This is a genomic window from Geobacillus sp. BMUD (assembly GCF_013096845.1).
GTDB classification, from domain to species: Bacteria; Bacillota; Bacilli; order Bacillales; family Anoxybacillaceae; genus Geobacillus; species Geobacillus vulcani.
This window is the reverse complement of sequence record NZ_SDLA01000014.1, coordinates 1-57,671: the sequence shown is the minus strand read 5'-3', so window position 1 is coordinate 57,671 and position 57,671 is coordinate 1. Positions and strand designations below refer to the sequence as shown.

Genomic DNA, 57,671 nt, shown 5'->3' with positions numbered 1-57,671 from the left:
TGCCCTGCATATGTCGCTCATTGAACAGGCATGTTCGGGTCGATTCGATGGAAATTTGTTATTGTTGACAGTGCCGGATGAAGAAGTCAATTCTGCAGGAATGCGTGCTGCTGTTCCTGTATTGGTTCAGATGGCAAAACGATATGGTTTGGACTATCGGTTGGTGCTTAATTCCGAGCCGATGTTTGCCCGCTATCCAGGCGATCAGACGAAGTACATTTACACCGGCTCGATTGGCAAAGTGCTGCCGGGGTTTTATTGCTATGGGAAAGAAACGCATGTCGGCGAACCGTTAGCGGGATTGAATGCCAATTGGATGGTGGCGCAAATTATCAATGAGCTCGAGTTGAATACCGATTTTTGCGAAGTGTCAGGTGAAGAAGTAAGCCCGCCTCCAACCAATTTGCTTCAAATGGATTTGAAGGAAGACTATTCTGTGCAAATCCCGCACCGGGCAGTGACGCTATATAATTTGTTTTTACAACAAAAATCGCTCGATGACGTCACCCAAGCGCTCGTCGAATTGGCGAGACGGGCGGCGGAGCGAATCGAGAAAAAGTATCAGGAACAGGCGGCTCGCTTTGCCCAATTGGAGAGATCAGTACCAACATCGATTTCTGTGAAAGTATGGACGTTTGCCGAGTTGCGGCAAAAAGCGGTGGAAATCGTTGGTGAAGAACAGGTGAAGCAACTCGAAAAACAGGTGTTCAGGGACGGGGCAGATCAAGACGAGCGGGAGCAAACCATCGAATTCGTTGATCAACTTGGCATGTTATGCAAAGATTTTGCCCCGATGATTGTGCTGTTTTATGCACCGCCGTATTATCCAGCTGTCAATTCAAGCAGTGATCCATTCATTCAATGGTTGGTATCCAAGCTGCAACAATACGTCCGTGAAACCTATGGCATTACGCTCGTACAGCAGCACTATTTCGGCGGTATTTCCGATTTAAGCTATGTCGGGCTGCAACAGCCGCCGGCATCATTGCAGGTATTAGCCGCAAACATGCCGATGTGGAATCAGGGCTATACGCTGCCGATTGAAGCGCTTGCCGAATGGAACGTTCCCGTTTTGAATGTGGGGCCGGTTGGCCGTGATGCCCATCAATGGACAGAACGCCTGAATGTGCCCTTTGCGTTTGACATCGTAAAGGATTGGCTTGTGTATACGATCGATCAAGTATTTGCCAAATACCAATAAGAAAGATGGTCTCTTCAATGTGACGTTCTTAGGGGCCAGCTCAAGCAGCAAGGGGGTGCTGAAAAACCCCCTTTTTTTGTGCTTGAATTCAAACAAAGCAACGGTGAGCTTTTTTTTGCATAAGATGGTCTTGTATATTACCATAAAAAGCATAGTCACATACATAAGCAAAAAGAAAAACGCATACATACACAACATGCAGGTCATGCGGAAGGAGGAATGGTGTCATGCAGGCATGGATCACTGATTTTATGGAGCAATTCGGTTACATGGGAATTTTTTTGATCATCGCGCTTGAAAATTTATTTCCTCCCATTCCATCGGAAGTCATTTTGCCGTTTGGCGGATTTATGACGACATACACCACCTTGACGGTTCCCGGCGTCATTGCGGCAGCGACAGCGGGTTCGGTTGTTGGGGCGATCGTGCTGTACGGCATCGGCCGGCTGTTGTCGGTTGAGCGGCTTGGGCGGATCATTGACCGTTGGGGCGGATGGCTGCGGGTGAAGCCGGAAGACATCGATAAGGCGAACCGGACGTTTCAGCGCTACGGGGTGTGGGCGGTATTCTTTGGCCGCATGATTCCGCTGGTGCGCAGCTTGATTTCGATTCCCGCCGGCATGGCGAAGATGAACGTGTGGCTGTTTGTCTGGCTGTCGGTGCTCGGAACGCTCATTTGGAATACGATTTTAATCTCGGTCGGGGCAGCGCTCGGTGAGTCGTGGGGGAAAGTATCCGAAGTGATTGGGATGTACGCCGAAGTGGTGTATATCCTTATTGCTGCGGTTATTGTGGTTGGAGCTGTCCGCGTTTGGAAACGGCGCCGGGCTTCTTAGTTCCGGCCTTTTTAGGGGATGGTCTTGCCAAAAAGGGCTGCCGCCCGAGGTTGATGTTCAACCTTGGGGGCAGCTTGTTTTCATTTGTTCCAAACACTCTCGATCAGCAAGCGTCTTGCCTTCTGCTTGATATGAACAGCGAACTCAACATTCGCGCACGTTCAACACGAAAGAAGCAAAGGGAAGCCTCAACACGGGCAAAGGCGAAACAGGGGGGCAGGAAGGCGGCAGAAAACAGGTTTCGTCGTTGTCCTTGGTCCCTCATGGCTGCAAACACATCAGCGCCTCAACAATAAATAAATGAAATACGGCGCGCCGATCAACGAGACGACCACTCCTGCCGGAAGCGGTTCGGCGAGAACGTTGCGCCCGATCGTGTCAGCGGCAAGCAGCAGCCAACCGCCGATGAGCATCGCTGCCGGAATGGCTCGCTCATGGCGCGGTCCGACGATCATTTTGGCGATGTGCGGCGCCATTAAGCCGATAAAGGAAATGCCCCCGGTTACAGCGACGGCCGCTGCAGCGACCGCAACGGCGGTCGCCATCAGCACGAGCCGCTCGCGGCGAACATGAACGCCGACCCCGATGGCGACCGGATCGCCTAAATGCAAAAGGTTTAGCCGTTTCGCCCGATACAGGCCGATCAACGCACCGATGACAAGCCACGGCAGCATCGCCCAAATAAACGGCCAATCATCGCCCCAAATGTTGCCGTAAAGCCATCTGGCGATAAAGTCGACTTTCGTTCGGTCCGCGGCGGAAATGAGGACAATCATGAGCCCGGAGAGCGCCATCGAAAATCCGACCCCGGTCAGGATGAACGATACCGGCTGCAGCCCGGTTGTTTGATTGTAGGAAACGGCGTAAATGGCCGCCGCCGTCAACAGCGCTCCGACGAAGGCGACGAGCGGCAGAGCGTAAAGAAACGTCCCGGCTTCAATCGGGAAAAATAAAAAGAATATAGCGACGCCCGCGCCGGCTCCGGCGTTGATGCCCAATATGCCCGGATCGGCGAGCTCATTTCGGGTGATGCCTTGCAGCATCGCTCCGGACAGGGCGAGCGCCATCCCGGCAAGCAAGGTGATCACGATGCGCGGCAGGCGGAGAGAAAACAAAATAAATTCTTCTTGCATCGAGCCGTAGCCGAACAGCGTCGGCACGATGCGGCCATACGAGAGCGGCGCCTCGCCGGTGCCCAACGCGATGGCGGCCGTTGCGGCAATAAGCAACGAAAGCAGTCCCAACACGATCGTGATGCGCGTTCTCATGCCAAGCCCCTCCCTTTTTTCCGCACGACAAACAGGAAAAACGGTAAGCCGATCACCGCAATGATGGCTGCCACCGGCGTTTCAAACGGGGCGTTGACCGTACGGGCCGCCGTATCGGCGACGACCATGCCGGCCGCGCCGACTGTGGCCGACAGCGGGATGATGAATCGGTAATCGGCACCGGCGATCGCGCGCACAAGATGAGGAATCATCAAGCCGATGAAGGTGATGTTGCCGGCGATGGCGACGGACGCTCCTGTCAATAAAAAGACAGCCAAAAACAGCCACGCTTTGACAATCGCTGTTTTTTGCCCGACGCCGACGGCGACGTCTTCGCTTAAGCTAAGGATCGTCAGCTGCTGCGAATACCATGCGGCAATGGCGAGCCCGATCACGATGAGCGGAATGATGACTGACAGCTGTTTCCACGACGTTCCGGCTACCCCGCCCGATGTCCACATCGAAACGTCTTTGGAAATATGAAAATAAAGGCCGACCCCTTCAGCGACGGCAAACAAAAGCGCTGAGATTGCCGAACCGGCTAAGACGATGCGCAATGGTGAAAAGCCGCCTTTGCGGGCGGCGCCGATGCCAAAGACCATCCCCGCCCCGGCAGCCGCCCCAAGCAGACAAGCGACGGTGATTACGAGATAATGGGCCGAAGGAAAAAAGGCCATCGTTATGGCCAACGCTGCGTTCGCTCCAGCGGTTAAACCAAGCAGCCCCGGGTCAGCGAGCGGGTTGCGTGTCATTCCTTGCATGATCGCCCCGGCGACGGCGAGTCCGGCGCCGACAAAGGCCGCCGCCGTTTCCCGCGGCAGACGGAGCTCGCGAATCACGTCAAGCTGTTTGTCTTGTTCGTTGGAGAAGAGCGCCCGCCATACGTCGCTCCACGTCGTGTCGGCGGCGCCAACCACCATCGAGCCAAACCAGACAGCGGCAAGCAGAATGAGCGACAACAGGAAGGCATAACGAAATGGCAGCAGCCTTCGGTTCATTTCCATCGGCGATTTCCCCCTTTTGCACAAGAAAGGACGGGACATTCACGCACGGTGAATCTCCCGTCCTGTTGGTTATTGGCCTAAAAAGTGTTTCTTAAAGAAATCAAGCTGGTGTTCTAATGTAATCGGATCATTGAAATAAAAGGATTTGGCATCGGCAACAAACATATGCCCGTTTTTCACTGCCGGAATGTTTTTGAACGTGTTGGTTTCCATGAATGACGTGTCGCTGTCGCTATATTTGCTTACGATGAGGTAATCGCCGACAAATTGCGGCAGCGCTTCGAGAGAGACAGCGTAATAACCGGATTTGAGCGCGTGCTCTTTGACTTTCTCTGGCATTTTCAGCTTCATTTCTTGGTATAAAATTTCTGTTCCGCGTCCCCAGTTGTTTCCGAAGACGTAAAGCTGCTTATCGAAGTTTTCCATCACGGTCACCGTGGCGTTGTCGCCGATTTTCGCCCGGATTTGTTTTCCGGCTTCTTGTGCCCGTTTTTGGAAATCGGCAATCCATGCTTTCGCCTCTTTCTCTTTATTGAGCAATTTTCCGTATTCTAAAATCAAGTCTAAGTAATTGAGCTTTCCGTATGTAAACGTGACGGTTGGAGCGATCTTTTTCAGTTTTTCGACGTTTTTTGTATTGGATAAGCCAACAATTAAGTCCGGTTTTAATGCCATAATTTTTTCGATGTCTTCATCGGTTACGGTCTGGGCATTTTTGAGCTTGTCCTGAAGAAGCGGATTCATTTTCGACCATGAATCGGCTCCGACGATTGGCACATCGAATGCGGCGACATATCCAGCACCCCATAACGCCACAACGCGTTTCGGATGAGCAGGCACTTCGATTGGCCCGTTTTCTGATTGATAGGTCATCGTTTCCTTTTCTTTTTTAGCGGAAGGAGCGTTGGTTTCCTTCTGATGATTGGCGGCGTTGCCGCACGCGCTTAACACAAGGATAAAAAGAAGCAACAAGGAAAGCCATGTTTTCCTCATGATGAATAAGCCTCCTTAAGTAAATGATAGGTGAAACAAACCGGTTTGTTGGTCCGGGGATCGCGGCCGATGTCAGCATCAATGCCAAACACGTCGCGAAGCACATCACGGCAGATGACATCTTCGCTCGGCCCTGCTTTGACGATTTGGCCTGCTTTCATAGCGATCACATAGTCGGCAAACCGCGCCGCCTGGTTAATGTCATGGAGAACCATGACGATCGTCCGCCCTTCTTCTTTGTTTAGCCGTTCAAGCAGCTCGAGCACCTCGAGTTGATGGGCGATGTCCAAATACGTCGTCGGTTCGTCCAAAAAGATGATGTCCGTCTCTTGGGCAAGCGCCATGGCGATCCAGACGCGCTGCCGCTGTCCGCCGGAGAGGGCGTCAACCGGCCGATGTTTCAAATCGGCTGTTTTTGTCACGGCAAGCGCCCAGTCGATCGCTTCGTAATCTTGTTTCGTTAGGCGGCCCCATCCTCTTTGATAAGGAAAGCGGCCGTACGAGACGAGCTCAGCGACGGTCAATCCGCTTGTCGCTTCCGGCGTCTGCGGCAAAATGGCCATTTTTTTCGCCAGCTCTTTCGTTGGCTGTTGCGAAATCGCCCGGCCGTCCAACATCACCGCGCCGGATTGCGGAGAGATGATGCGCGTCAGCGTCTTGAGCAGCGTCGACTTGCCGCATCCGTTCGGACCGATAATGGCGGTGATTTGCCGGTCGGGAATGCGGACGGACAAGCGTTCGAAAATCGTCCGGTCATCGTAGCGGACGGTCAGTCCTTCGGCGTATAGGCGGACCATGCGGCCACCTCCTTTTGAACTAAGAAAATGAGAATCAATATCATTAACAAGTTTTATTATAACGAATTCACTCGAAAGAAGACAATACATTTTTGTGAATCAACGATGAATTTTCGTGGCGAACGTCTATGAGGCTGGTGATTTAATCCTAGGAGGCGGGTGATTTAGTGCAAAAACGACTGATTCCACTCATTTCTCAATTAGAAAAACCTTGCAGGATCCGCTTCTCTTCTGAATGAAAATGCCGCCGATCGGGAGGTGACAGCGGTTTTTCACCAGCCTTCTAGATCCGGGTTTGCAATGTTATTTCTCAATTCGAAAAAACCTTGTTGCATCCGTCCTGCTTTTCACACGTTCTCCCATTGAAGAAGGGAATCAACAGTTTTTCACCAGCCTCCTAGAGCTCCGGTTTCAACGTGTTGCCGCCGGTTCCAGCGCCCGCTGCTTTTTTTGGCTGCAAACCTACCAAGCGATGATGCAGAACGGCAACCGATTTTGTGTGTCTGCTCGGCGCAAATAGTTGTTCTGGCAAAAGAAAGCAGGTAACATAAATAGGGAGAGATATTTTTTGAATTATAAAAATTATTTGTGTTTTGGGAGGGGGAAGAAGATGAATTTCACGCTGCCAGCCGAGATTGAATGGTTAAAAGAAAACGTCCGCAAATTTGTGAGCGAAGTCGTCGAACCGGTGGCGATGGATATTGAGGAAAATGATCAGATTCCGCAAGATATCATTGAAAAATCGAAAGAAATGGGGCTGTTTGGATTAAGCATTCCGGAAGAGTACGGCGGCCTCGGCTTGTCGATGGTCGGCAAATGCGCCATTTACGAAGAGCTCGGCAAAACGCATAACGGCTATACGACGTTAATCGGCGCCCATACCGGCATCGGCACCGTCGGCATCGTCGAGCTCGGCACGGAAGAACAAAAGCAGCGCTATTTGCCAAAGATGGCGACGGGCGAATGGATCGGCGCTTTTGCTCTCACGGAGCCGAGCGCCGGATCAAACGCCGCTGCGATCAAAACGACTGCCGTCCGCAAAGGCGACCGCTACATCATCAACGGCTCGAAACATTATATTACAAACGCCATTGACGCCCACGTGTTTACGGTGATGGCGGTCACCGATCCGTCCAAAGGTCCGAAAGGCATCACGTCGTTTATCGTAGAAAAAGATTTTCCCGGCTTTATCATCGGAAAAGTCGAGCGGAAAATGGGGTTGCGCGGGTCGCATTCGGCTGAGCTGTTTTTTGACAACTTGGAAGTGCCGGCCGAAAACGTGCTCGGGAAAGAGGGTGAAGGATATGTCAACGCCTTGAAAATTTTAGCGAACGGCCGCGTCGGTCTCGCCGCGCGCAACCTCGGCTCGTGCATCCGCCTGCTCGAATATTGCATGGAATACGCCGAACAGCGTGAACAGTTCGGCAAGCCGATCATCGAGCAGCAAGCGATCCAACATATGTTGGCGGAAATGAGCATGTTGATCGAAGTGTTGCGCTCAACGGTTTACCGCGTCGCCTGGATGGTCGACCAAAAGATGCGCGTTGTCAAAGAAGCGGCTATCGCGAAGCTGTTCGGTTCGGAAGTGTACAACAAAATCGCCGATATGGCCGTGCAGATTCATGGCGGCCTTGGCTACATGAAAGACTACCCGATCGAGCGCTACTTCCGCGATGCCCGCATCACGAAAATTTACGAAGGCACTTCGGAAATCCAGCGCAACATCATTGCGAACGAACTGCGGAAAGAATACGGAAAAGTGCAGGTGTAACTGAACCGCCGTCTGCTGACAGCAGGCGGCGTTTTTGCGCAGCGATTGTCGGAAAATGTCATCCGTTTTTTGTTGACGGAAGGAGGAAAAGGTTGCTAGAATGAGAGAAAATGAATGACTATTCATAACGCTCCGGTCATTTGTGCAATCTTCCTCTTAGATGACGACCTACCTTTCGTAACAAGGCTCTTTTTTGTAAGCCCTTACATAAATGAACTTGCCCCATGATCACTGATCGAGAAGCATCATATCCAGTGAGTTCAAGAAAAAATGGAAAAGGAGTGGTGAGCGTGCGGCGGACTCAACCGTTGGTGACGACGGGCAGCCGCGGGCTGCAGGAAGATTCGTTCCCGTTTCGGCTTTACCAAAAGGCAAAGCGGTTGGGGGTGTGGAATCCGGCGGACATTGACTTGACGCAAGATGCGAAAGATTGGGAGACGCTGCCGGCTCCGATGAAAGAGGGAATTTTGCGGCTCATTGCCCAGTTTCAGGCGGGCGAAGAGGCGGTGACGCGCGATTTGTTGCCGCTTTTGATGGTCGTCGCCAAAGAGGGGCGGATCGAAGAGGAGATGTACTTAACCACCTTTTTATTTGAGGAGGCGAAACATACCGAGTTTTTCCGTCTCGTGCTCAATGCGCTCGGCGTCAAAGAAGATTTGTCCCATTACCATTCAGAGACGTATCACACGATTTTTAACGATATTTTGCCGTCGGCGATGGGGCGGCTCGAGCATGACTCATCCCCAGAGGCGGTCGCTGAGGCATCGGTCGTATACAACATGTTTGTGGAAGGCGTATTGGCGGAAACCGGATATTATGGCTTCTATAAATCCCTCGAGCAAATGAAAGTCATGCCCGGCTTATTGAAAGGGATCGGCTATTTGAAAAAGGACGAATCCCGCCATATTGCGTATGGTACGTTTCTGCTTCAGCGGCTGATCCGGGAGCATCCGTATCTTCTTGAAGTCGTGATGAAAAAGATGGAGCAGCTCGCCCCGCTTGCCGTGAAACTCAATGAGGAAGCAGCGGCTCGCGATTCGATTTTCGGCCTCGACCACCATGCCGATATCATGAATTTCACCGCCCGCCAACTGGCAACGAGGATGGAAGTGTTGAAAAAAGCGCAGGAGAAGCCGTTTGACGAGCTGTTCGGTCTTGAGGAAAGCGAAAACGTTGGCTAGAAGTTGAGAGTCGAAAACAAGGAAGGGAGAAATCGTCATGACCACCCATGTGCAAGTGCATCATTTTCCGCTCTTCATTGACGGCCAATGGCAGCCGGCAAGCAGCGGGGAAACGTTTAACGTCTACAATCCGGCGACCGGAGAGGCGGTGGCGACCGTCGCGAAGGCGACAGCCGAAGATGTGGATCGGGCGGTGAAGGCGGCGCGCAAGGCGTTTGACGAGACGGATTGGAAGACGATGAAACCGAAAGAACGGGCGCGTCTGCTCAATGCCATCGCCCAAGCCGTCGTCGCCAATGCCCAGGAGCTCGCCTATTTGGAAGCGATCTCAAGCGGAGGGACGATCCGGCGCATCAGCTCGATTGATATTTTGCAGACGATCGATTTGTTCCAAACGATGGCGAATATCGTTCAAGAGTACCCCTTTTCGGAAACGTTACCGATTCCGCCATTTCCCGGACCGGCGCACAATTTTGTTTGGCGCGAGCCGATCGGGGTGTGCGCAGCGATTACGCCGTGGAATTTGCCGCTCATGATCGCATCTTGGAAAATCGCCCCGGCGCTGGCGACGGGCAATACGATAGTTGTCAAGCCGGCAAGCTATACGCCGCTATCGACGCTCAAACTGGCGGAAATCATTTCGTGGTTCGTGCCTCCTGGGGTCATTAACGTAGTGGCTGGACCGGGCGCGGAAGTCGGGGAGGCGCTTGTCCGTCATCCGCAAGTGGACAAGGTGGCGTTTACCGGTTCAACCGAAGTCGGCCGCCGCATTATGGCGTTGGCGTCGGAAACGGTGAAAAACGTCACGCTTGAACTTGGCGGCAAGTCGCCGAACATTTTGCTTGATGACGCGGATTTGGAGATCGCCATTCCGGGCAGCTTGTTTGGCATCTTTTTGCACTCCGGCCAGCTGTGCGAATCGGGAACGCGGTTGTTTGTGCCGGATCGGATGCATGATGAAGTCGTCGAACGGCTCGTCGCGCTGACAAAAACGCTGCAAATCGGCCACCCGCTTGACCCGGCGACGGATATCGGCCCGGTCATTTCCGAGCGGCAACAAGAAACGGTGCTATCCTATATTGAAGCCGGCAAACGAGAAGGGGCGACGCTTGTCTGCGGCGGTCATGCGGTGGATGTCCCGGGCTGTGAAGGCGGCCATTTTGTCGCGCCGACGATTTTTACGAATGTGAAAAACGACATGAAAATCGCTCAAGAAGAAATTTTCGGCCCGGTGTTGTCTGTCATTCGCTACCACGACGTGGAGGAGGCGGTGGCGATGGCGAACGATACGATTTACGGGCTGGCGGCCGGCGTTTGGACGCGCGATGTCAACAAGGCGTACACCATCGCCGGGCGCTTGCGGGCGGGCGTCGTTTGGATCAATGATTGGCATATGCTGCGCAATGACGCGCCGTTTGGCGGCTACAAGCAAAGCGGCATCGGACGCGAGATGGGCAAATATTCGCTTGATGCCTACACGCAGCTGAAACATGTGCATACGTCGATGGTGCCGGAGCTCGAGAAGCGCAAATGGTATCAAGTGCTGTTTTCGAAGCTGGGCGCAATGAGAAAAGCATAAAAGGGGGATGGAGGGAATGACGACGTTAGCGAATTTTTGGCTGCGCACGGCGATTTATACGGGCTCAAATAGCCGGGCACTCGTGCCGGATTTGTTTCGCGGGCTCGGCGCCAAGCGGGTGCTGTTGCTTTCCGACCGCGGGCTGGAGCAGGCCGGAGTCGTCGGGAAGGTAGCCGATCTGTTTTGGCTGACGCCGCACGGGACTGGACCGGAACTGGCTGGCATCTTCCTAGATATCCGCCAAGATGCGGAAAGCGAATGCGTCAATGAGGCCGCGCGCTATGCGCGCGAAGTCGGCGCCGATGCTTTGTTGGCCGTCGGCGGCGGCAGCGTGTTGGATACGGCTAAAGGCGTGAAATACGCCTTGTTCAAAGGGTTGCGCGACATTAAAGAGGCCATTCCCGGCGGGTTGTTGTACGAGTCGTTTCCAAAAGCGCAATTCATGCCGATTCCGCACATCGCCATCCCGACGACCGCCGGCACGGGATCGGAAGTGTCGCCGATTGCGGTCATTTATAATGAAGAGTTGCGGTTGAAAACGAACATCATCCATCCGTTTATTAATGCCGATGTGGCGGTGCTCGACCCGGATTTGACAGTCGGGCTGCCGCCGAAGGTGACGGCGTTCACCGGCATGGATGCGCTCACCCATGCCATTGAGGCGCTTGCCTCGCCGACGGCGACCGCGCTTACGGATGCATGCGCTTTGCAAGCGATTCGTTTGATTCACGATTATTTGCCGCAGGCGGTTCACGACGGCGGGAACATCCGCGCCCGCTCGGAGATGCTGCAGGCGAGTTTGCTTGGCATCACCGCTTTCAGCTTTGCCTTAAACGCCATCCCGGTGCATAATTTCGCCCATGCGTACGGGGCGATGTTCCGCATTCCGCACGGATTGGCGAATGCGGTCTTTTTGCCGGTCGTCATGGAAACGATTCCTGATTTGTATTTGCCAAAAGCAAAGCGGCTGGCTGAAGCGCTCGGCATTCACGATCACGGCCAAGCGGAAGAGGTGCTGCTCGCTAAAGCGATCGAGCGCATTCGCCGCTTGCGCGATGACATCGGGCTGCCGGCTGATTTTGCCGATTATCCGATCACGGACGAACAATTTGCCGCAACCATTCCGGCGGTCGCTGCCGACCCGGCAGCGGTCAGCTTTCCACTGCCTCCTGAACTGATTCGGGCGGTCGGCGAGCGCGTTGTGAAGTTGACAGTGGAAAAAGGATGAAGCAGGAAGAAACCGGTATCCCGCACATGAAGCGGGACACCGGTTTTTTGTGCCAGCGGTTCAGCCCCGCGGCCGCCCGATAACCGTGTCCAACGACCAAAGTTGGCTTCCGTTCAGCCATAAATACATCGACATGGCAAGCAAGGCGAGGTTGAATTCATAGCCTGTCTCCCGTCCGTTGCCAAGCAGCCCGGCGTCCGCTTTGACGGTGACGATCGCCCCCGTCATAATGACAGCAAACGCCGCAGCCATCAGCCGTGTGCCGAGGCCGAGCATCATTGCCCAGCCGCCGGCCAGTTCGACAATCGTGACGATGTAGGCGAGCCAGCCGGGAAGCCCCATTGCCGCAAACGAATCGGCCGCTGCCCCGAGCCCTCGCTGCCATTTCACCCAGCCATGGGCGAAAAAAATGAATCCGGTGACGATTCGCAACAGAAAGGCGCCGAATTCCTCGGAACGCATTAGATTTTCCCTCCTTGTCCAACCGCATGGTAGTACAATGTTATGCAGGCACGTCCGTTCCCATGCCTTTCGTTAGCCATTCGACCGGCAATGGGCTACAATGGAGGGGAAGCGTGTCAAAAGTAGAGGAGGATGGCCATGAAAATTGAAGTATGGTCCGATTTTGTCTGTCCGTTTTGCTATATCGGCAAGCGCCGTTTGGAACAAGCGCTGGAACAGTTTCCGCACCGAAACGACGTGACGGTCGTCTTCCGCAGCTTTGAGCTCGACCCGAACGCCCCAAATGAGACGCCGCTGACGATCCATGAAATCATTGCCAAAAAATACGGAATTACCGTGGAGGAAGCGAAGCGGGCAAACGCGGATATCGGCAGGCAGGCGGAAGCGGTCGGCTTGACGTTCCGCTTCGAGACGATAAAGCCGACGAATACGTTTGACGCTCATCGCTTGGCGCAATACGCAAAGGAAAAAGGGAAGCTTGATGATGTCGTCGAACGGCTGTTTTTCGCGTATTTCACCGAATCAAAGCGAATCAGCGACCGCGCCGTGCTCCTTGACATCGCGGAAGCGGCCGGGCTTGACCGAAGCGAGGCGGAAGCGGTGCTTCATGGCGGCCGCTACACGGAGCAAGTGCGAAACGATGAAGCGGAAGCGGCCCGGCTTGGCGTCCGCGGTGTGCCGTTTTTCGTGCTGAATGGAAAGTATGCCATTTCTGGGGCTCAGCCGGTGGATGTGTTCCGGCGGGCGCTAGAAACGGTGTGGGAGGAGGAACAACAAGCTTCGCCGTTGCGGCCGCTCGCTGACGAAGGCGGGGCATGCACGGACGGCAACTGCTCGATCGACGAAAAACTCGCTCGTTAAGCAAATGAACAACCGGCTCGAGTCCTCCGAGCCGGTTGTTTTTTGCCATTCCATTGAGGTGAGGCCGGTAGGATGAAGGCAAATCAGCCGCGCTTTACAAACAGCGGCAAGTCCGTATGCCCCATCGCGCGGACGTAGACGAACAGCTGCCCTTTATGGTGGATTTCGTGATCCATCGCCATTTGCAGCAGCTGCGCGGCTGGGATGTGAATGCCAAAGATGGAAGTGAAATCGAGCGTCCGGTTAAAGTCGTCATCACTCATTGATTCGATGAGCTGCCTCGTTTTTTCCGTATACGTTTCCGCCAGTTTAGCCAAATTTGTCTCCGGTTCTTCGATTTTTTGCCGGAACAGCGATGGATCGCCGTGTTTCGCCGCGTTGGCGAAATTGTAAAAGCTGAACAGCATATGCGTCGCCAGCTGCTTCGCCGTCATCGACGTCGGCGTCGGTTTGTACTCATAATGCGCTTCGTCGATTTTGTTGATCAGTTCCAGCGTGACATGGCGATGTGAAAGGAAATAGTTCACCCATTTTTGTGCGCGGGGCATGGCGATACCTCCTTTTGGTTAAGGATTCCTGTTTTCATTTTACCATAAACGTCTTCGTTATCGTCAGCGGGGAAGCTTGACCCGAAAGGTCGTCCCTTGGCCAAGAGTGCTGTGGACATCGATGGTTCCGCCGTGAGCCGATACGAATTCTTTGGCAATAGCAAGGCCCAATCCGGTTCCCCCGCGATTTCGCGTCCTCGCTTCATCTGTGCGGTAAAAGCGATCGAACAAAAAGGGCAAATGCTCCGGCGCGATGCCGATGCCTGTATCGGAAACATCAATTTGCAACATGACGGGCTCTTCATCGATCATCACGTTTACCGCTCCACCCTCAGGGGTATAGCGGATTGCATTGACCAACAAATTCAGAAACACTTGGGTGATGCGATGCGGATCGACACAAATCGTTGTATGGTTGGTCGAGCAGGTTAAATGAATACGAATGTTTTTTTCTTCCGCATGGGGAGCCACCCGTTCGATGAGCTGTTGCAAAAGGCTCTTCATATTGGTCGGTTTCCGCTCGAGCGTCAGTTTACCGGCTTCGGCAAGTGACAGTTGATGCAAATCTTCTACGAGACGAGTCAGCCGAATCAACTCATCTTGTAGCGGCAACAGCTTCTCAGGCTCAATGGGGCGGCGCTGTTGCTGAAACCAATCGAGCTTTCCGCGCAGAATCGTTAGAGGTGTTCGCAGTTCATGGGCGACATCGGCGACCAAACGTCGGCGGACTTCCTCCTCTTGTTGCAACTGTCTGGACATCTCGTTGAACGTTTGGGCGACTTTTCCGTATTCATCCTTGGTAATGACCGGCGCCTGGATGCCGAATTCCCCTTTTCCGAGGCGGTCAATTGTGTAAATAAGCAGCTCAAGCGGCGCTGTGAACCGTTTTGACAGCCAAAGGGCGATGAAAAGGGAAAGAAATACCAATACGACAGCGCTAAGCAAGGATAGTGTGGTGACAGAACTCGTGATCCCCCTCCGTGCCTTGGCCATATTTCCAACTTCACGGTCGTAGTAATACAAAAACGCTACTGTTTTTCCATCTGCTTGTATCTTGGTCGGGATGCCGAGCCCAATCACCCATGATGCAGGAATCTCTCCTGCCGCATATAGTTGCTCGCCCTTGCGGGATAAAAGGACCATCCCGACCTGTTCGTGTCGTTTCATGATAGCTGTATGAAGTCGGATTTGTTGGATGCCGTTCCAAGAGTGATGGTGCGTTTCGTAATAATGGGCAAAGATGGTCGACAGTTCTTTCGTTTCTTGGCTTCGATCCACCTTTAGCATCGCGTCCAGTATGTCGGTGACGACCACTTTGATGATGAGAGAAAATATGATTCCCATGCCGATAATAAAGGCGGCCAACGAAAGAAATAGCTTGCGTCTGATGCTCATATCTGCTCACCGAACCGATAACCGAATCCGTAAACGGTTTGAATGTAGGTCGGACGGGACGGATCATCTTCAATCTTTTTGCGGAGACGGCTGATATGAGCATCAACGGTTCGTTCATCATTGAATAGGTCGTCTTCAAAAATGCTTTGCAAAAGTTGCAGTCGGCTATAGACGACACCTGGTTTTGCAGCTAGGGTGAGAAGCAGTTTAAATTCGGTTGGTGTTAGGGCGATTTCATTTCCTCGTTTCCATACACGGCATTGTGCTTCGGAAATGGTCAAATCGCCGCGTTTCAACATTTCTTCTTGATTTTCCAGCCCTTCTATTCGCCGCAATACCGAACGAATGCGGGCAGCCAATTCTCTTAACGAAAAAGGTTTGGTGATATAGTCATCAGCTCCCACCTCTAGGCCAATGATTTTGTCAGTTTCCTCTGTTTTTGCTGTGACCATGATGATGCCAACGCGGCTCGTCTTGCGCAGTTCGCGGCACACGTCAATCCCGCTCATTTCGGGAAGCATCCAGTCAAGCACTACAAGGGACGGATTGGTTTCTTTAACTTTTTGCAGTGCTTCTTTGCCCGTCTTGGCTGTGACGATCTCAAATCCTTCCTGCCGCAAAAATGGCTCCATAAATTCGAGCACTTTTTCTTCATCATCTACTAATAACAACGTATGCGGCATTTCTTGTTCCCTCCTGTTTCTTCTCTTCTCTTTTCATTATAGCCCCATATGGACGAATTTAGGAAAATGTCATCGAACCCGCAACGCTTCGTCATTAGTTTGCAACATTGCTTGGGTAGAATGAGACCGTAGCATGAAGGCATAACGGCGCGATTTTGGGTTGGGAACGAAGCTGAGTCATTCACTAGACTAACGTTTGTTTTTGGAAACTTACACAAAGGATGGTGAACATGAAAAAAACTCTTTTGATCCTGTTGGTTTTGCTCGGGGGCTTAATTGGCGGATTGATTTTATCCATTGTTATCCTCGATTATAGTTATCAATGGTTTGGTGTGTCATTCGGCTCTCTCATTCTCTTTTTGCCGGTAGCCTGTGCAGTCATCGCGTTCATGATGTTTCGGCACAAATGGAAAGAATAGCGAAACGGAGGGACAGCCATGAGCAGGGAGAGGTATCGCAATAAAATGATGTACCTTTCACGATGGATGTTTATGATCCTTGCATGGGGGCTTGTTGTCAGTGTAGTGGTTCAGACGTTTTGGGCGGGGATGGCCATCTTTAAGAATCCCGTATATTGGAAGAATCACATGATGTTTGTCCATTTTTTTGAGATTGTCCCCATTCTCATGCTGATTGTTGCGTTCACGGGGCGGCTTCCAAAGAAGTTGTGCTGGCAGAGCGCTGGATTGTTGGGGCTCCTTTTTATGCAGTACTTCACGGCCAACTTGAAAAGCGTTGGTGCGTTTCATCCCGTGATTGCCTTGGGCCTATTTTGGCTGTCTTGGAACGTGGCGAGACTGTCAGGAACAAGTCATTTGTTTATGGAACAGGGAGGAAAAGAGAAATGAAGAAACTGCTTTTGGTTCTCTTCACAGCTGTATTTGCCGGGTTTCTTGGGGGATTGGTTCTGTCGGAAATCATTGCAGTGGCGGCCCGTCTCCTCCTGGGTCCGTCCCCTTGGCTGAAATGGCTGAAATACATGCCGATCTATCTGGCCTTTTTTGTTGCTGTTGCTACCTCGATCGCATTACACCGTAAATCAAACAGAGGGGATAGGTGAAAATATGGATTTTTTAATAAAATTCAGCCTAAAAAATGCCGTAGCTGTATTTATGATTTCTTTTCTTCTTGTTCTAGGAGGTTTGTACTCATTCTCCTCTTTGAAAATGGATTTGCAGCCAAATATTGAGTTTCCACAGCTATCGATTGAAGTCGTTTACCCGGGAGCATCACCTGAAGACATCAATGAACAGGTCACTTCGAAGTTAGAGGAAAAGTTTACATCCCTTGAGGGAATGAAAAAAATGCAGAGCTCTTCGTTTGAAAGCATTGCGATCATCAACCTTGAGTTTCCGTTTCATACCGATATGGAGAAAACAGAACGGCAAGTCGATGCATTAATAAAAGATACAAAGCTTCCTGATCATGTTCAAACAAAAATTAATCGTTTTTCGACTGGTTCATCCCCCATTTTGAACATCTCTTTATTTGCGAAAAAAGATGTGGATTTGCAAAAGCTATTGGAACAAAATGTGATTCCTGAATTGAATAAAATAAATGGCGTTAACTCTGTCTCCGTTGGCGGAATGAAAGATGATGTGGTGCAAATAACGATTGATAAGCAAAAAGCGCTGCAGGCAGGATTAAGTTTATCGCAAATTAAAGATCAGATTAGCGAAAAGTTCCTTTCGTTCCCTGCCGGAAGCGTAAATATTGACACATTGCAAATCCCTGTGCGCGTGCAAGAAAAACTGGAAACGGTTGAAGCGTTAAAGAACATGCCGTTAATGTCCTCACTTACTCCGACATCGCAAGTGGTAAAATTAAAAGACATTGCGAAAATAGAAACGAGGACAGAGCAGCCGGAAATAACACGCTACAATTTGAAAGACTCCCTTTCCATGGCGATCACGAAAAAACAAGATGCCAATACGGTAGAAGTGGCCGACAAAGTTATTAAAGTATTAGATGCCCACAAAGATGAATTTGATTATGCGATCAGCTTTGATACTGCAGAAGCCATCAAAAAATCCGTCGAATCGCTTATCCGTGAAGGACTATTAGGGGCTCTATTTGCTTCCATTGCCGTGCTTGTGTTTTTGCGCAACGTGCGCGCGACTGTGATTGCTATTGTTTCCATTCCATTATCCTTGTTAGTGGCGTCGATTTTCCTACATCAACTCGATATTTCGTTAAATGTCATGACACTTGGTGGAATGGCGGTGGCGGTTGGCCGCGTCGTTGATGATAGTATTGTCGTCATCGAAAACATTTTCCGGCGGGCTCGCAAGTCGAAAAACGGTCTGACAGATGAACTTGTTCAAGATTCGACAAAAGAAATTTTAAAGGCGATTACCTCATCAACGATTACAACGGTTGTCGTCTTTTTACCACTTGGCCTTGTTGGAGGAATTACAGGTGAATTTTTCTTGCCATTTGCGTTAACGATTGTTTTCTCATTACTTGCGTCATTGCTTGTTGCGGTCACGATTGTGCCGATTTTAGCGAAATTCTCTTTTAAAAAAGTTCCGCCTGAAGAAAAAGAAGGAGTGTTGCAGCGTGTTTATGGGCGAGTCATTGCTTGGGCATTAAGCCATAAAGCGGTTATTTTATTAATGTCGGTTATGTTGCTTGCTAGTTCTGTTGCGCTTGTCCCTAAATTAGGGTTCGTGTTTTTACCAAATGAGGAACAAAAGACGCTAGTCGCTAGCATCGAGCTCCCTTCTTCGACATCGCTTGAAAAAACAAACGATGTTTCGTTAAAAATTGAAAAGATGTTTGACAGGCAAAAGGAAATTAAAGAAGTGACCGCAGGAGTTGGCAGCCGCGATTTTCGTACCGGATTGAAGCGGCAAAATCAGGCAAATTATTTCCTTAGCTTAAAAGAAGACGTAAATGTCGCTTCTTTTATAAAAAAGCTGGAAAAAAACATGCAAAAGATTGTTGACAAAGAGGTGCCGGGCACAAAGCTTGGCGTGCAAGAACTGCAGGTGGGGCCACCTTCTAACAATAATATTAATCTAGATTTACATTCGAACGATTTGGCTTCCTTACAAAAGGCAGCGAAGCAAGTGGAAGAATACTTGAAGAAGCGTACAGACTTAAAATATGTAACAAACAACTTCGCGGATAAACAAAAGCAAATCATAGTTGATATTGATCCAGAAAAAGCAGCGGCTTATGGAGTATCCAGCTTCCAAATTCTCGGAACGATTGCAGATGAAACGAAACCGGTTGATGTTGGCACGCTGGAGCTTGATGGCGTTGAATGGAAAGTTCAATTGACATACGACAAACGCATTGATGCTGTTGAAGAGTTAAAAAATGCACTCATTTTCACAAAACGCGGGTTTGTTCCTGTATCAAAACTGGCAACTGTTAAGGAAGTGGAAACGTATACATCGATTCAAAAGTTAAATGGAAACGTATTCGCTCGAGTGTCAGCGCAGATTGTAGGGGATAATATTCAAAAAGTGACCCAGGATGTCATTGAGAAGCTGGAAAAAGACGTTGATTTACCAAGAGGTGTGTCATTGGAAAGCGGTGGAGGGAGCGATGAGACGATTGAAACGTTCCAACAAATTGGTTTGGCGATGGTCGTTGCCATCGGTCTGGTATATGTTACGATGCTGATTACATTTGGAAAGGCACGAATTCCTTTTGTCATTTTATCTTCGCTCATTTTCGTTCCGATTGGTTCGTTTCTCGGATTGTATGCTGCTAATGAACCGATGTCGGTCAGTGTGATGATTGGGTTGTTAATGTTAATTGGCATTGTTACAACGAACGCCATTGTTCTTGTGGATCGCATCGTGCGAAATCGTGAGCAAAAGGGAATGGCCATTCGCGATGCACTCATTGAGGCAGGAAAAACGCGCTTGCGTCCCATTTTCATGACAGCGTTTGCGACAGTAGCTTCCCTTATTCCCCTTGCATTGACGAAAGCATCAGGAACGTTAATTTCCAAAGGGCTGGCTATTACAGTGATCGGCGGTCTCACTTTGTCTACATTGCTCACGTTGATCATCATTCCGGTGATGTATGAACTGTTCTTTATTCGACAAGTGAAAGCAGAAAGAAACAAATAAACAAAGAGAGGTTGGCCATAGCTCTCAAATTAAAAAAAAGAATAAATATTATGCCTTATTGGATCACTCTTTTTGAGGACATGATCATGTCTGAGAAAGGGTGGTTTTGTTGAAGACGTCCAACAAAATGGCATTGTTGTTTAGATGGATGAAGAAGCATGTGATCGCGCAAAGAATTGGAACATATGGTCCGAGACCATCCATTTATTCCAGGAAAGGGGAAGTTGCGCGCCCATGATTTCGTGGCGCTTGGCACCTTTCTTCAGGAAGATGTATGTGGCATGCCTATCTTTGTATACGCTCACAGCCAACGCCTCCCCAAATGAAGGGTGAAGCCTTGGAGCTGCTCGCTCCAAGGCTTCACTTGATGGCTATGGAGATACCCTCTTTTTCCTCTTTTACCGAAGAACACTTCTGTACACGATTTGAGGAGTTTCCTGCTCCTGCCTGAGCTCCCTTTCCTTCATGGCAATGGAAGAAACTCCTCTTATTCATTACAATGAAAGTAAATCGTCAGCGCTTTGTCCACACATGACGATGAATGGGAAAACGCAAAGTGGATGAGGAAAGGATGGGGAAAGATGAAACAGACCTCTGCGCCCGATCCGCTGCGGATCAAAGTGCTCATTGCCGATGACAATTCCTTTGTCCGCGAAGGGCTGCGGATCATCTTAAGCACGTATGACGAGTTTGATGTCGTCGCGACCGTAAGTGATGGGAAAGAGGCGGTGGAATATTGCCGGCATCATGAAGTCGATATTGCGTTATTGGATGTGCGCATGCCGAACATGAACGGCGTCGAAGCGACGAAGCTCATCTGTGAGCAGACGAAGACAAAGCCGCTGATTTTGACGACGTTTGATGATGATGAGTACATTATGGATGCCATCCAATACGGCGCAAAGGGATATTTTTTAAAAAATACCGATCCAGAGCGAATCCGGGAAGCGATCAAAGCCGTTTATCACGGTCAAGTGGTCATGCAAGAGGTGGTCATGGAAAAAATCAAGTCCAATCTCAAAGAAGAAAAAGGACCGACGCCGAAAATCGACAAACGTCTGTTTACTGAGCGAGAGTTGGACATTATGGCGCTCATTGCGAAAGGGCTTTCGAATAAAGAAATTGCCAGCCAGCTATTTATCTCCGAGGGAACGGTGGCTAATTACATTACGTCCATTTTCAATAAAACGGGATTGCAGCATCGAACGCAAATCGCTGTTTATTACCTGACGGGGAAAATCGGTTGAGGGAGCGGTATGGAACGTTTGCTTCTGTTTTACAAACTCATTGTATGGGGATATGCAGCGCTTGATTATATCTCATCGGAACAGAGGAATGAATCTTGGTTTGTCTTGTCCTCTCTCATTTATTTTTGTCTCAGTTTGTTTGCTTCTATCGTTCGAAATGTAAGGTGGAAAAAGGGAGCGGCGCTGTGTTCCGTTTTCCTTGTGATCCTTTCAAGCGCCTATGTGGAGCCGTCATTTGGTTTATTGCTGTCTCTCAATGGATATGAGTTGGCTTCGTTCTATATTCCCCGACTATGGGGGATATGGGTGGTGCTGCTTGTTCCCATTGTTTGGCTTGGCCCTTCGGCAGCGAAATTGTATGGTCTTGTGGCGTTGTTCAGTCTTGTCAGCGTGACGACAGCCAAGCGCCATCTTGAGCGGATGAAACAACAAGAAGATCGTTTGGATCAACTGCGCAACGATTTGCATCGGCTGACAAGGAGTGTCAACGAATATCATCAATATATCAAGCAATCGGAATATATGTTGCAATTAGAAGAGCGAAACCGTCTGTCACAGCGCATTCATGACCAAATCGGCCATTCGCTGACGGGGGCGCTCATTCAGATGGAGGCGGCCAAACGGTTGATGGATGGAGACCGCAACAAGGCAAAACAATTGTTGGAAAACGCCATCCACATTTCCAAAGAAGGCATTGAACAAATTCGGATGACCTTAAAACAGATGAAACCGCCGCCTGAGCAAATGGGGATCAATCGGGTGAAATTATTTATTGATGAGTTTTCCGCCCAACATCATCTCCCGATTCCACTCGTATGCAAAGGGGATCTGGATGTGATTACGCCAATCCAATGGAAAGTCATTTATGAGAACATTGCCGAGGCGTTGACGAATGCGATCAAATACGCCGAGGCCACCGCCATTGCCGTTGAGATTCACGTCTTGAATCGAGTCATCAAGGTGGAAGTGAAAGATAACGGGAAAGGTGCGACCAAGATCAAGAAAGGGCTTGGGATCATCGGCATGGAGGAACGGGCGGCCTCTGTTCATGGCACGGTCATTGTCGATGGGACAAACGGGTTCTCTGTCACAACGTTGCTTCCGATTCATGAGTAATTCGTGAATTTTCTCATGTCAACGAGATGAATTCCTGCACTTACAGGAGTTCATCTTTTTTTCTATAATCAATAACACCAAGTATGGAAAGAAGGTGGAACGGTGAACATGTTGGAAATCAAGCAGGTCACGAAAAAATTTGGCGACTTCATTGCGGTGGATCATATGTCCCTCTCTGTCGCCGAAGGAGAAATCTTTGGCTTTCTCGGAGCCAACGGAGCGGGAAAAAGCACCACGATCAATATGATTGCCGGGTTGCTGCGCCCGAACGCAGGTGAAATCAGGATTCTCGGCAAGGACATCACTAGGCACCGCCAGTTTGCCAAACGACAGATCGGCATCGTGCCTCAAGAAATCGCCATCTATGAAAATTTGACGGCGTATGAGAATGTAGAGTTCTTTGCCGGATTGTATGGACTGCGCGGCGCGGAGCTGCGCCAGCGGGTGGAAGAGGCGCTTGAGTTTGTTGGCTTGAGTGATAAACGCAAACGTTATCCGAAGCATTTCTCAGGCGGGATGAAACGGAGGCTCAATATCGCCTGTGCGATCGCCCATCGGCCGAAGCTCATCATTATGGACGAACCAACAGTCGGCATCGATCCGCAGTCGCGAAATGATATTTTAGCTTCGGTCAAAAAGCTCAATGACATGGGATGTACGATTATTTATACAAGCCATTACATGGAGGAAGTTGAAGAAATTTGTACACGAATCGCGATCATTGATCATGGAAAGATCATCGCAGAGGGGACAAAGGAGCAATTGGAAGCGATGATTACCGATACAAAAGATATTTGGATAGAAATCAGGGGCATGGATCAGCTCAACAAGCAGCATCTGCAAGACATTCCCGGGGTCAAGGCGGTGCAATGTGAAGAAAATATGATTAAAATCAGTTCGGACATCAATGTCAATAATTTAAATCAAATTGTGCAATGTCTGATCAATGACGGGGTGGAGATCCGGTCGCTCGAAGACCAATCACCGAATTTAGAAACCGTTTTTCTTACGCTGACGGGGAGAAATTTGCGGGATTCATGACCGATCTTTCATTGTGCAAAGGAGGTGCTTCTTTTGAATATTGTTCGGATCGCGGTAAAGGAGATCAAAAGCGATTTTCGTGATGCCCGGACGCTGTTTTTCATGCTGCTGTTTCCGATCGTACTCATGTTCATCTTAGGAACAGCCCTTTCTCACGCGTTCCAATGGACGATTTCCATCGGTGAGGTACGCGTCTTCTACAAAGACCAAACAGCCGGGCAGTTGTCGGCATCTATTCACGCCATGGCTCAAGAGGCGAAGAAAGCCCATATCGATTTTCAAAAGGTGCCGGACGATATGAATGGAAAGCAAGCGGTTCAGGAAGGAAAAGCCGATGGATACGTCGAGATCGGCCTACACGGAGTTGAATTGTACACCAATGAACGCAACCAGATCAAAGGGGGCCTTGTTGAGGGGGCGATGGCCGCGTTTGTGGGCCAATATCAGCTGGCCATGGCCGTTTCGCAAGGGCAGCCGGGTTCGTTTCAGCCCAATCGAAATCCGCATGAGGAGTACATTCAAGAACGATCGCTGCGTTCCAAACGAAAACCGGGGGCGATGGATTATTATGCGGTGGCGATGACGACCATGATCGCTTTGTATAGCGCATTGCCTGGCAGCTCTTTGTTGCGGGGAGAGCGGACGCGGAAGACGGCTGACCGCCTTTTGGCGGCTCCTGTTCGCAAAAGCGAGATTTTTATTGGAAAACTGGCCGGAAACATCGTGGCGAATTTTCTTTGTGTGGCCGTAGTGATCTTGTTTAGTAAACTTGTTTTTCACGCGTATTGGGGGCGTCACTTCAGTCTCGTGTATTTGCTTCTGTTGACTGAGGTGGTATTGGCCATAAGCTTTGGGCTAGGGATGAGCTATCTGGCAAGGACAGAAGGAGCAGCGCGAACGATGGCGATGGTCCTCATTCAGCTTGCTTCTTTTTTCGGGGGTGCTTATTTTCCGATCGATGAAACGAAGTGGTTTGCTCATTTGTCGCCGCTTTCTTGGATGAATGAAACGATTTTTAAAATGGTATATGCCAACGATGTGTCCAGCGTGGTTCCAACCATGCTTCTCAATGTCGGTCTAGCGGCGTTGTTTTTATTGATCGCAGTGGCGTCTGTAGCGAGACGGGAGGGATTATAGGGTGAACGATGTGATTTGGTTGGTGAAGTATACGTTAAAGCGAACGTTCCGTCGAAAAATCAATTTTTTGTTATATTTTGGCACGCCGTTGGCGGCAATCCTTTTGTCTTTGTTTGCGGCCGGGGGCAACCCTGTCAAGGAGGTGCGCATCGGGATCGTCAATGAGGATCATGGACGGATTACCGATGATACGATCCATTTTCTGAAAAACATTGACCATCTATCAGTGAAAAGCGTCAAGTTGTCAGCAGTGGACGACCAAATCACCTCGCAAAAGGTGGATGGCGTGTTGATTTTTCGCCAAGGGTTTTCCGAAAGTGTCCAGCACGGCCAGCCTCGGCCGATTGAACTCGTCTCGCTCAAGGGAGCGGAAATCACTACGTTTATCAAATCATACTTGCATGAATACATTGATCATCTGGCCACATTGGGGCGATTGGCCAATGGAAACAACGATCTCTTTTGGAAAATGTATGAACGGTATCAACACGCACCGTTCCGGTTGGCTATTCATTCATTATCCGATACATCCAAACAAAAAGCGATCACGTATCAAACGATCGGCTACTTGCTCATGATCATGTTAATGTCAGCGGGAAATTTGACGGAGATCATCATCAAAGAAAGAGAAGAGCGCACGTATTCTCGATTATTGACGACACCGATTCAAGCCAGAACGTATGTGTTATCGAATGTTGTGGTGAATGTGTTGGTCATAACGGTACAGATTATCGTGACCTTTGTGGCGATGAAAAACATCTTTCATATTTATCCTAACGTTCCGATGTGGCAAATGGCCCTCGTACTTTTCGTTTTCTCTTTATCGGCAATCGGGTTGGCTTTGATTACGGTGATGTTGGCGAACAGCTCCACCTCCGCCGGAGCGCTGCAGCCATTGATCACCGTTCCGACCTGCATGCTGGCCGGCTGTTTTTGGCCCGTCGAGTTGATGCCGAAGTTTTTGCAAAAGGCGGCGTACTTTCTACCGCAACGGTGGGCGCTTGATCTCTTGGTGAAGCTGCAGGAGGGGCGTTCTTTTGGCAGTTTGTATTTGCATGTGTTGATTCTTCTCGCTTTTGCACTGACCTTTTTCCTTATTGCCGTTTATAAGTTCAACCGAGGCCAACAGAGTGGACAGTTTGTATAATGGTTTTCGGTGATTGCAGGCCGGTATGTTTGAATCTGCCATTTCCCAAGTTTGCGCGGCAAGTTTTCTTTTGCCCATCATGGGGCTGTATGGCTGTGGTGTTCATTCATATCGAACGGGAGCGTAAGGCACAACCGAAGAGAACGGTTGCGCCTTATTTCTTGGCCATGGGGAAGTATCTATGGCATTTTGGAGGATGATGCTTATGCTAATAGTGCCATATTCCTAAACGGAAAAGGCTGTGAAAGGAGAAGACAGATGATCAACATTTTTCTTGATCCTGGGCACGGCGGGAACGACACCGGCGCGGTCGGCAATGGATTGCGAGAGAAGGACATCACGCTGTTCATCGCCTTGGAGATGCGCCGCCTTTTGCAAAGTGAGTACGAAGGAGTTTCGGTGCAGCTGAGCCGGACCAACGATGAGACGGTCTCGCTCAACGAGCGGACGGAGCGGGCCAACCGCTGGGGAGCCGATGTGTACATTTCCATTCACGTAAATGCGGGTGGGGGCACTGGATATGAAGATTATATTTATCATCGGCTCGATGAGGATTCTCTAGCGGCTCGCATTCGCGATGCCATTCACGAAGAAGTCGTCAAAGCCACAGGATTTCGCGACCGCGGGAAAAAGAGAGCAAATTTTCATGTGTTGCGGGAGACCGCGATGCCAGCTGTGCTCACGGAGAACGGATTTATTGATCGAGAAGAGGATGCGAGAAAACTGAATGATACCCGTTTTTTGCGCATGGTCGCCCGCGGGCATGTGAATGGGTTGGAACGGGCGCTTGGGCTGCGGAAAAAACAAAAAACAGCATTGACCCGCGTCATTGTCGATGGGACGCAAGTCGGCGCATTTGCCGAACGGGAAAACGTGCTTCGTCAAGTCGAGCGGCATTTAGGGAGAGCCAGACAGATTGTGCTTGAACAGGTGGGAGAATGATAGGGAAGCTTGCTTCGTCTCGGCGGGGCAGGCTTTTTTTGTCCATTTGTCTTAGTGGAACCGCCGCTTCCTTCTTTGTCCACACGTCATATGAGTATAGCAACGTAATGAAGGAAGGAGGAAGAACATGTTTGGCTATTCCATCGTCCAGTTGGCCCGCCGCCATGCGGGGCGTCTTGACCGTCCTCTCCGTCACGCGCTGGTCAGTATGTACAAACCGATGACGCGCATGCCGTGCATTTTTCACCGTTGGATGGAGCGGTGGCTGCGGAAATGGCGGAGGCTTTCCGTCTTGATTGAAGTCGAAAATGCTGAAGGGATGGAAGCAGTGGCCAAGGCGGAACGCGATCATTTCCGTATGACAGTACGCCACCATTTTCGCCATGTTCCCTTCTACAGCGCAAGGGTGACACCTGCGGCGCTCGAGCAGCTGCTTGAGCATCCAAAAGTGAAAAAAGTGTATCTTAACCGCACCGTCAAAGCGTTATTAAACAACGCCGTGCCATCGGCGAATGCGAAACACGTCACCGTCAATGGAACCGAGCTGAGCGGCAAAGGGGTGACGATTGCGATTGTCGACACCGGCCTTTACCCGCACCCGGATTTAGAAGGACGGATTGTGGCGTTTGCTGATTTGGTGAATGGCCGCACGGCACCGTATGATGACAATGGTCACGGAACGCATTGCGCCGGCGATGCGGCCGGAAACGGGCGCATGTCGGACGGGCTGTATGCCGGACCGGCGTATGAGGCGAATGTCGTGGGCGTCAAAGTGCTCGACCGCTCGGGAAGCGGAACGTTAGAAACCATTATGCGCGGCATCGAATGGTGCATTGATTACAACAAGGACAACCCGGACAAGCGCATTCATATCATTTCTTTGTCGCTTGGCGGGGAGCCGCAGCCGTTCCCGGCCGAAAATGATGATCCGCTCGTGCAAGTCGCGGAGCGGGCGTGGGAGCAGGGGATTGTCGTCTGTGCGGCAGCCGGAAATGAGGGGCCAAATTACGGGACGATTTCAAGCCCGGGTATTAGCGACCGCATCATTACCGTTGGAGCTCTTGATGACCGTAATACGGGGGAAACGCGCGCCGACGATGACGTGGCGTCGTTTTCGAGCCGAGGGCCGACCGAGTACGGGGTGACCAAACCGGATCTCGTCGTTCCCGGGGTCAACATTATATCGCTTCGCGCCCCGCGTTCATTTCTTGACAAGATGAATAAGCAAAGCCGGGTCGGTGACCATTATATATCGATGTCTGGTACATCAATGGCGACGCCGATTTGCGCCGGTATTGTCGCGTTGATGCTTCAGGCGAAACCAACTGCGACGCCGGATGAAATCAAGCAGGCGTTAAAAGACGGCGCCGATTTGTGGAAAGGGCGCGACCCGAACGTATATGGGGCGGGTTACGTGAATGCGAAGCGGGCTGTCGAGCGGCTGCTGCAGCGCTAGAAAAAAGAGGGAGGCGATCATTGACCGCTTCCCTCTTCATTGTCTTCGCGGTTGTTATAATCGTATTTCGACGGGTCGATCGGTTTGAAGCCTTTCGGCGTATAGAACCGGAGCAAATCGCCGTAAACGACTTTATCCGACAGATCAAGTTTTGTCCGAACGATTTGTTCCAGGCGCTTGATTTCCGGTGTTTCTTCAAGTGGTTCACCCGTTTTCGTGTCATAGTACTTGCCATTGACAGCCGTTACTTTCGGGGTGACAAAGTCGCCGTTGCGGAACGGAACAATTTCTTGATGATCCGGAGACAGCAAATCCGTTCCGAATTGGACGAAGTTTTTCGTATCGATGCCAAGCAAGTGCAGCAACGTCGGCAACAAGTCGATTTGGCCGCCAAACTCGTGAATGACGCCGCCTTTGACGCCCGGGACGTGGATAAACAGCGGCACCCGTTGCAATTGAGCATGTTCATACGGCGTAATTTCTTTTCCTAAAATTTGCGCCATGGCTTTGTTATGGTTTTCGGAAATGCCGTAATGATCGCCGTACAAAATGATGACCGAGCGGTCGTACAGGCCCGATTTTTTCAGATAATCAAAGAACTCTTTCACCGCTTCATCCAAATAACGGGCCGTTTGGAAATAACGGTCGACCGAGCCGTCGCCTGTCGTCGCCGGCGGGATTGTTGCATCTTCCTCGCTGATCGGGTACGGGAAGTGGTTCGACAGCGTAATAAATTTCACATAGAACGGTTCTTTCAATGTTTCTAACAGCGGGATCGACTCCCGGAAGAACGGTTTGTCTTTCAGACCGTAGTTCAAGACGTCTTCGTCGTTCATATCATAATAGCTCGCGTCAAAGAAATGGTCAAAGCCGAACGACTTATAAATTTCATCGCGGTTCCAGAACGTTTTGTAGTTGCCGTGGAAGACGGCGCTTGTATAGCCGTATTGGTGCAAAATGGCCGGAGCCGCATGGTACGTATTTTGCCCTTTGGTTGTAAAGACGGCACCTTGTGGCAGGCCGTACAACGAATTTTCCAACATAAACTCCGCGTCCGACGTTTTCCCCTGTCCAGTTTGATGGAAAAAGTTATCAAAATAGAATGTATTCGGATCGCGGGTGAGCGAATTCAAGAATGGGGTGACTTCCTGCCCGTTCAGTTTATAGTTAATCACGAAGTTTTGCAGCGACTCTAAATGAATGTAAATGACGTTTTTCCCTTTCGCCACGCCGAAATATTTCGGATTCGGTTTGGCATACGTCGCCTGCACATAGTTCAGCACGGTCGTGATATCGCTTTTGTTCGCAAACGCCCGCTGTGTTGATGATTTCATGCTTTGGAACGCGTCATAAATCAAATAGTTGTATACACCTAAATATTTGACGATATAGTTGCGGTCAAATGTTCTTGTCAAGAGCTGCGGGCGGTCAGCCTCAGCAAGCGCCAAGTTAATGCTGAACATCAGAATGGCCGAAGCGAAAATGGCGCCTTTTTTGAACCGGCCGGCCCGCACTTTCGGGAGCGGGAATCGTTTCGAGAAAACGAGTACGGCCAGAATAATGGTGTCCAAGAAATAGAACACATCATACCAATGAATCAATTCCCAAATACTTCCGCCTAAATCACCGAAGTTTTTCGTTTGGGTCAACGTCGGGAATGTAATGAAATCGCTGAAAAAACGATAATAAACGATATTGGCGTATAAGATGAACGATAAAATGAAATTAATAATAATGAGCCATTTGTACACCCGCGTTTCCTTGGCCAACAGCGCCAACCCAAGGAAGAATACCGCCGAGCTGATCGGGTTGATGAACAATAAAAACTCCTGCATGGAGTTGCTGATGCCAAGGTTAAATTCCGCTAAATAGGCGGCGTACGTCTTCAACCAAAATAAGAGCACGGCAAAAATAAAAAAGCCAATGTATTGGTTAGGGAGAGAACGACATGTTTTCCACCATTTTTCCCAAATTGCCCTCACGTCCTCTTCTCCTCCTTTGTCCCGTATTCTTAACGATGGTTCTATGTTTATATCAACAGCCGTTGCCCACAGCCACAAACGTTTTATTCTTACATGATTTTACATCGGAACGTCTCCATGTCAAGTAGCATAATACGTCTGTTGCCAAAAGTCAATGGAATGTTTTTATGGGACTGGTGCAAGCCCCTCTTCTGCGCTTCAATGCCTTTGTGCCCCCTAGTCGGACTGCCATTCGCTATTCATATAGACGAACGGAGACGGAAAAGGTTTCAATGTATCCATATTCTTGGAGCCGATGGCCATGCCCTTTATCCATTCTATTATGCAGGAAAAATGATATGATGAAAATTTGTTTAGAGTACCCGAACAAGCTTGTTTTTGGTATATTTTTTCTATGCATCATCCACAACTATAAAGAGGCGATTATGTGAGCGAGGGGGAAGGGATGGGGCTTTGAATACGAACCGTAAATTTTTCGATCCGCCGAAAGTGTTAGTGTCCGGCTTTGCCTTGATTATTTTGGTTGGAGCTTTTCTGTTGATGCTGCCGACGGCGACCGTTGACGGGAAAGGACTTCCGTTTTTAGATGCCTTGTTTACGGCGACGTCTGCTACGTGCGTGACCGGGCTTGTTGTGGTTGATACGGGCACGACGTTCACGTTGTTCGGCCAGCTGGTCATTTTAACGCTGATCCAAGTGGGCGGGCTTGGATTTATGACATTTGCTACGTTGTTTGCCTTTTTGCTTGGCAAACGCATTTCGTTGAAGGAGCGGCTCATCCTTCAAGAAGCGCTCAACCATTTGACGATCGAGGGCATCGTTCGGCTCGTGAAACGTATTTTTCTTTTTACCGTTGTCATTGAAGCGATCGGCGGGGTGTTGCTCTCGATCCGCTTTGCTTTTGACATGCCGCTCGGCCGGGCGATGTATTTCGGCTTTTTCCATGCGATTTCGAACTTTAACAACGCCGGCTTCGATCTAATGGGCGAGTTTCGCAGTTTGACCGGCTATGTGGAAGATCCGGTCGTGAGTCTGGTTGTGCCGACTTTAATTATACTGGGCGGCATCGGATTTATTGTCATGAATGAAGTGTATGAGTACCGGCAAACACGGCGGCTGTCTCTTCATACAAAAGTGGCCGTCGTCACGACCGTATGGCTGGTGCTTGTCAGCATGGCGTTCATTTTAGTGTTGGAGTGGAACAATCCGAAGACGATGGGGCCGCTGTCGCTCTCAGGCAAGTTTTTGTCCGCGTTTTACCAAGCAGTCACCCCGAGAACAGCAGGATCAAATACGCTGAACATCCCGGATTTGACGCAGCCGACGCTGTTTCTCATCATTTTTCTCATGTTTGTCGGCGCTTCACCGGGTTCGACAGGCGGCGGGATTAAAACGACAACGCTCACAACCTTGCTTGGCGCCGTATGGTCGCAAATTCGCGGGAAAGAAGATGTCATTTTGTTTCGGAAACGCATTGTGTACGATACGGTATACAAGTCTCTGACCGTGACGATGAGCGGATTGTTTGTGGTTATGTTTGTCACGATGATGTTGACGATCACTGAAAAGGGAAAAGACTTTTTAATGATTTTATTTGAAGCGACATCCGCGTTTGGGACGGTTGGACTATCGATGGGGTTGACCCCGGACTTGTCCCCGTTCGGTAAGGTGATCATCGCACTAACGATGTTCGCCGGCCGCGTCGGCCCACTGACGGTCGCCTATGCGGTCACGCTGCGCCGTCAGCCCGATCCGTTCCGTTATCCGAAAGGGAAGATCATGATCGGATAGAACAAAGCGAGAAAAGAAGCAAAATGAAAAGAGGATGAGCATATAGGCTATCCATCGTGAAAAACAGCAAAAAAGCGGGGGAAATCGTCATTTTTTTCATCTTTTCCTCGTTTACAACCAATATAGCGAGGAGTAATATATGGAAACAGAAACCTGAAGATGTGTGCGCTGAATCCGTCACGGAGCGGGGGAACCAAATGTTGCAACGTTCTGTTGCTAGGGGTGAATCCGACAGGACGGGCATCTCTCCAAGCCCGAACCCGACAGCTAACCTCGCAAGCGTTTTGGGGAGGGATGGGTATGGCCTTAGAGCCTACGTAGCCGTTGAGCGCACCCTCAACGGCTTTTTTGCTTGTGTGTCAGTTCACAATCTAGGGAGGAATGGAAGCATGGCTTCACTGAAACGATTGTTGATCGGAAAACCGATGGAGACAAAAAGGCTAAAGCATGAAAAATTGCCCAAATGGAAGGCGTTGGCGGTGTTTTCTTCCGATGCCCTGTCATCGGTGGCCTACGCGACAGAAGAGATTTTGCTTGTGCTTGCATTATTAGGGACAAGCGTCTTTTTCTACTCGCTGCCGATCGCTGTGGCGATTTTAGTCTTGCTCTTGTTAGTGACCTTGTCGTATCGGCAAATCATTTACGCGTTTCCGTCTGGAGGCGGGGCGTATGTGGTCGCCCGAGACCATTTGGGGACGAAAATCAGTTTAGTGGCCGGGGCGGCGCTGATGATCGATTATATCTTGACTGTCGCTGTCAGCATCAGTTCTGGCGTGGCCGCGCTGACATCTGCGTTTCCGGGGTTGCTGCCATGGAAAGTAGAATTTGCTGTCGCTCTTGTCTTGCTTTTGATGGTGCTCAATTTGCGTGGCATTACGGAGTCCGCGACGGTTTTCGCCTACCCGACGTATGTGTTCATTGGCTTCGTTCTTGTGATGATCGCTGTCGGCGGGTGGCAGTTATGGCAGGAAGGATGGCATGGGTTTACGATGCATGAGCATGCGTCAACCGTTCACATGTTTGCCTCTGGGTACAGCTTGTTTATTTTGTTGCGTGCCTTTTCGTCAGGATGTTCGGCGATGACAGGTGTCGAAGCCATTAGCAACGGCGTGCCGGCGTTCCGGCCGGACAGCTCAAAAAACGCCGCCATTACCATGGGATGGATGTCCTTGCTGCTAGGCACGATGTTTTTAGGCATCACCGTGTTGGCGGCTGGGTTTGGCGTTACTCCGGCTGAACATCAAACCGTCATTTCGCAAATCGGGCGCCATGTATTTGGGAATGGTCTTTTGTTTTACTTGTTTCAGCTGGCGACGATGGTCATTTTGGTGCTTGCGGCCAATACAAGTTTTGCCGGGTTTCCGCAGCTGACGTCAATTATGGCGAAGGACGGTTTTTTGCCGAGAAGCTTGGCGGCCCGGGGCGATCGCCTCGTATTTTCCAATGGCATCATTTTATTGAGCGTGCTGGCGATCGTATTGATCATCGTGTTTCATGCAGAAACTCATTCGCTCATCCCGCTTTACGCGGTCGGCGTCTTTCTTTCCTTTACCATCGGCCAGAGCGGGCTGATTAAAAAATTATGGAATCGGGAAGAAGGACGGAAGATCGGCGTGCTGTTTACCGTTGGAACGGGAGCGGTTGTCACCGGAATCGTCACCCTTGTCACGATGGTCGCTAAATTTACGCAAGGAGCGTGGATTGTCATTGTGGCGATTCCGCTGTTCGTCTGGATGTTCATGCGAATTCATGAACATTACAAAAAGCTTGGCGAGCAGCTGCGGTTGGACGAACGGGAGTGGCAACAGCGCGAAAAAATGTGGAAGCCAAAAGTCATTATTCCCATTTCCGGCGTCAGCAAAGTAGTTGCGCAATCCGTCCAGTACGCTCGCAGCATTTCCGATGACATTACGGCGGTGTCGATTATTTTTGACGAAAAAGACGAACAAAAGCTGCGGCAAAAGTGGGAGAAGTTTTATCCGGACATTCCGTTGGAAGTCATCTATTCGCCATATCGAACCATTTTGTCGCCCTTGCTAGAATACATCACGAAAGCGGAAAAAGAAGCAGACCGCGCGCCGGTGACGGTGCTCTTGCCTCAATTTATCGTAAAAAAATGGTGGCATACATTTTTGCATAACCAAACCGCCATCATCTTGCGCTTTTTCTTGATCATGAAAAAAGATGTGGTCATTGCGACGCTGCCGTATCATTTGCGAGAATAATTGTCGAGAAAAGGGGAAACATTTCCCCGGAAATCGATGCGTGTCGAATGGCAAAAAAGTCCCCTCTCCGTACGAAATTGCATATCGTACGGCAGGGGGGATTCCTATGTGGTTATGGGTGTCCATGATTTTGCTCGCTTTCAGCGTGAGCATGGACAGCTTGAGCGTAGGCATTACGTATGGAATGGGTGGTGTCCGTTTTTCCTTTTTTTCGTTGGCGCTTATCGCATGCATGTCTGGAATGATGGTGTTTGCGTCCATGAACATCGGCCGTCTGTTGGCGCTTGTTTTGCCGTTGCAAGTCGAGCGAGGGCTTGCTTCGGTCATTCTCATGGCGCTTGGCGGTTGGGCGATTTATAACGTCTATAAACCAAAGGGAGACGGAAGCGAGTTTTCTATGGAGTCTGATGAAGCAGGGGAGGCTAATCGATTCAGCGGCGCTGTTCAAGTATTGAAACGCCCCGAACTTGGCGATCTTGATCGTTCAGGCACGATTAGCCAAAAAGAAGCGCTGTTGATCGGGATCGCTTTGTCGATGGATTCATTTGGCGCCGGGATCAGTTCGTCGCTCTTGCATTTTCCGCCGCTTTCGTTTGCCCTGTTGGTTGGCGTGTTTACTCTCATGTTCATCCGAGTCGGCTTATCGTTGGGGTATATGGTGTCGAAAACGGGGATCATGAAAAAAGCGACAATGCTGCCTGGGGTTGTGTTGATCGTCTTGGGGTTGATCAAATTATTTCGGTGACACCATTTTGGCAGCTTGTTCGTAATTCAAGTGTGAAATAGGATGAAAAAGGAGAGAGGTCCGATGTGGAAAAAGTTTTTATCGAAACTCGGCATTGGCGCTGCAAAAGTGGATCTCGTGCTGCATCGCCCGCATGTGCGCCTTGGCGAAACATTGGAAGGGGAATTTTTGCTGGAAGGTGGTTCAGTCGCTCAACAAATCCGAAAATTGGACGTTCTGTTGCAATTGGACGTACACGCGGAAGGCAAGGGATATCGCCGAACCGCAGCGGTGATTCCGGTCGCTTCCTCGTTTACGATTCAACCCGGTGAGCGGAAAGTGCTCCCGTTTTCGTATACACTGCCGCTCCATTTGCCGATCAGCCGTCCCACGGTCCGTTATACGTTCGTCACTCGGCTCGATATTGCCGATGGGGTGGATGCGTATGACCAAGACGGCATTCACATTTTGCCGCCGACGGCCTTGGAGCAAGTGTTTTCCGCTCTGGCGGCCTTGGGATTCCGGGAGAAAGCGACATCCGGAAGCATTACGCCGCATGGCCAGGAATTTTCGTTCTTTCCGACGAGCGAATTTCAAGGGATCGTCCAAGAAGTCGAGTTTTTTGCCCTCGTCGAGGAAGAAGGGGTGCGTTTGTATATGGAGGTGGACGTCCGCCACGGCTTTGGCGGGGAACACGAAATGAAACAGGAGCTGTTGATCACTTACGAACAGCTTCGCGATTCGGTGACGGCAGCCCATCTGCTTCGAGAAGCCATCGAAGAGGCGGTGCAGGCGGCTGGGACGTTTGGTCAGCTGAACGGGCATCCGTTGGCAACGCCACATTCGCCTGTTTATAGCCATCCAGTTGGCCATTATTCACCCATCCATCATTCGCACCATGGTGGACACGGGTGGGCTGGTGCCATTGGCGGATTTGCCGCCGGGATGCTGGCGGGAATGGTGGCAGAAGAGCTGCTTGACGATGTCGTCGACGATGTCGCTGATGGGTTGGACGTCGATGATTGGTTTGATGGCGGCGATGGGTTTGATGGGGGAGATTGGCTGTAATGATGATATGGAAGGCGCTTCGCATTTCGCGAAGCGCTTTTTTTGCTGATGCGGATGTCTTGTACACCGGTGACCGTTTCTTCCTAGCAGGCATATACAGTAAATGGAAAAATAAAACAAGGAGGAAACAAAATGAATGATACGTACGGCCATCGCCATTTGGCTTGGCACGAAACGTTGGAGCTGCATGAACTGATCGCTTTTCAAGCCAATGGATTGATGAAAATGAAAAAGACGATTGGGAAAGTCGATTGTCCGGAGTTGAAAAAATTGTACGTTGAGACGATTCAAGGATTGGAAACGAATTTGCGCGAACTTCTCGCCTTCATTCCGGCGGCACCTATAATGGGAGAAAACCGCGACCATGATGATGGCGACCGCGCCTTGCACGCCGGCGACTTGCTTGGCTTTTCCAAAACAGCCGTGCGCAATTATGCTGCTGCCATTACGGAAACAGCGACACCCGTTTTGCGCAAAACATTTGTTAGACACTTGTTGAAGGCGATTGAAACGCATGAAAAAGCGTTCAACTACATGTATGAACGCGGTCACTATTCGGCATACGACCTTGCCCAGCTTCTTCACAACGACGTCCGCAACGCGCAAAAAGCGTTGTCGATGGGATATGAACGATAATAGAAACGAGCCGCTCCCGCCAAGTGGAGCGGCCTCTTTATTGCGGCAGGGAGGAGCGGATGGACCAGCGGCGAATACATAAAAAATGGAGAAACAGCCAAGCCTAATGAAGCTGGACGGGAGAAAGGATAAAAGGAGGAGGCGTCATCGGTGTCCTACTACATCGTTTTTGATATTGGTGGTACGTATGTGAAACATGCTGTCATGAACGAGCACGGCGACTTTTTAGAAAAGGGGCGTTACCGTTCGGAGCGGCATGACTTTCATCAGTTTCGCGATGACTTGCTTAACGTCATTCGCCAAGCGCAGGTAAACTATCCACTTTCCGGCATCGCGATCAGTTCCGCAGGAAGCGTGGACAGCGAAAGCGGCGTCATCGGTGGAAGCAGCGCCTTGCCTTGCATTCACGGTCCCAACTTTAAAGAAGTATTCGGCGGGGCGACGGGCCTGCCGGTAGAACTGGAAAATGACGCGAACTGCGCAGCACTTGGTGAATTATGGAAAGGAGCGGGGCGGCACTGTCGCGACATCGCCTTTGTCATTGTCGGCACCGGCATCGGAGGGGCGATCGTGAAAGACGGGCGCATCCATAAAGGGGCGCATTTGCACGGCGGGGAATTTGGCTATATGTTGATGGATGTCCGCTATGAGAATGGAAGGGTCGAATGCAAAACATGGAGCGAACTGGCGGCGACAAGTGCTCTGATCCGGATGGCGGCTGAGGAAAGAGGGGAGGCGGAAAGGGAGTTGGATGGTGAAAAAGTATTTGCGTTGGCTGAGAGCGGCGATGAAGCCGCGCAAAAGGCGATCGACCGATTTTACTTCTCCTTAGCACAAGGCATTTTTAATTTGCAATATGCGTACGATCCGGAGAAGATCATTGTCGGCGGGGGGATTAGCAGCCGCCCCGATTTCGTCGACGAAATCAACAAGCGGCTTTCGGTGATATTGTCGCTCGTTCCAATTGCCAAAGTCCAGCCGGTGGTGGAGACGTGCCAGTTCAAAAACGACGCGAACTTGCTCGGCGCTTTGTATCATTACCTACAACGGCGTGGAGAGCAAGGGAAAAGGTAATCCATCTCGTTCCGCTGAACGATGACGGGCATCCTCTTCAACATAACGCCACACCCAAAACGTGAGGGTAGTAGAAACGAATGATTTGTAGTACAATAGAGCAGGTGCGGCCCAAAGCGGAGTATTATTTCGTCCGCTTGGTCCATATGTATACAGAGGACGATCCTGCGCAGAAAGGATGGAACGAATGCACTGGATAGAATTGTGGAAGGCCGTCATTTTGGGAATGGTCGAAGGGTTGACCGAGTTCGCCCCTGTTTCCTCCACTGGTCATATGATTATTGTTGACGATCTTTGGCTGAAATCCACCGAGTTTTTAGGCAAGTACGCGGCGAATACATTTAAAGTCGTCATTCAGCTCGGCTCGATTTTGGCCGCTGTGGTCGTGTTCAAAGACCGATTTCTTGATTTGCTTGGTTTTCGCGGCCGCCATCCGGGCGGACATCCGCGGCTGACGCTCATTCACGTCATCATTGGCCTGCTCCCGGCCGGGGTGCTCGGCGTGTTGTTTGAAGATTATATTGATGAACATTTGTTCTCAACCAAAACGGTGCTCATCGGCCTTGTGCTCGGTGCGCTGTTAATGATTGTCGCTGATACATTTGCGAAAAAAGCCGCGCGGGCGCAGACGGTCGACCAAATGACATACAAACAGGCGTTTCTCGTCGGCTTAGTGCAATGTTTATCCTTATGGCCCGGCTTTTCCCGTTCCGGTTCGACGATCGCCGGCGGGGTACTCGTCGGCATGAGCCATCGCGCCGCCGCCGATTTCACGTTCATTATGGCCGTTCCGATCATGGCTGGGGCGAGCGGGCTGTCGCTGTTGAAAAACTGGCAATACGTCACGGCCGCCGATATTCCGTTTTTCATCGCTGGTTTTTTGAGCGCCTTCGTCTTTGCCTTGCTTGCGATCCGCTTTTTCCTGCAGCTCATCAACCGCATCCGCCTCGTGCCGTTTGCGGTGTATCGGATTGTGTTGGCCGTTGTCATTTCTGTCTTATACTTCTAGCCGCGCCGTCTGGCGGATTTGTTCCGTCGGACGGTTTTCCTTTGGCCGGTGGAGGATGGGGGCAAATGAGAATATAGATGGTTTCCGCATTGAACGCTCTTCCACCTACGCGAACGCTTAAACGTGGAGGGTGGACGAACGATTGTGCTGACGAGCCATCAGTGGGATCATATCGACATCCTGTGCGACCATGTGTTTCGGATATCAACCGTTGCCGGCTTGGGTCGGTGCAAAGAAGAAAAGGCTCATTATGGGGGAATGAAAATAAAACGAGGCGATGCCGAAAAACGGCCACGGTTGGCCGCATGGGGCATCGCCTGTTTTTACAAGCGGGCGGTGTCTTGAATGATGGAAAGCAGCGTTTGCAATGGATCGCTTGCACCGGCTTTCTCCATGTTTTTTCGATAGCGGTCTTTGTTTTCATATAGGCGGCGAATGGCGGCTTGGAGCGATTCGTTTGTCAAATCTTCTTCCATCAGCACTTCCGCATAGCCCGCGTTTTCAAACGAGCGGGCGTTTAGGATTTGGTCGCCGCGGCTTGCCGCTTTCGAGAGCGGGATGAGCAACATCGGCTTGCGCAAGGCGAGCAGTTCGAAAATGGCGTTCGCCCCGGCGCGGGAGACGACGATGTCGGCTAAGGCCAATAGGTGGGGCAGCTCTTCGTTGACGTATTCGAACTGTTTGTATCCTTTTTGGCCTGCAAGGCTTGTGTCGATGTTCCCTTTGCCGCAAATGTGGATGATGTCAAATTCGGCAAGAAGCGTCGATAAATTGGCGCGCAAGGCGTCGTTGATTTTTTTTGAGCCTAAGCTGCCGCCCATCGCCAGCAAGACCGGTTTGTTTCTGTCGTCGAACTGGCATATCCTTCTTCCTTGTTCGGCGCTTCCGTGTTTCAGCTCTTCGCGGACGACGGCGCCGACGTAGACGGCTTTATCGACGTTGACGTATTGCTTCGTTTCGGGAAAGGTAAGGCAGATTTTTGTCGCAAACGGCATGGCGATTTTATTTGCAAGCCCCGGGGTGAAGTCAGATTCATGGATCACCGACGGTACGCCGTTCAGCCAAGCGCCGAGAATGACGGGAACGGAGACGAAGCCACCTTTTGAGAAGACGACGTCCGGTTTTTCTTTTTGGATCAGGCGGTACGCTTGCCAAACGCCTTTCAGCACGTTGAATGGATCTTTAAAGTTTTTCCAGTCAAAATAGCGGCGCAGTTTTCCGGTCGAAACCGAATAGTACGGCACGCCGTCGATGCGGCCGATAATCTCCCGTTCAATCCCTTCATGGGAGCCGATATAGACGATATCCCATCCAAGCTCTTTCAATTTCGGGATGAGAGCGACGTTGACCATCACGTGACCGGCTGTGCCGCCGCCGGTTAAGATGATTTTTTTTCGCAATGCGGATCACCTGTCTTTTTTAATCGCACGTGTATCGTTTATGTATTATAGCAGATTCCACTTCGCTTTGGGAGGAAACCAAGCGATGGCGCTTTTCGTATAAGAAAATAAGAAGACTGGACGGTCTGTGCGAAATTTTTATGATTTTCTTTTCGATTTCTTATTCGAACATCTACATCATGATGGTATCTAATAGAAAAGTTCATTTTTCTATTTTCAGAGAGAAGAAATACTGGTAAAGTACAATCAAGAGGTGAATGCCATGTGGGCTTGGCTGTTCATTTGTTTCATTGTGGGAATTTCCATTTATGGGATTGTGCCTACGATTATCATTCGCAAAAAGCAGGTTCGTTTGTTTCGGGAGGGAACGGCATCCGATTGCCTGGCGCTGACGTTTGATGACGGCCCCGACCCGTATTATACGCCAAAGTTGCTTGATTTATTAAAGAAATATGGGGTGAAGGCCACATTTTTTGTTGTGGGGCGAAAAGTGGAGCGCCATCCGGAGATCGTGCGGCGAATGGTGGAAGAAGGGCACGAAGTCGGCATCCATAATTACCGTCATATCAGCAACTGGTTGCTTCCGCCGCTTTGGCTCGATTGGGGGGTGCGCCGTGCGGCCGCAGCCATTGAGCGGGCGACAGGAAAACGGCCGGTGTATTACCGCCCACCGTGGGGCCATTTTAATGCTTGGACGCCGATCGTGCAAAAACGGTATACGACGGTGTTATGGTCGCATATTCTTGGCGATTGGAACGAAAAAATTGGTACAATGGAGTTGTTCCGACGCTTGCGTTCAGCCATACGCGGCGGGGCGGTGATTGTGCTTCATGATAACGGGGATGCGTTAGGGGCTGACAAACGCGCGCCAGAGCAAATGTTGTCAGCGCTTGAGCTGCTGTTTAAGGATGAAGCAGCGAAAAAGATGCGCTGGGTGACGATTACGGAACTAAGAAATGTGCAAACTAATACACAAATCTCGGCGATGTAGTGGGGGAGCTATGGATACAAGCGTATGGTTGCCGTATGTCCAGTCATACGGGTATGTGATGCTGTTTTTATTTTTGTTTTGCGGCATTGTCGGCATTCCGGCGCCAGAGGAAAGCTTGCTCTTTTTTGTCGGCGTCATGGTCGCGAAGGAGCAGCTGCTGCTTGGACCGACGCTCGTTTCATGCTGGGGAGGGGCGATGGCCGGCATGGTGACGGCATACGGCGCTGGCCGGTGGTGGGGGGCGCCGTTTTTGCAAAAGTACGGCAAATATGTTGGGATTACGGGCGAACGGTGGGAGCGGGCGCGGAGCTGGTTTGGACGCTATGGCAAATGGGGGATTTTGTTCGGTTGCTATGCTCCGGGGGTGCGGCAAATTTGCCCGTATATGGCGGGAGTGAGCCGGTTTCCGTTCGGGCCGTTTCTGTTGCTTTCGGCGCTTGGAACGGCAGGTTGGGCAGTTCCGTTGACCGCGGCGGGGCTTTGGCTCGGCCAGCGTATCCATATCCCTCTGATTTCTTTTCCGCTTGCCGGTTTGGCGTTGTTTTTGCTGTTTTTGTTGGCGGCATGGGTCGGGCAGCGGAGGCGCAAAAAATCTTTCGAAAGCTAAAGGGTGCGATCGATGATGAAAGTGTTGTTTTTGCCGCTGTTTCAAATGAATACGGGACACCATAAAGTGGCCGATACGTTGATCGATTTCTTGCACCGCCAGTTTCCAGCGGTCGAAAGCCAAAAGATTGATTTTTTGAGCTACTGCAATGAACGGATGGAAAAAATGGTGTCAGAGGCCTATTTGCGCTGGATTCGCTCGCATCCTGCTTCGTATCACCGCGTGTACAAAACGCTGATGTATCAAGATCCGCCCCGTTTTGAGTTCATTTCGTTTGAGCCATGGCTTCCTTATTTTGAAAGCAAAATGAAAAAGATGGTGGAAGAAGAACAGCCGGATTTAATCGTCTGCACTCATTCGTTTCCGTCGCGCATTTTGCAGCGGCTGAAGCGGAAGCGGGTGCTGACGGTTCCAGTTGTCAATGTCTACACCGACTTTTTTATGAACAGCATTTGGGGGAAACGGTTGATTGACTATCATTTTGTTCCCCATCAAGAGGCGAAATGGGAGCTGATTACGAAATACGGGGTTGACAAAGGACGCATCATCGTCACCGGCATTCCCGTTCATGACGCATTCATGAATCGCCAAGAAGCACGGCGCAGGCCGCAGCCCATCCATGTGCTTGTCGCCGGCGGAAACCAAGGGCTCGGCAATATGATGGCGTTTTTGCGGGCGGCTCGTACGTCAACGTTGTTCCGCTATTCGGTGCTGTGCGGCGCTAATCGCCAGCTGTACGAGGAAATCGCCAGCTGGCAGCTGCCCCATATTCGGCCTCTTCCATACATTGATGACCCGGAAGAGATGAATCGGCTGTATGAAGAGGCGGATGCTGTTATTACGAAACCAGGCGGGGTGACGGTCAGCGAGCTGCTTCATAAACGCATCCCGATTTTTACCATCGATTGCCTGCCCGGGCAGGAGCGCATCAATTTGCAATATTTGCAGCGAAACGGCCTCATTTATCATTTGGTCCGGCCAGAAAACGGTGAGCAGCACATGCTTCGCTTGTTGATGGATGATGTGGAGAAAAACCGGTTTTTCCGCCGTGTGTCCGATTACTTTGCCGGCATCGAAAAAACAGGGCAAGAAGCGCTTGCCGAAGTGGTGGCGGCCATGCCGCAGCGCATGGCTTGGCGCGTGTTGCGTCCGTAGTGAGAGGAGGTGTCCCAAAAGGATCGGGGCACCTTTTCTTACTCCTGTATGTACGTATAAAACAACTGTTGGAAAACGATATGTTGTGCTTTGGGACGAACTACGTTTTAAGACAGCCTCATTTTTGTGCCTTGTCGTTTATGTGGGTGGCGAAACAACCTCTATCGTACATATAAAATATCAGACCGTTGGGCGCGAAACGTGTTACAATAGGAACGATGGCCAAGGAAAGAGGAGGAACGATAATGAAAACAAGAGTTGGCGTGTTATACGGCGGCAAATCGCCGGAACATCAAGTATCGCTGTCGACAGCGATGGCGGTGATGAACGCCATTGATCCTCATAAATTCGATGTCATTCCGATTTACATTACACCAGAAGGACAATGGATCAAGGGGAAACAGCTGACGGGACCGGTCGAGGAGATCAAGCAGCTGCAATTCACTTCGGCGGCGACTGCTTTGATTCCGGTTTCCTTGAACCAAGTTCCAGCTGCTGACTCGGCTGTGGAAGGAAGTGAGGAAACGATCGACGTCATTTTCCCGCTTTTGCATGGGCCGAACGGCGAAGACGGAACCGTGCAAGGGTTGCTAGAGATGTTGAACATTCCGTATGTCGGCAACGGGGTGCTTGCCTCGGCGGTCGGGATGGATAAAGTCATGATGAAAAACTTGTTTGCCCAGGCTGGGTTGCGCCAGGCGAAATATATTGCCGTGACGAAGTATGACTGGCAAAAAAGCGGTGAAGCGGTGTATGACCGGATCGAACGAGAGCTTGGCTACCCATGCTTTGTCAAGCCAGCCAATGCCGGCTCGAGCGTCGGCATTTCCAAATGCAAACAGCGGGGCGATTTAAAAGCCGCATTTATCGAGGCCTTTCAGTATGACCGGAAAATTATTATTGAAGAGGCGATCGTCGGCCGCGAAATTGAAATCGGCGTGATCGGCAATGACGAGCCGATTTGTTCGGTCGTTGGCGAAATTGTGCCCAAAAAGGAATTTTACGATTATGAAGCAAAATACGAAGACGGTCAAACCGAATTGATCATCCCAGCCGACGTCACGAAAGAACAGTATGAGACGATCAAACAAATGGCTCTTACGGCGTTTCGGACGCTGGATTTGTCTGGACTTGCGCGCGTCGATTTTTTCCTCGCCAAAGATGGCGCCGTTTATATCAACGAAGTGAACACGATGCCAGGCTTTACGCCATACAGCATGTTCCCGCTCCTTTGGCAGCACAGCGGTGTGCCGTACCCCGAGCTGATCGAGCGGCTCATCGCGCTCGCATTGGAACGGCACCAAGAAAAGCAGACGATCACGTACACGTTCAAAAAGGAAACGAGGTGAGAGCCGATGATCAAACGGACAGTGCGGCAAATCGCCGAAATGGCTGACGGGCGGTGCCTAAAGCCGGAATGGGAGAATATGGCCGTCAGTGGTGTGTCAACCGACACAAGGACGATCCAAGCTGGCAACTTGTACGTTCCGTTGCGCGGTGCGACCTTTAACGGCCACGATTTCGTCCAAGAAGCGGCGCAAAAAGGAGCCGCCGCCGTACTTTGGGCGGCAAGAGAAGGAACGCCGCCGGAAGGCGTGCCCGTGATCGTTGTAGATGACACGCTTTTGGCGCTGCAGCGGCTCGCCGCCCGCTATCGCGAGCAGCTTGGATTGAAGGTGGTCGGCGTCACTGGCAGCAACGGCAAAACGACGACAAAAGATATGATCGCTGCGCTGCTGGCGACCCACTATCGAGTGCAAAAGACCGAAGGAAACTTGAACAATCACATCGGCGTGCCGCTGACGCTCCTTGCGCTTGACGAAGGGACGGAGATGGCGGTTGTCGAAATGGGGATGAGCGGGTTTGGCGAAATCGAGCGGCTGACGATGATCGCCCGTCCGGATGCAGCGGTCATCACGAATATTGGAGAAGCACACTTGCAGGAGCTCGGGTCGCGGGAAGGCATCGCCAAGGCGAAGTTGGAAATTTTGGCGGGTTTGCATCATGATGGGCTATTCGTCTACCACGGCGATGAGCCGCTTTTGACGGAGCGTGTGCCGAAGCTGCCTCTTCCCCGCCATGTCGTGACGTTCGGGGCGGACGAACAAAACGATTACTATCCGACCGATGTGCGCATTGAAGCGGGAGGAACATCGTTTGTCGTCAATGCGCTTCCCGGCCGGACGTTGTTTATGCCGGTATTAGGCAAACATCATGTATACAACGCGCTCGCCGCCATTGCGGTCGCCCGCTTTTTCGGCATCGATTGGGAAGACATCGACGCGGCTCTCTCCCGCCTGCAAGTGACGCGCATGCGTACGGAAGTCGTCAAGACGAAATATGGCTTTACCGTGATTAATGACGCCTACAATGCCAGCCCGACATCGATGCGCGCTGCCTTGATGCTCCTTCAAGAATTGAGCGGCTATCGGCAAAAAATCGCCGTATTGGGCGATATGCTGGAGCTTGGTGACGAAGAAGTGGCGTTTCATCGAGAGATTGGGGAGATGTTGCGGCCGGGAATGGTGGACTATGTGTTCACTTACGGGCCGCTGGCACACCATATCGCCGCAGCGGCTGCCCCATTTTTTGATGATTGGCGGGTGAGGGAGTTCGACGATAAAGCAGCGTTGGCCGAGGCCGTGCGTTCCATCGCGACTTCGGATGACATTGTTTTATTGAAAGCATCGCGCGGCATGAAATTGGAAGAGCTGCTTCGATATTGGGGGTAACATCAAGCAACCCGAGGAAAACGAAAAGCGGCGTCACAGGCGCCGCTTTTCATTCGGACGGGGGTGGAAATGATGATCGGCTGTTTATGTATTCACGGGTTTACGGGAAGTCCAGAAGAAGTGACGCCGCTGGCCAATTATTTGCGGGAGCGGACCGATTGGCTGATCGAAACGCCGACCTTGCCGGGCCACGGAAGCGAACTGCGGTTGAAAGGAATTACATACGACCAATGGATCGCGGCGGCGGAACAAGCGTTTTTAGCGCTCCATCACCGTTGCAGTGTGGTGCATGTCATTGGGTTTTCAATGGGTGGAGTGATCGCCGTCTACTTGGCGGAAAAATACCCGGTCGCCAAGCTTGTGTTGTTGAGTGCGGCGTTTTATTATGTGAACCCAAGGCAATTATGGCGCGACATCCGTGAGATGTTTGCCAACGGATGGAAAGGGGCGCGGGAACACCCGCTGTTTCTCCGCTATCGAAACAAAATGATGGCGACCCCGTTTTCAGCTGTCAGGGAGTTTCGCAAACTCGTGCGCGATGTGCGTCCCCGACTTCCGTGCGTCACGGCGCCTGCGCTCATTGTGCAAGGAGAAAAAGATGGGATCGTGCCGCTAAAAAGCGCCTATTATTTATATGAGCAGATTGGATCGGCGGAAAAAAAGTTATTGTTTTTGCCCAATTCGTTCCATCATGTTTGTCATAGCATCGATCGGCATGTTCTGTTTGCTGAGGTGGAAACATTTTTGCGCGGCGCCTGCGCTCAACATTGCAAATCGCCGCATAACATGGTATGATAACTGTCAAACCTTTCCCACGAATACAGGGACGATTTTTTATAAGGAGTTTGAATAACATTGACGACATTTCAAGAATTAGGATTAAGCCAAGAAGTGATGAAAGCGATCGAGCGGATGGGGTTTGAAGAGACGACCCCGATTCAAGCGAAGACGATTCCGCTCAGCCTGCAAAATAAAGATGTCATCGGCCAAGCGCAAACCGGAACGGGGAAAACGGCGGCGTTCGGCATTCCGATCGTAGAAAAAGTGGATGTGAAAAACGGCGCCATTCAGGCGCTTGTGGTCGCGCCGACGCGCGAGCTCGCCATTCAAGTATCAGAAGAGCTGTACAAAATCGGCGCCGTCAAGCGGGTGCGCGTCTTGCCGATTTACGGCGGTCAAGATATCGAGCGGCAAATCCGCGCTTTGAAAAAACATCCGCATGTGATCGTCGGCACGCCGGGCCGCATTATCGACCATATCAACCGTAGGACGCTCCGCCTTGACCATGTGCATACGGTTGTGCTCGATGAGGCGGATGAAATGCTCAATATGGGCTTTATCGAGGATATTGAGGCGATTTTAAGCCATGTGCCGGCCGAACGCCAAACGCTTCTCTTTTCGGCGACGATGCCGGATCCGATCCGCCGGATCGCCGAGCGGTTCATGAATGAACCAGAGCTTGTCAAGGTCAAGGCAAAGGAAATGACCGTGCCGAACATCCAACAATACTATTTGGAAGTGCATGAGAAAAAGAAATTTGACATTTTGACGCGGCTTCTTGATATTCAGGCGCCAGAGCTCGCGATCGTGTTCGGCCGCACGAAGCGGCGCGTCGATGAGCTGGCGGAGGCGCTCAACTTGCGCGGTTATGCAGCGGAAGGCATTCACGGCGACTTAAGCCAGGCGAAGCGGCTGTCGGTGCTGCGCAAGTTTAAGGAAGGAACGATTGAAATTTTAGTGGCGACGGATGTTGCGGCGCGCGGTTTGGATATTTCCGGTGTGACGCACGTGTACAACTTTGATATTCCGCAGGACCCGGAAAGCTATGTCCACCGAATTGGGCGCACCGGGCGGGCCGGCAAGACCGGGGTGGCGATGACGTTTGTCACCCCAAGGGAGATCGGCCAGCTTCACCACATTGAGCGGACGACAAAGCGCAAAATGGAGCGGATGAAGCCGCCGACGCTTGATGAGGCGCTCGAAGGCCAGCAGCGCATCGCCATCGAAAAGCTCCTTAACGTCGTGGAAACCGAAAACTTGTCGTTTTACAAACGGGCGGCGGAAGAACTGCTTGAGGAGCATGATTCGGTGACGATTGTGGCTGCCTGCTTGAAAATGTTAACGCGCGAGCCGGATACAACGCCGGTGCAACTGACGGAAGAGCCGCCTTTAGCGGTAAAACGGGAGAAGAAGCGAGGCGGTCGCCCGGATGGTTCCGGCCGCAGCCGGACGAAAAGACGGCGGGTTACGGCGCATTAAGCGCCGTTTTTTCATGGCCGAACTGCGAAAAACGACGGCCGCTTTGGGTGGATCGGCAAAAACGGGGCAAGCAAGCCGCCGACGGCGAAGCCAAATAGATGGGCCAATACATTCCCGTTTGGTTCCATCACCCCAAGCAGCAAATGAGCCGCCATGACCGAAAGCAGCAGCTGAGCATAGCGGGGGGCGACTAAGTCGCGACGGAACAAAGCGAGATAGCTGTACATGCCAAACAAGGCGAAAATGGCCCCTGATGCCCCGACATGGGTGTATAGCGGCGGCAGAAGAAAGACGGTGGCGACATTGGCACCGACGCCGCCTCCGATATACAGAAACAAAAATTTTCCTTTCCCAAGTGCGCGCTCCAACCAGGGGCCAAGCAGCCATAAGGACAAACTGTTGGCGGCCATATGGTGAAAATCGCGATGCAGCACGAGCGGGCTGACAAGCCTCCAGTATTCTCCATGGCGAATGGCGCCGTTCGTCCCAACGGCGTATTGCCAAACGGGCTCGAGCACAGTGAAGGGAAGCGAAAACAACAGCCATACCAGAATGTGAATGAACAACAAGGTGGCGACGACAGGAGAACGGCGGATCAATGAGCGGACATCGCTTGCATGTTGAAGCACGGCTTGGTCTCCCTTCTTGGCGGAAGTGGAACGTTGTTTATATAAGCCATCTTATGCCCAACAACGATAAAAAATTTGTCCAGCTATCAGGACAGACGGAAGATAGGTGAGAAAATCGTGATCGTCGGCATCGGCATTGACATTATCGAGCTGGGACGGGTCCGTTCTCTTCTGGAACGGAGTAAAAAATTTCCAGATCGGATTTTGACACCGCGGGAGAAGAGGCAGTTCGATCAGCTGCCGCCCACAAGGCAGGCAGAGTTTCTCGCCGGACGATTTGCGGCTAAAGAAGCGTACGCCAAAGCGCTCGGAACGGGGATCGGGGGGCATCTATCGTTTCAAGACATCGAGATCGTTTCCGATGCGAGCGGGAAACCAAGCGTGGTCGTCCGCTGCGGCAGCGAGGGCGATATCGTGCATCTATCCATTTCCCATAGCCGCGATTACGCCGTCGCCCAAGTCATCATTGAACGCCTTGGACCGCTGACGCCGACCGATGCTTGCCATGGCTAGTCTGCATATTCCCGAATGTTGTCTCATATATTGTAGTGCATGGGAAGAAATCGATATATGAGGCAAAGGGGTTGAAGCGATGGGCAGAAACGTGCTGATGGCGTTGGTCGGCATCATTTTTCTATTTGCTTTGGCTGGCTGCGGGTCGAAATCGCAGGAAGAGGTGCTGAAGGCGCTTGATGAAAAGATGGATGAGATGACGGGTTATCAGGCCGAGGCGAAAATGACGTTCCGCACCGGTGAGAAGCCGCAAGTGTATCATGTTGAAGTGTGGCACAAGCAGCCGTCCTACTACCGCGTCAGCTTGAAAAACGCCGACAAAAGGCAAAGCCAAATGATTTTGCGCAATGACGAAGGGGTGTTCGTCTTCACGCCGGCGCTCAACAAAACTTTCAAGTTTGTGAGCGACTGGCCGAAAAACAGCAGTCAAGCGTACTTGTATGAATCGCTTGTGAAAGATATTTTGAGCGATTCGAAGGCGAAGTTTAAGGCGACTGACGACTACTATGTGTTTGAGACGAAAACGAACTATCCGAACAATGAGGTCGTTCCGACCCAAGAGATTACACTGCGCAAAAAAGATTTGGCGCCCGTTTCGGTCAAAGTGATGGATACGGACCGGAAAGCGCTGTTGACGGTCGAATTTTCCAATGTGGAGTTTAACAAAAAGTTTGACGATGATGCGTTTGATACAAAGAAAAACATGACTGGCGCCCGCCTTGAGGTGCCGACGATGGCGGAAGGAAAAGAGCAGGCGATGGCCGTCATGTACCCGAGCCAGCTCCCGAAAGGGGTTCAGGCGCTTGAGGAAAAAGAAGTGAAAGGTGAAAACGGCACGCGCGTCATTATGACATTCGGCGGCAAAAAATCGTTTACGCTTGTGCAGGAAAAAGCGAATGTGCTTCCGGCGACAAGCATGCCGGTGCTTGTCAACGGCGATCCAGTGGATTTAGGGTTTACAATCGGCGCCCTTACCGACCGAACGTTGACATGGTGGTACAATGGGGCGGAGTTTACGCTCGCCTCGGACGATTTGACGCCGGAAGAAATGGTGATGGTCGCCAGCTCAGTGCAAGAAAAAGCGGAAAAATGACAGTGCGGTTTTGGAAACAGGCGGTTCTCCGCGTTGAAGCGGAGAACCGCGTTTTATTTTGTCGCTGCGGATAGAAAGACGGGTGAGACAGGAGGAATGTCATCGGTGTCCAGCGTTTTCCGACGTTTTTCTTGTTTTTCCGCTACTCATCCTATTCCGTCTTCGTCGGGAACATGGTAAACTAAAAAAGGAATCCAATCGATTCAAGCGCTTTCAAACTGGCTATGATTAGAAAGGCAGCGAGAGAGGATGGACGAGTTTCACCGCGATACGTGGGCGGAAATTGATTTGGATGCCATTTATGACAACGTCGCGAATTTGCGCCGCTTTTTGCCGGAGGACACGCAAATCATGGCTGTTGTCAAGGCGAACGCCTACGGGCACGGCGATGCCCAAGTGGCGGCAACGGCGCTTGAAGCAGGCGCATCCCGCTTGGCCGTCGCCTTTTTGGACGAGGCGCTTGCCTTACGAAAAAAAGGCATCGATGCCCCGATTTTAGTGCTTGGGGCGTCTCGTCCCGAGGATGTGGCGTTGGCCGCCGAACACCGCATCGCCTTAACTGTGTTCCGCTCTGATTGGCTCGAGGAGGCGTCATCACTGTATAGCGGTTCGATCCCGATTCATTTCCATTTAAAGATGGACACGGGAATGGGACGGCTTGGGGTGAAAGACGAAGAGGAGACAAAGCGAATCACGGCCCTGATCGAACGCCATTCGTCTTTTGTGCTTGAAGGGGTGTATACGCATTTTGCGACCGCTGATGAAGTGAATACGGATTACTTTTCTTATCAATACGCCCGCTTTTTGCATATGCTTGATTGGCTGCCGTCGCGGCCCCCGCTCGTTCATTGCGCCAACAGCGCGGCGGCTCTTCGTTTTTCCGATCGAGCGTTCAACATGGTGCGCTTTGGCATTTCGATGTACGGGCTCGCCCCATCGCCGGACATCAAGCCGTTCCTCCCATACGAATTGAAAGAGGCGTTTTCGCTCCATAGCCGCCTCGTACACGTCAAAAAGCTGCAACCAGGCGAAAAGGTGAGCTACGGTGCGACGTACACTGCGCAGACGGAGGAGTGGATCGGCACGATTCCAATCGGTTATGCGGACGGCTGGCTGCGCCGTCTGCAGCACTTTCATGTGTTGGTTGGCGGGCAGCGGGCGCCGATCGTCGGCCGTATCTGCATGGATCAATGCATGATCCGGCTGCCAGGGCCGCTGCCAGTCGGGACGAAGGTGACGTTGATCGGCCGCCAAGGGGACGAGGTCATTTCCATCGATGATGTCGCCCGCCATTTGGACACCATCAATTATGAAGTGCCGTGCACGATCAGCTACCGGGTGCCCCGTATTTTTTTCCGAAATAAGCGTATAATGGAAGTGAGAAACGCTGTTGGTCGCGGGTAAGCGATGAATAATCTGCTTCGGAAGACAAAGGATAGAAAATGGAGAAATGACTTTGCAGCGCCGTTGTTTAATGGTATCATGAAGTGGAAGCAATGAATGGCTGCAGTTCGTGGAGGTGTATCTTTGTGTCGGAATCTGGCGCAACAACGGAAATCGTCGTTCGTTTGCCGCAGTCGCTGCTGACAGAACTGGACGTGCTCGTCAAGCAAGAAAACGGCAACCGCAATGAACTCATTTATCAAGCGACGAAAATGTACATTCGCGAGCGGAAAAAACGGCAAATTCGCGAGGCGATGAGACGAGGCTACATGGAAATGGCGAAAATCAATTTATCTATCGCTTCTGAAGCGTTTCATGCTGAATACGAGGCCGACCACACCGTTGAACGCTTAGTTAGCGGGGGGTAATGCTTTGATTGTCAAACGTGGCGACGTGTATTTTGCGGACCTTTCCCCGGTTGTTGGCTCGGAGCAGGGCGGCGTGCGCCCCGTGTTGGTGATCCAAAACGACATCGGCAACCGTTTCAGCCCGACGGTGATCGTAGCGGCCATTACGGCACAAATTCAAAAGGCGAAGCTGCCGACGCATGTCGAGATTGACGCGAAGCGCTATGGATTTGAACGCGATTCGGTCATTTTGCTTGAACAAATCCGCACGATCGATAAGCAACGGCTGACCGATAAAATCACTCATTTGGACGATGAAATGATGGATAAAGTCGATGAGGCGCTGCAAATTAGCTTAGGACTGATCGACTTTTGATAGGAGCGAAAAAACCTTTGCGTTTAGCATAACAGTGAAAGGGAGAAAACGGTTTTCGGTTGCCAACGGGCGGCCGAGCGGATGGGGAAAGCGGCGTTGACGTGCGGCATCGGTCTTGATTATCGAGTGTTCACGCTGGTGAGATGGGCAGATCGGCTTTTCTGGAACGGTCTGTCCCTATTTTCATCTATGTATACTGTTTCACAAAGCAGCTGCGTATAGGTAGCGCTTTTTTTATGCCCAATATCATTAAGGAGGGAATCGCTTGGCTAACGAACAGAGGCTCATTGAGGTCATTGCCGCCGAGCAGCAGCTGGCAGCGAAGCAAGTCGAAAACGTCATTGCGCTCCATCGAGAAGGAAACACGATCCCGTTTATCGCCCGCTACCGAAAAGAAATGACTGGGGCGCTCGATGAAGTGCAAATTCGTGAAGTGCTTGAGAGATGGGAGTATTTGCAGCATTTGGAGCAGCGGAAAGAAGAAGTCATTCGATTGATTGACGAGCAAGGGAAGTTGACGGAAGAGTTAACGCAGGAGATTATGGCAGCCACGAAGCTCCAGCAAGTTGAGGATTTATACCGCCCATATCGGCAAAAGCGGCGCACGAAAGCAACAATCGCAAAAGAGAAAGGGCTTGAACCCCTTGCCGAATGGCTCCTTTCATGCCCATCGGCTCCAACTCCGGAACAACAAGCCGAGATGTTCGTCAACGAAGATAAAGGAGTCGCAACTGTTGAAGAGGCGCTTCAAGGAGCGAAAGATATCATTGCCGAAAAAGTGGCCGATGACGCCGCTCTGCGCCAATGGGTTCGCGACGAGACGCGGCGGAAAGGAACGATTGTTTCCACCGTTAAAGCGGCGGAAAAGGACGAGAAGAACGTATATGAAATGTACTATAATTACGAAGAGCCGCTTGTCAAAATCGTTCCGCACCGTGTGTTGGCGTTAAACCGCGGCGAAAAGGAAGAAGTGCTGCGCGTCTCGGTCAAGGCGCCGGTTGAGGACATCATTCGCTATTTACGGCGAAAAACAGTCGCTGATGAATCGTCTCCAGCCGCTCCCATCGTGGCGGAAGCAGTCGAGGAAGGGTATAAGCGGCTAATGGAACCTGCCATTGAACGCGACATCCGCAACGAGCTGACGGAAAAAGCGGAGGAGCGGGCCATCCATATTTTCGCTGAAAACTTGCGCAAACTGCTTCTCCAGCCGCCGCTCAAAGGAAAAACGGTGCTCGGCATTGACCCAGCCTATCGGACGGGATGCAAGCTCGCCGTTGTCGATGAAACAGGGAAGCTGCTTGCCATCGACGTTATATACCCACACCCGCCGCAAGAGCGAAAAGAAGAGGCCCGCGGGAAGCTCCTTCGCCTGCTCGATAACCATTGTGTTGACGTAATCGCCATTGGAAACGGTACTGCATCTCGGGAAACCGAACAGTTTGTCGCCGACACGCTGAGGCATGCGCCACGCGATATCTTTTATTTGATTGTCAATGAAGCAGGAGCGAGCGTCTACTCTGCTTCTGACCTTGCGCGCGCTGAGTTTCCCGACCTGCAAGTCGAAGAGCGGAGTGCCGTCTCGATCGCCCGCCGCGTTCAAGACCCGCTCGCCGAGCTTGTCAAGATCGATCCAAAATCGGTTGGCGTCGGCCAATACCAGCACGATGTGTCGCAAAAAAAGCTTGCTGAGTCGCTTCGTTTCGTCGTCGAGACGGTCGTCAATCAAGTCGGCGTCAACGTCAACACCGCCTCTGTTTCCCTGCTCCAGTACGTGTCTGGGCTCACGAAAACCGTTGCGGAAAACATTGTCAAGCGTCGTGAGGAACAAGGGAAGTTTCGCAGCCGCGAAGAGCTGAAAACGATTCCTCGGCTCGGAGCGAAAACGTACGAGCAGTGCATCGGTTTTTTGCGCATCATTGATGGTGATGAACCGCTCGACCGCACGCCGATTCACCCCGAGCGGTACGCGGAAGTGAAGCAACTGTTGCGCAAGTTAGGATTTACGACCGCCGCCATTGGCAGTGTTGAACTGCGCCAGGCGCTGCAAGCCATCGAGATCGAGACGGTGGCAGCCGAGCTCGGCATCGGGGAACTGACGTTGCGCGACATTATTGACGCACTGTGCCGCCCAGAGCGCGACCCACGTGATGAACTGCCGAAACCGATATTGCGAAAAGACGTTTTGAAGATGGAAGACTTAAGGCCAGGCATGGAGCTCGAAGGAACAGTGCGCAACGTCGTCGACTTCGGCGTCTTTGTTGACATTGGGGTGAAGCAGGACGGGCTCGTGCATATTTCCAAATTAAGCAAACAATACGTGCGCCATCCGCTCGATGTTGTTTCGGTCGGCGACGTCGTCAAGGTATGGGTCGAGCACGTCGATGTGGCGAGAGGGAGAATTTCGCTGTCGATGGTGCCGGCGGAAGGGTGAAATGGAGAAAGCACTGCCTTAGGAGCAGTGTTTTCTCCGATAAAAAAACCAACATTGGTTCAGCAGTTTAATTTGCTCGCGATTTTTCTCATAATAGGCTCGTCTCATCTGATTTTTGAGCCATGTAGGCAACTTGGGCACCTCCCTAACAACGGAAAGGTAGTATATAATGTATGTAGCTCTGCATTGTCCCGTGCTAAAAAGATAAGGAGAGAAAACTGCGATGGATCAAAAACAGCTGCAATGGCTTGTTGAACAAATCTCTATCCACTCATTCGGCAAACCGTTTCGCCATACCGCTTCCTTCAACCCGCGGCTGCGTGCTGTCGGAGGGCGATACATACTGCAAACCCACAACATCGAACTCAGCCAAAAACATTATGAGCTGTTCGGCGAAGAAGAGTTAATCGGCATCATCAAGCATGAGTTATGTCATTATCATTTACACCTTGAAGGGAAAGGCTACCGCCACCGCGACCGCGACTTCCGCGAGTTGCTGCAAAAAGTGGGGGCTCCTCGCTATTGTCGTCCGCTTGCCCGAAATGCAAAAGCGACGAAAACGATTTACACATACATTTGCACGTCATGCAGCCTCACCTACCGTCGCAAAAGGCGGATCAACATAGACCGTTATGTCTGCGGACGCTGCCGCGGTCGACTTACCCTAACAGTATAGAAGCAGGGGATCAACAACTTTTGCAAAAACGAGGTTGACAATTGAAGTGACTGTGTGCTAAATTATAAAAGCCGTCGCCAAATGCACAATGAGATAAGCAACAAAAAACATATTGACAAAAAGTAAACGGATCAATATAATAAACAATGTCGATTGTCAAACATCATTCCGCAATAGCTCAGCGACGAGCATGCGCATCATCGAATATACTTCGAGTTGTCCTGACGCATCAGACTTCCTTGGATATGCTTGTAGAGGAAGGGACAGGGCAAGTTTTGGGCGCAGTTTCTTCGTCATTATTCCGCAATAGCTCAGCGGTAGAGCAACCGGCTGTTAACCGGTAGGTCGTAGGTTCGAATCCTACTTGCGGAGCCATTTCTTTGGAGAAGTACCCAAGTGGCTGAAGGGGACGGTTTGCTAAACCGTTAGGTCGTGGCTTTACGGCGCGCGGGTTCAAATCCCGCCTTCTCCGCCACTCCGATGTGTGTATGCGTGGCCCGTTGGTCAAGTGGTTAAGACACCGCCCTTTCACGGCGGTAACACGGGTTCGAATCCCGTACGGGTCACTGATCACGCAGGGGAACACCCCTGCGCTTCGCGGTCCCGTAGTGTAGTGGTTAACATGCCTGCCTGTCACGCAGGAGATCGCGGGTTCGAGTCCCGTCGGGACCGCCATACAATCAAATCGTTGGGCCATAGCCAAGCGGTAAGGCAACGGACTTTGACTCCGTGATGCGCTGGTTCGAATCCAGCTGGCCCAGCCATTTTTTATCTCTATACATACCCGCAAGCTTGCCAACTCGGCGGGAAAGAAAGTATGATGAGCCATTAGCTCAGTAACGAGCAATGCATCTTCGAGTTGACTGCGAGTTGCCTCGACGCACCAGGCTTCTTCGAAACAGCTGGTAGAGGAAGAGGCAGGTAGAGCTCGTCAGTACTTAGAGTGTTATGATCACATGAGCCATTAGCTCAGTAACGAGCGATGCCTCTTTGAGTTCGCTGCGAGTTGCCTCGACGCACCAAGCTTCCTTGAAACAGCTGGTAGAGGAAGAGGCAGGTAGAACTCGTCAGTACTTAGAGTGTTATGATCACTATGAGCCATTAGCTCAGTAACGAGCGATGCCTCTTTGAGTTCGCTGCGAGTTGCCTCGACGCACCAAGCTTCCTTGAAACAGCTCGTAGAGGAAGAGGCAGGTAGAACTCGTCAGTACTTAGAGTGTTATGATCACCATGAGCCATTAGCTCAGCAGGTAGAGCAACGAGCGATACATCCTCGAAATCGCTTCGAGTTGTCCCGACGCACTGGACATCTTCGAATCAGCTAGCAGAGGAAGGGACATCGTCAAATATCTGAGTGTATACCAAACCATGAGCCATTAGCTCAGCAGGTAGAGCATCTGACTTTTAATCAGAGGGTCGGAGGTTCGAGTCCTCCATGGCTCACCATATAGCGGGTGTGGCGGAATTGGCAGACGCACCAGACTTAGGATCTGGCGCCTCACGGCGTGGGGGTTCAAGTCCCTCCACCCGCATGTTTTGTCGATTGTGCGGTCGTGGCGGAATGGCAGACGCGCTAGGTTGAGGGCCTAGTGGGGGCAACCCCGTGGAGGTTCAAGTCCTCTCGACCGCATTTTACCAAAAACATAACTGTTGATATGGTTGTACAGCTTGGTAAAATAGAAATGCTTTGGTTGATATGATGCGCTCGTAGCTCAATTGGATAGAGCATCTGACTACGGATCAGAAGGTTAGGGGTTCGAATCCTCTCGAGCGCGCCATGATCGGGAAGTAGCTCAGCTTGGTAGAGCACATGGTTTGGGACCATGGGGTCGCAGGTTCAAATCCTGTCTTCCCGATTTTGTTAAACTAATGTTGCGTGGGTGTGGTTTCGTAAAACCGAAGCCATGAGCTTCCCACGTCCTTGAATGTGCTTTGAGTTGCCCTGATGCACCCAGCTTCTGTGAATCGGCTGGCAGAGAAAGGGGCAATAGAAAAGCGTGATGGATGTTCAATCAAAATCATATGCGGGTGTAGTTTAGTGGTAAAACCTCAGCCTTCCAAGCTGATGTCGTGGGTTCGATTCCCATCACCCGCTCCATGGTGAACTTACTATCGTTCCTTGAAAACTGAACGAAACGAAGCGCAACGAAAAGCGGAGGTCCGCGGGTCGCCGCGACGGGCAAATGTTCTTCACCCGCAGGGGTGCTTGCACCCCGAGGGGGAAGGTTATTTGACCCCGAGCGGCGGCGGACCGAAGCTAGACAATTCGAAAAGCGGAGGCCGCTCGGCGCCTTTGGTGCTGCGGCTGAAGCGATAGCCAATCAACTTTCTTTGGAGAGTTTGATCCTGGCTCAGGACGAACGCTGGCGGCGTGCCTAATACATGCAAGTCGAGCGGACCGAATCGGAGCTTGCTCTGGTTTGGTCAGCGGCGGACGGGTGAGTAACACGTGGGCAACCTGCCCGCAAGACCGGGATAACTCCGGGAAACCGGGGCTAATACCGGATAACACCGAAGACCGCATGGTCT

General features: G+C 51.2%; 51 protein-coding genes, 11 tRNA genes, 1 rRNA gene and 1 riboswitch (1 of these 64 running past the window's edge). Of the genes, 51 read left to right on the top strand and 12 right to left on the bottom strand.

Annotation, left to right across the window (positions count from 1 at the left end; all coding sequences use genetic code 11):
* Both ETC05_RS13995 and ETC05_RS13990 read left to right on the top strand, forming a co-directional pair.
* A protein-coding gene (locus ETC05_RS13995; protein WP_031406114.1) for a M20/M25/M40 family metallo-hydrolase crosses the window boundary here: on the top strand, nt 1–1,201 show its 3' portion. It extends 425 nt beyond the left edge of the window; 1,201 of the gene's 1,626 nt are visible here — the last part of the coding sequence; the start codon falls outside the window, past its left edge; it ends in the stop codon at nt 1,199–1,201.
* A gap of 227 nt (nt 1,202–1,428) precedes the next feature.
* Nucleotides 1,429–2,037, top strand: a complete 609-nt coding sequence (locus ETC05_RS13990) for a DedA family protein (RefSeq protein ID WP_171661281.1) — start codon at nt 1,429–1,431, stop codon at nt 2,035–2,037.
* A gap of 278 nt (nt 2,038–2,315) precedes the next feature.
* Here ETC05_RS13990 and ETC05_RS13985 read toward each other — a convergent pair whose 3' ends face one another.
* The 4 genes from ETC05_RS13985 to ETC05_RS13970 all read right to left on the bottom strand — a co-directional run bounded on the left by ETC05_RS13985 (nt 2,316) and on the right by ETC05_RS13970 (nt 6,099).
* The gene (locus ETC05_RS13985) at nt 2,316–3,305 is read right to left on the bottom strand and encodes a FecCD family ABC transporter permease (protein ID WP_171661280.1); all 990 of its coding nucleotides are present in this window, start codon (nt 3,303–3,305) and stop codon (nt 2,316–2,318) included.
* Nucleotides 3,302–4,309 carry a FecCD family ABC transporter permease gene (locus ETC05_RS13980; protein ID WP_171661279.1) on the bottom strand — a complete coding sequence of 336 codons (1,008 nt, stop codon included), beginning with the start codon at nt 4,307–4,309 and terminating at the stop codon, nt 3,302–3,304. Before ETC05_RS13980 ends, ETC05_RS13985 begins: the two co-directional genes overlap by 4 nt.
* A 69-nt stretch (nt 4,310–4,378) precedes the next feature.
* Complete coding sequence (locus ETC05_RS13975) at nt 4,379–5,302, bottom strand: iron-hydroxamate ABC transporter substrate-binding protein (RefSeq protein WP_033023637.1); 924 nt, start codon at nt 5,300–5,302, stop codon at nt 4,379–4,381.
* A complete protein-coding gene (locus tag ETC05_RS13970; protein WP_171661278.1) occupies nt 5,299–6,099 on the bottom strand; it encodes an ABC transporter ATP-binding protein in 801 nt (266 codons plus the stop codon). Before ETC05_RS13970 ends, ETC05_RS13975 begins: the two co-directional genes overlap by 4 nt.
* A gap of 610 nt (nt 6,100–6,709) precedes the next feature.
* Between ETC05_RS13970 and ETC05_RS13965 the strand changes: the two genes are divergently transcribed.
* From ETC05_RS13965 to ETC05_RS13950, 4 genes are all read left to right on the top strand, one after another.
* Nucleotides 6,710–7,870, top strand: coding sequence for an acyl-CoA dehydrogenase family protein (locus ETC05_RS13965; protein ID WP_171661277.1), 1,161 nt, complete (start codon nt 6,710–6,712; stop codon nt 7,868–7,870).
* Nucleotides 7,871–8,160: 290 nt separating this feature from the next.
* On the top strand, nt 8,161–9,051 hold the full coding sequence (locus ETC05_RS13960; protein ID WP_368668043.1) for a R2-like ligand-binding oxidase: 891 nt from the start codon (nt 8,161–8,163) through the stop codon (nt 9,049–9,051).
* A 37-nt stretch (nt 9,052–9,088) separates the two neighbouring features.
* Nucleotides 9,089–10,630 carry an aldehyde dehydrogenase family protein gene (locus ETC05_RS13955; RefSeq protein ID WP_171661275.1) on the top strand — a complete coding sequence of 514 codons (1,542 nt, stop codon included), beginning with the start codon at nt 9,089–9,091 and terminating at the stop codon, nt 10,628–10,630.
* A gap of 16 nt (nt 10,631–10,646) precedes the next feature.
* The gene (locus tag ETC05_RS13950) at nt 10,647–11,858 is read left to right on the top strand and encodes an iron-containing alcohol dehydrogenase (RefSeq protein ID WP_171661274.1); all 1,212 of its coding nucleotides are present in this window, start codon (nt 10,647–10,649) and stop codon (nt 11,856–11,858) included.
* A gap of 60 nt (nt 11,859–11,918) precedes the next feature.
* Here the strand turns inward: ETC05_RS13950 and ETC05_RS13945 are convergent, their stop codons facing one another.
* The gene (locus ETC05_RS13945) at nt 11,919–12,320 is read right to left on the bottom strand and encodes a DoxX family protein (protein ID WP_171661273.1); all 402 of its coding nucleotides are present in this window, start codon (nt 12,318–12,320) and stop codon (nt 11,919–11,921) included.
* Between the two features lie 138 nt (nt 12,321–12,458).
* Here ETC05_RS13945 and ETC05_RS13940 point away from each other — a divergent pair, with 138 nt between their 5' ends.
* Complete coding sequence (locus ETC05_RS13940; protein WP_171661272.1) at nt 12,459–13,181, top strand: DsbA family oxidoreductase; 723 nt, start codon at nt 12,459–12,461, stop codon at nt 13,179–13,181.
* Nucleotides 13,182–13,264: 83 nt separating this feature from the next.
* On the opposite strand, the gene ETC05_RS13935 is transcribed toward ETC05_RS13940, so the two are convergent.
* The 3 genes from ETC05_RS13935 to ETC05_RS13925 form a co-directional block, all read right to left on the bottom strand.
* Complete coding sequence (locus ETC05_RS13935; RefSeq protein WP_171661271.1) at nt 13,265–13,729, bottom strand: DinB family protein; 465 nt, start codon at nt 13,727–13,729, stop codon at nt 13,265–13,267.
* A 63-nt stretch (nt 13,730–13,792) separates the two neighbouring features.
* Nucleotides 13,793–15,124: a sensor histidine kinase gene (locus tag ETC05_RS13930; protein ID WP_171661270.1), complete on the bottom strand. Its 1,332-nt coding sequence runs from the start codon at nt 15,122–15,124 to the stop codon at nt 13,793–13,795.
* On the bottom strand, nt 15,121–15,807 hold the full coding sequence (locus ETC05_RS13925; protein ID WP_171661269.1) for a response regulator: 687 nt from the start codon (nt 15,805–15,807) through the stop codon (nt 15,121–15,123). The genes ETC05_RS13930 and ETC05_RS13925 overlap by 4 nt, the downstream gene beginning before the upstream one ends.
* 230 nt (nt 15,808–16,037) lie before the next feature.
* On the opposite strand from ETC05_RS13925, the gene ETC05_RS13920 reads away from it, so the two are divergent.
* The 11 genes from ETC05_RS13920 to ETC05_RS13870 all read left to right on the top strand — a co-directional run bounded on the left by ETC05_RS13920 (nt 16,038) and on the right by ETC05_RS13870 (nt 27,981).
* Entirely contained in the window at nt 16,038–16,226 is a 189-nt protein-coding gene (locus tag ETC05_RS13920) for a DUF5957 family protein (protein ID WP_171661268.1), read from the top strand.
* 18 nt (nt 16,227–16,244) lie between these two features.
* Nucleotides 16,245–16,655, top strand: a complete 411-nt coding sequence (locus ETC05_RS13915; RefSeq protein ID WP_171661267.1) for a DUF6220 domain-containing protein — start codon at nt 16,245–16,247, stop codon at nt 16,653–16,655.
* Nucleotides 16,652–16,867 (top strand): DUF5957 family protein, encoded by a 216-nt coding sequence (locus tag ETC05_RS13910; RefSeq protein ID WP_171661266.1) that lies wholly within the window; start codon nt 16,652–16,654, stop codon nt 16,865–16,867. Before ETC05_RS13915 ends, ETC05_RS13910 begins: the two co-directional genes overlap by 4 nt.
* 4 nt (nt 16,868–16,871) lie before the next feature.
* Nucleotides 16,872–19,895, top strand: coding sequence for an efflux RND transporter permease subunit (locus tag ETC05_RS13905; RefSeq protein WP_171661265.1), 3,024 nt, complete (start codon nt 16,872–16,874; stop codon nt 19,893–19,895).
* Between the two features lie 581 nt (nt 19,896–20,476).
* Nucleotides 20,477–21,142: a response regulator gene (locus ETC05_RS13900; protein WP_033023639.1), complete on the top strand. Its 666-nt coding sequence runs from the start codon at nt 20,477–20,479 to the stop codon at nt 21,140–21,142.
* 9 nt (nt 21,143–21,151) lie between these two features.
* On the top strand, nt 21,152–22,258 hold the full coding sequence (locus ETC05_RS13895; RefSeq protein ID WP_031406085.1) for a sensor histidine kinase: 1,107 nt from the start codon (nt 21,152–21,154) through the stop codon (nt 22,256–22,258).
* A 102-nt stretch (nt 22,259–22,360) separates the two neighbouring features.
* Nucleotides 22,361–23,299 (top strand): daunorubicin resistance protein DrrA family ABC transporter ATP-binding protein, encoded by a 939-nt coding sequence (locus ETC05_RS13890; protein WP_031406083.1) that lies wholly within the window; start codon nt 22,361–22,363, stop codon nt 23,297–23,299.
* Nucleotides 23,300–23,332: 33 nt separating this feature from the next.
* Nucleotides 23,333–24,436, top strand: a complete 1,104-nt coding sequence (locus ETC05_RS13885; RefSeq protein WP_031406080.1) for an ABC transporter permease — start codon at nt 23,333–23,335, stop codon at nt 24,434–24,436.
* Nucleotide 24,437: 1 nt separating this feature from the next.
* Nucleotides 24,438–25,583, top strand: coding sequence for an ABC transporter permease (locus ETC05_RS13880; protein WP_171661264.1), 1,146 nt, complete (start codon nt 24,438–24,440; stop codon nt 25,581–25,583).
* A 258-nt stretch (nt 25,584–25,841) separates the two neighbouring features.
* The gene (locus tag ETC05_RS13875) at nt 25,842–26,525 is read left to right on the top strand and encodes an N-acetylmuramoyl-L-alanine amidase family protein (protein ID WP_171661263.1); all 684 of its coding nucleotides are present in this window, start codon (nt 25,842–25,844) and stop codon (nt 26,523–26,525) included.
* A 127-nt stretch (nt 26,526–26,652) separates the two neighbouring features.
* Nucleotides 26,653–27,981, top strand: coding sequence for a S8 family serine peptidase (locus ETC05_RS13870; RefSeq protein WP_171661262.1), 1,329 nt, complete (start codon nt 26,653–26,655; stop codon nt 27,979–27,981).
* Nucleotides 27,982–27,998: 17 nt separating this feature from the next.
* On the opposite strand, the gene ltaS is transcribed toward ETC05_RS13870, so the two are convergent.
* Nucleotides 27,999–29,963: a lipoteichoic acid synthase gene (gene ltaS / locus ETC05_RS13865; RefSeq protein ID WP_368668042.1), complete on the bottom strand. Its 1,965-nt coding sequence runs from the start codon at nt 29,961–29,963 to the stop codon at nt 27,999–28,001.
* A gap of 453 nt (nt 29,964–30,416) precedes the next feature.
* Here ltaS and ETC05_RS13860 point away from each other — a divergent pair, with 453 nt between their 5' ends.
* The 7 genes from ETC05_RS13860 to ETC05_RS13830 all read left to right on the top strand — a co-directional run bounded on the left by ETC05_RS13860 (nt 30,417) and on the right by ETC05_RS13830 (nt 38,490).
* Nucleotides 30,417–31,754: a TrkH family potassium uptake protein gene (locus ETC05_RS13860; protein WP_171661261.1), complete on the top strand. Its 1,338-nt coding sequence runs from the start codon at nt 30,417–30,419 to the stop codon at nt 31,752–31,754.
* A gap of 156 nt (nt 31,755–31,910) precedes the next feature.
* A riboswitch (cyclic di-AMP (ydaO/yuaA leader) is annotated at nt 31,911–32,051 on the top strand.
* 92 nt (nt 32,052–32,143) lie between these two features.
* Entirely contained in the window at nt 32,144–33,979 is a 1,836-nt protein-coding gene (locus tag ETC05_RS13855) for an APC family permease (RefSeq protein ID WP_171661260.1), read from the top strand.
* Between the two features lie 106 nt (nt 33,980–34,085).
* Entirely contained in the window at nt 34,086–34,724 is a 639-nt protein-coding gene (gene ytaF / locus ETC05_RS13850; RefSeq protein ID WP_031406067.1) for a sporulation membrane protein YtaF, read from the top strand.
* A gap of 63 nt (nt 34,725–34,787) precedes the next feature.
* On the top strand, nt 34,788–35,771 hold the full coding sequence (locus tag ETC05_RS13845) for a sporulation protein (protein WP_171661259.1): 984 nt from the start codon (nt 34,788–34,790) through the stop codon (nt 35,769–35,771).
* Between the two features lie 132 nt (nt 35,772–35,903).
* Entirely contained in the window at nt 35,904–36,407 is a 504-nt protein-coding gene (locus ETC05_RS13840) for a spore coat protein (protein WP_031406063.1), read from the top strand.
* 150 nt (nt 36,408–36,557) lie between these two features.
* Nucleotides 36,558–37,481 carry an ROK family protein gene (locus tag ETC05_RS13835; RefSeq protein WP_171661258.1) on the top strand — a complete coding sequence of 308 codons (924 nt, stop codon included), beginning with the start codon at nt 36,558–36,560 and terminating at the stop codon, nt 37,479–37,481.
* Between the two features lie 187 nt (nt 37,482–37,668).
* Complete coding sequence (locus ETC05_RS13830; RefSeq protein WP_031406059.1) at nt 37,669–38,490, top strand: undecaprenyl-diphosphate phosphatase; 822 nt, start codon at nt 37,669–37,671, stop codon at nt 38,488–38,490.
* A 323-nt stretch (nt 38,491–38,813) separates the two neighbouring features.
* Here the strand turns inward: ETC05_RS13830 and ETC05_RS13825 are convergent, their stop codons facing one another.
* Complete coding sequence (locus ETC05_RS13825; RefSeq protein ID WP_031406058.1) at nt 38,814–39,890, bottom strand: undecaprenyldiphospho-muramoylpentapeptide beta-N-acetylglucosaminyltransferase; 1,077 nt, start codon at nt 39,888–39,890, stop codon at nt 38,814–38,816.
* Nucleotides 39,891–40,152: 262 nt separating this feature from the next.
* Between ETC05_RS13825 and ETC05_RS13820 the strand changes: the two genes are divergently transcribed.
* The 7 genes from ETC05_RS13820 (at nt 40,153) to cshA (ending at nt 47,634) form a co-directional block, all read left to right on the top strand.
* Nucleotides 40,153–40,881 (top strand): polysaccharide deacetylase family protein, encoded by a 729-nt coding sequence (locus ETC05_RS13820; RefSeq protein ID WP_031406056.1) that lies wholly within the window; start codon nt 40,153–40,155, stop codon nt 40,879–40,881.
* A 10-nt stretch (nt 40,882–40,891) separates the two neighbouring features.
* The gene (locus ETC05_RS13815; RefSeq protein ID WP_031406054.1) at nt 40,892–41,488 is read left to right on the top strand and encodes a DedA family protein; all 597 of its coding nucleotides are present in this window, start codon (nt 40,892–40,894) and stop codon (nt 41,486–41,488) included.
* A 12-nt stretch (nt 41,489–41,500) separates the two neighbouring features.
* On the top strand, nt 41,501–42,643 hold the full coding sequence (locus ETC05_RS13810; RefSeq protein WP_031406053.1) for an MGDG synthase family glycosyltransferase: 1,143 nt from the start codon (nt 41,501–41,503) through the stop codon (nt 42,641–42,643).
* A 245-nt stretch (nt 42,644–42,888) separates the two neighbouring features.
* Complete coding sequence (locus tag ETC05_RS13805) at nt 42,889–43,992, top strand: D-alanine--D-alanine ligase (RefSeq protein WP_171661257.1); 1,104 nt, start codon at nt 42,889–42,891, stop codon at nt 43,990–43,992.
* A 6-nt stretch (nt 43,993–43,998) separates the two neighbouring features.
* A complete protein-coding gene (locus tag ETC05_RS13800) occupies nt 43,999–45,375 on the top strand; it encodes a UDP-N-acetylmuramoyl-tripeptide--D-alanyl-D-alanine ligase (protein ID WP_031406049.1) in 1,377 nt (458 codons plus the stop codon).
* Between the two features lie 72 nt (nt 45,376–45,447).
* Complete coding sequence (locus ETC05_RS13795; RefSeq protein ID WP_171661292.1) at nt 45,448–46,170, top strand: alpha/beta hydrolase; 723 nt, start codon at nt 45,448–45,450, stop codon at nt 46,168–46,170.
* A 60-nt stretch (nt 46,171–46,230) separates the two neighbouring features.
* The gene (gene cshA, locus ETC05_RS13790) at nt 46,231–47,634 is read left to right on the top strand and encodes a degradosome RNA helicase CshA (RefSeq protein WP_031406045.1); all 1,404 of its coding nucleotides are present in this window, start codon (nt 46,231–46,233) and stop codon (nt 47,632–47,634) included.
* 11 nt (nt 47,635–47,645) lie between these two features.
* On the opposite strand, the gene ETC05_RS13785 is transcribed toward cshA, so the two are convergent.
* Entirely contained in the window at nt 47,646–48,263 is a 618-nt protein-coding gene (locus ETC05_RS13785; protein ID WP_031406043.1) for a rhomboid family intramembrane serine protease, read from the bottom strand.
* Between the two features lie 117 nt (nt 48,264–48,380).
* Between ETC05_RS13785 and acpS the strand changes: the two genes are divergently transcribed.
* The 6 genes from acpS (at nt 48,381) to ETC05_RS13755 (ending at nt 54,466) form a co-directional block, all read left to right on the top strand.
* Nucleotides 48,381–48,776: a holo-ACP synthase gene (gene acpS, locus ETC05_RS13780; RefSeq protein WP_171661256.1), complete on the top strand. Its 396-nt coding sequence runs from the start codon at nt 48,381–48,383 to the stop codon at nt 48,774–48,776.
* Between the two features lie 79 nt (nt 48,777–48,855).
* The gene (locus ETC05_RS13775) at nt 48,856–49,869 is read left to right on the top strand and encodes a LolA family protein (RefSeq protein WP_171661255.1); all 1,014 of its coding nucleotides are present in this window, start codon (nt 48,856–48,858) and stop codon (nt 49,867–49,869) included.
* Nucleotides 49,870–50,118: 249 nt separating this feature from the next.
* The gene (gene alr, locus ETC05_RS13770) at nt 50,119–51,273 is read left to right on the top strand and encodes an alanine racemase (RefSeq protein WP_171661254.1); all 1,155 of its coding nucleotides are present in this window, start codon (nt 50,119–50,121) and stop codon (nt 51,271–51,273) included.
* Nucleotides 51,274–51,398: 125 nt separating this feature from the next.
* The gene (locus ETC05_RS13765) at nt 51,399–51,680 is read left to right on the top strand and encodes a CopG family ribbon-helix-helix protein (protein WP_013144044.1); all 282 of its coding nucleotides are present in this window, start codon (nt 51,399–51,401) and stop codon (nt 51,678–51,680) included.
* A gap of 4 nt (nt 51,681–51,684) precedes the next feature.
* Nucleotides 51,685–52,035 (top strand): type II toxin-antitoxin system endoribonuclease NdoA, encoded by a 351-nt coding sequence (ndoA, locus tag ETC05_RS13760; RefSeq protein ID WP_003253417.1) that lies wholly within the window; start codon nt 51,685–51,687, stop codon nt 52,033–52,035.
* Nucleotides 52,036–52,300: 265 nt separating this feature from the next.
* Entirely contained in the window at nt 52,301–54,466 is a 2,166-nt protein-coding gene (locus ETC05_RS13755; protein ID WP_031406028.1) for a Tex family protein, read from the top strand.
* 18 nt (nt 54,467–54,484) lie between these two features.
* Here ETC05_RS13755 and cmpA read toward each other — a convergent pair whose 3' ends face one another.
* Nucleotides 54,485–54,598: a cortex morphogenetic protein CmpA gene (cmpA, locus tag ETC05_RS13750; RefSeq protein WP_013144046.1), complete on the bottom strand. Its 114-nt coding sequence runs from the start codon at nt 54,596–54,598 to the stop codon at nt 54,485–54,487.
* A 91-nt stretch (nt 54,599–54,689) separates the two neighbouring features.
* Between cmpA and ETC05_RS13745 the strand changes: the two genes are divergently transcribed.
* The 13 genes from ETC05_RS13745 to ETC05_RS13685 form a co-directional block, all read left to right on the top strand.
* Nucleotides 54,690–55,142 (top strand): SprT family protein, encoded by a 453-nt coding sequence (locus ETC05_RS13745; protein WP_171661253.1) that lies wholly within the window; start codon nt 54,690–54,692, stop codon nt 55,140–55,142.
* A gap of 300 nt (nt 55,143–55,442) precedes the next feature.
* Nucleotides 55,443–55,517, top strand: a tRNA-Asn gene (locus tag ETC05_RS13740).
* 7 nt (nt 55,518–55,524) lie between these two features.
* Nucleotides 55,525–55,617 (top strand) — tRNA-Ser (locus ETC05_RS13735).
* 19 nt (nt 55,618–55,636) lie between these two features.
* Nucleotides 55,637–55,708 (top strand) — tRNA-Glu (locus ETC05_RS13730).
* A 33-nt stretch (nt 55,709–55,741) separates the two neighbouring features.
* Nucleotides 55,742–55,817: transfer RNA gene (locus tag ETC05_RS13725), tRNA-Asp, on the top strand.
* Nucleotides 55,818–55,831: 14 nt separating this feature from the next.
* A tRNA-Gln gene (locus ETC05_RS13720) sits at nt 55,832–55,906 on the top strand.
* Between the two features lie 606 nt (nt 55,907–56,512).
* Nucleotides 56,513–56,588: transfer RNA gene (locus ETC05_RS13715), tRNA-Lys, on the top strand.
* Nucleotides 56,589–56,592: 4 nt separating this feature from the next.
* A tRNA-Leu gene (locus ETC05_RS13710) sits at nt 56,593–56,674 on the top strand.
* Between the two features lie 15 nt (nt 56,675–56,689).
* A tRNA-Leu gene (locus tag ETC05_RS13705) sits at nt 56,690–56,772 on the top strand.
* Nucleotides 56,773–56,843: 71 nt separating this feature from the next.
* Nucleotides 56,844–56,920, top strand: a tRNA-Arg gene (locus tag ETC05_RS13700).
* 4 nt (nt 56,921–56,924) lie between these two features.
* Nucleotides 56,925–56,998 (top strand) — tRNA-Pro (locus ETC05_RS13695).
* A 168-nt stretch (nt 56,999–57,166) separates the two neighbouring features.
* Nucleotides 57,167–57,240: transfer RNA gene (locus ETC05_RS13690), tRNA-Gly, on the top strand.
* Nucleotides 57,241–57,470: 230 nt separating this feature from the next.
* Nucleotides 57,471–57,671 (top strand): 16S ribosomal RNA (locus tag ETC05_RS13685); the annotation flags it as partial.

Bases quoted from the DNA above. Each gene is read 5' to 3' on its own strand.
- ETC05_RS13950 (WP_171661274.1), top strand. From the start codon at position 10,647: ATGACGACGTTAGCGAATTTTTGGCTGCGCACGGCGATTTATACGGGC.
- ETC05_RS13920 (WP_171661268.1), top strand. From the start codon at position 16,038: ATGAAAAAAACTCTTTTGATCCTGTTGGTTTTGCTCGGGGGCTTAATT.
- ETC05_RS13745 (WP_171661253.1), top strand. From the start codon at position 54,690: ATGGATCAAAAACAGCTGCAATGGCTTGTTGAACAAATCTCTATCCAC.
- ETC05_RS13910 (WP_171661266.1), top strand. From the start codon at position 16,652: ATGAAGAAACTGCTTTTGGTTCTCTTCACAGCTGTATTTGCCGGGTTT.
- ETC05_RS13875 (WP_171661263.1), top strand. From the start codon at position 25,842: ATGATCAACATTTTTCTTGATCCTGGGCACGGCGGGAACGACACCGGC.
- ETC05_RS13955 (WP_171661275.1), top strand. From the start codon at position 9,089: ATGACCACCCATGTGCAAGTGCATCATTTTCCGCTCTTCATTGACGGC.
- ETC05_RS13965 (WP_171661277.1), top strand. From the start codon at position 6,710: ATGAATTTCACGCTGCCAGCCGAGATTGAATGGTTAAAAGAAAACGTC.
- ETC05_RS13815 (WP_031406054.1), top strand. From the start codon at position 40,892: ATGGATACAAGCGTATGGTTGCCGTATGTCCAGTCATACGGGTATGTG.
- ETC05_RS13930 (WP_171661270.1), bottom strand. From the start codon at position 15,124: ATGAGCATCAGACGCAAGCTATTTCTTTCGTTGGCCGCCTTTATTATC.
- ETC05_RS13975 (WP_033023637.1), bottom strand. From the start codon at position 5,302: ATGAGGAAAACATGGCTTTCCTTGTTGCTTCTTTTTATCCTTGTGTTA.
- ETC05_RS13925 (WP_171661269.1), bottom strand. From the start codon at position 15,807: ATGCCGCATACGTTGTTATTAGTAGATGATGAAGAAAAAGTGCTCGAA.
- ytaF (WP_031406067.1), top strand. From the start codon at position 34,086: ATGTGGTTATGGGTGTCCATGATTTTGCTCGCTTTCAGCGTGAGCATG.
- ETC05_RS13805 (WP_171661257.1), top strand. From the start codon at position 42,889: ATGAAAACAAGAGTTGGCGTGTTATACGGCGGCAAATCGCCGGAACAT.
- ETC05_RS13945 (WP_171661273.1), bottom strand. From the start codon at position 12,320: ATGCGTTCCGAGGAATTCGGCGCCTTTCTGTTGCGAATCGTCACCGGA.
- ETC05_RS13990 (WP_171661281.1), top strand. From the start codon at position 1,429: ATGCAGGCATGGATCACTGATTTTATGGAGCAATTCGGTTACATGGGA.
- ETC05_RS13980 (WP_171661279.1), bottom strand. From the start codon at position 4,309: ATGGAAATGAACCGAAGGCTGCTGCCATTTCGTTATGCCTTCCTGTTG.
- ETC05_RS13855 (WP_171661260.1), top strand. From the start codon at position 32,144: ATGGCTTCACTGAAACGATTGTTGATCGGAAAACCGATGGAGACAAAA.
- ETC05_RS13775 (WP_171661255.1), top strand. From the start codon at position 48,856: ATGGGCAGAAACGTGCTGATGGCGTTGGTCGGCATCATTTTTCTATTT.
- ETC05_RS13915 (WP_171661267.1), top strand. From the start codon at position 16,245: ATGAGCAGGGAGAGGTATCGCAATAAAATGATGTACCTTTCACGATGG.
- ETC05_RS13985 (WP_171661280.1), bottom strand. From the start codon at position 3,305: ATGAGAACGCGCATCACGATCGTGTTGGGACTGCTTTCGTTGCTTATT.
- ETC05_RS13900 (WP_033023639.1), top strand. From the start codon at position 20,477: ATGAAACAGACCTCTGCGCCCGATCCGCTGCGGATCAAAGTGCTCATT.
- ETC05_RS13940 (WP_171661272.1), top strand. From the start codon at position 12,459: ATGAAAATTGAAGTATGGTCCGATTTTGTCTGTCCGTTTTGCTATATC.
- ETC05_RS13810 (WP_031406053.1), top strand. From the start codon at position 41,501: ATGATGAAAGTGTTGTTTTTGCCGCTGTTTCAAATGAATACGGGACAC.
- ETC05_RS13870 (WP_171661262.1), top strand. From the start codon at position 26,653: ATGTTTGGCTATTCCATCGTCCAGTTGGCCCGCCGCCATGCGGGGCGT.
- ETC05_RS13935 (WP_171661271.1), bottom strand. From the start codon at position 13,729: ATGCCCCGCGCACAAAAATGGGTGAACTATTTCCTTTCACATCGCCAT.
- ETC05_RS13800 (WP_031406049.1), top strand. From the start codon at position 43,999: ATGATCAAACGGACAGTGCGGCAAATCGCCGAAATGGCTGACGGGCGG.
- alr (WP_171661254.1), top strand. From the start codon at position 50,119: ATGGACGAGTTTCACCGCGATACGTGGGCGGAAATTGATTTGGATGCC.
- ETC05_RS13795 (WP_171661292.1), top strand. From the start codon at position 45,448: ATGATCGGCTGTTTATGTATTCACGGGTTTACGGGAAGTCCAGAAGAA.
- ETC05_RS13970 (WP_171661278.1), bottom strand. From the start codon at position 6,099: ATGGTCCGCCTATACGCCGAAGGACTGACCGTCCGCTACGATGACCGG.
- ETC05_RS13820 (WP_031406056.1), top strand. From the start codon at position 40,153: ATGTGGGCTTGGCTGTTCATTTGTTTCATTGTGGGAATTTCCATTTAT.
- ETC05_RS13840 (WP_031406063.1), top strand. From the start codon at position 35,904: ATGAATGATACGTACGGCCATCGCCATTTGGCTTGGCACGAAACGTTG.
- ETC05_RS13895 (WP_031406085.1), top strand. From the start codon at position 21,152: ATGGAACGTTTGCTTCTGTTTTACAAACTCATTGTATGGGGATATGCA.
- ETC05_RS13845 (WP_171661259.1), top strand. From the start codon at position 34,788: ATGTGGAAAAAGTTTTTATCGAAACTCGGCATTGGCGCTGCAAAAGTG.
- ETC05_RS13905 (WP_171661265.1), top strand. From the start codon at position 16,872: ATGGATTTTTTAATAAAATTCAGCCTAAAAAATGCCGTAGCTGTATTT.
- ETC05_RS13830 (WP_031406059.1), top strand. From the start codon at position 37,669: ATGCACTGGATAGAATTGTGGAAGGCCGTCATTTTGGGAATGGTCGAA.